The following is a 55,114-nucleotide window of genomic DNA, read 5'->3' as shown; positions in this document are numbered from 1 at the left end:
CCTGGTGCGTTGCCTGACGCCCTGGCAATTGGCGGAAATCCCCGGCGGCCGCAAATGCGGGCAATGGGTGGTCGGCATCGGCATTGGCCTGCACTTCACGCCGCAGGTGATGGAACAGGTCATGAGCCACTTTGGCCTGATCTTCTTCGGCGCCCTGGTCACCAGCCTGTCCTGCGTGGTCGGGGTGTGGTTGCTGCGGCGCACCGGAGAAGACCGGGCCACCGCGTTTTTCTCCAGCATGCCCGGCGGCTCCGGGGAGATGGTCAATCTCGGCGCGCGCAATGGAGCGGTGCTCAGCCGCGTGGCGGCTGGGCAGAGCCTGCGGGTGCTGACCGTGGTGCTCTGTGTTCCAGCGGCCTTCAAATATCTGCTGGGGGAAGGCCCCCCCGCCCTGCATGCCACCAGCGTGGACTGGCAGTGGCTGGCCCTGCTGTTTCCCGCGGGCGCGCTGCTGGCCTGGATCTGGCAGCGTCTGCACCAACCCAACCCCTGGCTATTCGGCCCCTTGCTGCTCAGCGCTACGGTGAGCATCGCCTGGGACCTGCACATCGGCCTGCCCGAGGGCGGCAGTCAGGTGGGCCAATGGCTGATCGGCAGCGGCCTGGGCTGTCACTTCAATCGGCAGTTCTTCCGCCGGGCGCCGTCGTTCATGGGACGGACCTTGATCGGCACCGCTCTGAGCATGCTGATCGCCGGCCTTGCGGCCCTGGGCCTGAGTGTGTTGACCCACTTGGATCTACGTTCGCTGACATTGGGCATGATGCCCGGCGGTATAGCGGAAATGAGCCTGACGGCCGAGACCCTGCAACTGTCGGTGCCACTGGTGACCGCCATGCAGGTGATGAGGTTGTTGTTCGTACTGTTTCTCGCCGAGCCCCTGTTCCGCCACTGGAACAAAGGCCCCCTGTAGCCGCTGCCGCGGGCGGCGACAAGGTTCACAGCCTTCACCGCCGCGTCCCTACGGGCCGTTCGCAGCCTGCGGCAGCGGCTACAGATATGCCTTGGTTCAAGTCGCAGGTGGTTTTGCCACCAAGCAGCCCCCCAATCGAGCAATAGTTACAACGGCGGCAAGCGCCACTCGATGGGCGTCTCGCCATTCTGCTCAAGGTATTTGTTGGTGCGACTGAAATGCCCGCAACCGAGGAAGCCGCGGTAGGCCGACAGCGGTGAAGGATGCACCGAGGTCAGTACCAGATGCTTGGTGGCATCGATCAGTTTCTGCTTGCTCTGGGCGTGGGCACCCCACAACAGGAACACCAGGTGCGGCTGGTGCTCGCTGACCACTTCGATGATCCGATCGGTAAAAAACTGCCAGCCCTTGCCCGCATGGGATGCCGCGTTGGCCCGCTCCACGGTCATGGTGGTGTTGAGCATCAGCACGCCCTGGTCGGCCCAGCTTTGCAGGTAGCCGTGGTTGGGAATGTCGATGTTGAGGTCACGCTTGAGCTCTTTATAGATGTTCACCAGCGAGGGCGGCGCGGGCACCCCGGGCTGTACCGAGAAGCACAAGCCATGGGCCTGGCCCGGTCCGTGGTACGGGTCCTGGCCGAGGATCACCACCTTGACCTTGTCCAGCGGCGTTGAGTTCAAGGCATTGAAGATCATCGGACCCGGCGGATAGATTTCCTTGCCGGCGGCATGTTCCTGGCGCAGGAATTCGCGAAGTTCGCTCATGTAGGGCTGCTCGAATTCGGCACGCAGCGCTTCCTTCCAGCTCGGTTCGAGTTTGATACGATCGTCAGCAGTCATGGCCATGCCCGTGAAAAAAACAATGGCCGCACCCTAGGAAAGCCGACTTCGCTTGTCAATTGATCTGACACGGAACCTGCACTTTCCCTACCAGCGATCATACTGAGCGCTTCTATTTCCCCTCGAGGTCACGATGAACCTGCACGTCGAAGAACTCACCGGCACCGATGGCGCACGCATCGCCATTGCCACCCTGGACGCGGAAAAATCCCTGAATGCCCTGTCGCTGCCCATGATCCAGCAGTTGAGCGAGCGTCTCGATGCTTGGGCCAAGGACCCGCAAGTGGTCTGTGTGCTGCTGCGGGGTAACGGCGCCAAGGCTTTCTGTGCCGGCGGCGAGGTACGCAGCCTGGCCCAGGCTTGCCTCGATCACCCTGGCGAAGTACCGGCCTTGGCCGGGCATTTCTTTGCAGCGGAATACCGTCTCGACTATCGCTTGCACACCTATCCCAAACCCTTGATCTGCTGGGGCCACGGTTATGTGCTGGGCGGTGGCATGGGTCTGCTGCAAGGTGCCGGGATTCGTATCGTCACCCCCAGCAGTCGCCTGGCAATGCCGGAAATCAGCATCGGCCTGTATCCCGACGTCGGCGCCAGCTGGTTCCTCTCGCGCATGCCCGGCAAACTCGGCTTGTTCCTGGGGTTGACCGGCGCCCACATGAATGGCCGCGATGCCCTGGACCTGAACCTCGCCGACCGCTTCCTGCTGGACGAACAACAGGAAGCACTGATCGAGGGGCTGTTGCAGTTGAACTGGCAGGAACAGACGCCAAGGCAACTCAACAGCTTGCTCAAGGCCTTGCAGCAGGAAGCCTCGGCTCAACTGCCCGAAGCCCAATGGCTGCCGCGTCGGCAGCAGATCGACACCTGGCTGGACGTCAGTGACGTGGCCTGTGCCTGGCGTGCCATCAGCCAGTTGCAGAACCACAGCGATGCCCTCTACAGCCGAGCGGCCAAGACGCTGGTCGAGGGCTGCCCGCTGACCGCGCACCTGGTATGGGAGCAGATCCACCGTGCTCGCTACCTTTCCCTGGCCGAGGTATTCCAGATGGAATACACCCTGAGCCTGAACTGCTGCCGGCACCCGGAATTCGCCGAAGGGGTGCGCGCCCGCCTGATCGACAAGGATCATCAGCCCCATTGGCATTGGTCGGATATCAACAGCGTGCCCGAGGCGGTGGTGCAAGCGCATTTCCACAAGGCCTGGGAAGGCCGTCATCCCCTGGCGGACCTGACGGATTACTAAAAAGCCTGCAGCCGCCGACAGCGGCTACAGGCTTTTGGCCCACTCGGGATCAATGGCCGCGACCGCCTCGCCCATGGTCGCCCCGGTCACGATCGCCTCGGCCACGATCACCACGTCCGCCGTGACCGCCCCATTCCCGATGGCCACCGTTGTTGCCCCAATTGTTGTTGCCCCAGTTACTGTGGCGATCGTGCCCGCCCCAGCCCTGGTTCGGATACGGCCGGTACACCGCCCGGGGTGGCTGGTAGTAGCGCGGAGCCGGTTGGTAGTAACGCGGAGCCGACTGGTAATAACGGGGTGCCGGCTGGTAGTAACGCGGTGCGTAGTAACTGCGGCCAGTGGAGTAATAGGAAGAACCACCACCGTAGTAATAGGCAGGCGAGGGAGAACTGTAGACTTCGGAGCTGTAATAGCTTGAACCTCCACCGTAATAAGGGACGCACGCGCTAAGACTCAAACCCAGTAATGCAACAAGCAGAAGTCGACGATACATGGCGGCCTCCTGGACCGCGAAGAAGCCACACCAGCGACGCTGGCAGGCGGCAGTCGACAACAGGCCGACTGACGAAATATCTGACCGCGAAAACCCCTTCTGGTGCGATTTTGGCAACACGTTGATACAAGTCCTTCGACCGCCGGTAACCGCCCTGTCAGGACGACTCGGAGTCGCATTTCCGGCGCCGGAAAAACACCATGCCGCGTATCGATTCCGAGACAACTCAGTGCGCTGATGAACGAGTTATTTGCGCGCCGTGCCACTAGAATGCGTCATCGGGCCACTATCACGGAATTGCCATGCCGCTTCGTTCTCCCTTGTATTCGCAACGTTCGCTGGTACTGGTCCTGATCACCTTGCTGGGCAGCGGCTTCCTCGCCACTTCCCTGCTCAGCTACTACGCCTCCCGGGACTCGATCCGCGACAGCATCGTCAACACCGAGCTGCCCCTGACCTCCGACACCGTGTACTCGGAAATCCAGAAGGACCTGGTACGGCCGGTCCTGATCTCCTCGATGATGGCCCGCGACACCTTCATGCGTGACTGGGTGGTAGCCGGCGAACGCGACCCTACCCAGATGACCCGTTACCTCAACGAGGTCATGACCCACTATGGCGCCTACACCGCCTTCTTCGTCTCCAACACCAGCCTCACCTACTACCAGGCCAAGGGCGTGCTGAAGCAGGTCAAGGTCGATGAGCCCCGGGACGCCTGGTACTTTCGCGTACGCGATATGGCCACGCCCTATGAAATCAACGTCGACCCGGACCTGGCCAACCAGGACAAACTGACCTTCTTCATCAACTACAAGGTCTACGACTATCAGGAGCGCTTCATCGGTGCGGCTGGAGTGGGCTTGACGGTGGACGCGGTGATCAAGCTGATCGACAAGTACCAGCAGCGCTACCAGCGCAGTGTGTACTTCGTCGACACCTTCGGCCGCATCGTCCTTACCGGCGCCGACGGTGGGCCCCAGGGCGCCCGCAGCGGCCAATCCCTGCATGACCTGGACAGCCTCAAGGAACTCATGACCCAACTGCCCAAGCCCCACAGCGGCAGCTACGAATACTCGACCCAGGGCCAGGGGCACTTTCTCAATGTGCGTTTCATTCCCGAACTGAACTGGTACCTGTTCGTCGACAAGCGCGAAGACGGCGCCCTCAACAGCATCCGTCAGTCGCTGTACCTGAACCTGCTGATCTGCCTGGTGGTCACCAGCATCGTGCTGATCCTGCTCAGCGGCGTGGTGCGTCGCTACCGGCGCAAGATCGAGGCCCAGGCCACCCTCGACAGCCTCACCCGCCTGCCCAATCGTCGCGGCTTCGATCTGCTGGCAGCCCAGGCTCTGCAGGAAGCGCGGCGGGACATGACGCCACTGTGCGCCCTGCTGCTGGACCTGGATCACTTCAAGCGCCTCAACGACACCTACGGCCATCTGGCCGGGGACCTGGTGCTCAGCGGTTTTGCCCGTGACCTGCAGGACTGCCTGCGCCAGTCCGACATCGTCTGCCGCTGGGGCGGCGAGGAGTTCATTGTCCTGCTCAAGGACACCCAGAGCAGCGCCGCCCTGGTCATTGCCGAGAAGATCCGCCAGCAGACCGAACAACAGCGCTACTACTATGAAGGGCAGCCTCTGCAACTGACCGTCAGTATCGGCTTGACCGCTCTGCAATCGGCAGACACCCTGCACAGCCTGCTGTCCCGTGCCGACCATGCGATGTACCGCGCCAAGCAGAGCGGACGCAATCGAACCTGTGTGGAAATGCCCCACTCCAGCCATGAATGAACCTGACCTTTGCCCGGCCTGCGGTGCCCGCAACGACTGCACCCTGGCCGACCCGCGTACTGCGGACCAAGCCTGCTGGTGCTACAGCGTGAGCATCGACCCGGCAATCATCGAAGCCTTGCCGCCACAGCTGCGCGACCGCTCCTGCCTGTGCCCCCGTTGTGCCGGGGTCGAAGCGCAGTTGCGCGCCGGCACCTTGCCACGCTCCTGAACCTCCTCACCTTGCCCCCAACCGCCGATCACCATGCGCATTGACCGTTTCCTCAGCAACCTGCCCCGCTTCAACCGTCAGCAGGTGCGCCTGCTGCTGGTGCAACGCCGCATCCGCATCGACGGGCAGCCGGTCAGCGACCCCAAGGCCGAGGTCCGTGAGTTCAGTCGCGTGGAACTGGATGAGGAAGTGCTCCAGGTCGGCAAGCCGGCGCGTTATTTCATGCTGCACAAGCCCATGGGCTGTGTCAGCGCCACCCGCGACCCGGAGCACAGGACCGTGCTGGAGCTGATCCACGAGCCGGATCCCCAGGACCTGCACATCGCCGGGCGCCTGGATTACAACACCACCGGGCTGATGCTGATCACCAACGACGGCAGCTGGTCGCGACGCTTGACCCAGCCGCAGACCAAGCTGCCCAAGCTCTACTACGTGGAAACCGAGCAGGAGATTGGCCCCGAGTACATCGAGACCTTCGCCCAGGGTCTGTATTTCGCCTTCGAGGACCTCACCACCCTGCCCGCGCAATTGCAGATCCTCGGCCCTCATAGCGCCAGGCTGAGCATCGTCGAGGGGCGCTATCACCAGGTCAAACGGATGTTCGGCCACTTCAACAACAAGGTGGTGCGCCTGCACCGCGAACGCATGGGACCACTGGTACTGGATGAATGCCTTGCCCCAGGCCAATACCGCCCCCTCAGCGCAGACGAAATCCGCCTGATCTGACGCCGCGTCCCGCTGAATGACCGCTGGGCAGAAGCTGTCGAACAATTTGCCCAACGCACTTGCAGGTTCCCGGTTGCCCTGCTTGAATCAGTCCGTCGGCCGAAATGTGACCGATGAGTCACCCATACACATCTAAGAAACCTTTTGCCGGCCTGAGCCCTGCCTGCTCTGCATTCAACCCGGTAAATCGCCCGCCTATAACAATACCCGTCGACCTGCATTACCGGATCGACATGGGCTCCGATTCCAGGCGTATGCCTACCTGTCACATTGCCCGTGCACACTCAATGTTGCGCGCATACCCGCTTGCCAGGAGTCTTATGACATGAGGCCAGAAATCGCTGTGCTGGATATACAGGGTCAGTATCGGGTTTACACGGAGTTCTATCGCGCAGATGCCGCAGACAAGACCATCATTCTGGTCAACGGCTCGATGGCCACCACTGCGTCCTTTGCCCAGACCGTGAAGAATCTGTACCCGCAGTTCAACGTGGTGCTCTACGACCAGCCCTACGCGGGCCGGTCCAAGGCCCACAACAAGCACGAACGGATGCTCACCAAGGAAGTGGAAGGGCAGATCCTGCTGGAGTTGATCGAGCACTTCGCCGCCGAGCATGTGCTGTCGTTCTCGTGGGGCGGCGCCGCGGCCTTGCAGGCCTTGTCCCAACGTCCTCGACGCATCGAGAAGGCGGTGATCAGCTCGTTCTCGCCGGTGCTCAACGAACCCATGCGCGACTACCTGGAGCGCGGTGTCGACTACCTCGGCAGCCTCGACCGCCATCGCGTCGGCCACCTGGTCAACGACACCATCGGCAAACACCTGCCGTCGCTGTTCAAGCGCTTCAACTATCGCCATGTCAGCAGCCTGGCGGAGCATGAGTACGGGCAGATGCACTTCCACATCAGCCATGTGCTCAACGGCGATCGCCAGTGCTACTTGCGGGCGGCGAAGAACATCCAGGTGCCGGTGCTGTTTCTCAACGGTGAGTGGGACGAATACACCTCAGCCAACGACGCCAAGCTGTTCGCCGACCATGTACAGCACGCGAGCTTCAGCACCATCCAGGCCACCGGACATTTTCTCGACATGGAACACAAGGCGGCCTGCCGCGACAGTCGCCAGGCACTCCTGGGCTTCCTCAAGCCAGCCCAGTACGACAACCGCTCGCGTCCACACTATGTTCATGATCAGCATGCACGGGCCATCTGAAACCCCGTCGCCACAGGCCGTCACCCCGCCTTGAAAAACCCTGTTTTTCCTGGCGGGTGAGGTACCTGTGGCGACCTCAACCGACACGCAAGCACAAGTCAGATAAAGAAAAACTTCAAATCCCCGGCCACTTCTGGTACAAAGTCAGCCGTTCGAGCGGGTGTCGTATAATGGCATTACTCCAGCTTCCCAAGCTGATAACGAGGGTTCGATTCCCTTCACCCGCTCCACTTCCCCAATCTGCGGGCTCCCGCAGATATCTGTAGAAGCTTCTCAGGTCGTTGATTCAAACGATCTCCTCCCCTCCCAGCAGCAAACCTAGCGAACCAAGCCCAAGCCTCGTGCAGATCATTGGAGCGCCGCTGTTTCAGCATCGACCTGTGCCAACGGCCCATCAGCCGGGTGCGTGGCACAACTGATCGGGATTGGCCAAAAAAGCGGCATAGTCATCCGCAACGACGCAGGTTCGACCCGTCTCATGGGACCACAGCACCACAACCGGCTCACCGGCGTCGCCCAGTACCGCGTAATCGAAGCAGTAATAGTCGCCCGTCCCAAATTGAGCGAACGGCAGCAGGCTGGAGCAGTCGAGCGCGATGCCGGAGAAAGTGTCTTGCCAAGCCCGCCAGCCTTGCTCGAAATGGCGGACTATCGACTCCCAGGTATTGCGGGGATCACACGCATCAAAGACAGGAAACACTTCCAGCCCCCCCAGCGCCTTGCCGTTGTGCTCCAGCAGCCAGTCCACGAATGACCTGGGCAAGGTTCGCCCCAATGCCGTCTCGGCAGCATGAATGGCCTCTATTGTCGTGCCTATCACTCGCGCTTTGCCCAAGGTGCCTCGCTTAGGGTACAGACCCGGGTTCGAGGGATTCGGTTGGCCCTTACAGACGAACACCCACCGCTATCGGTTGGCTTGGTGTCGATGACGACGCTGATCGCTTGAGGCGTGGCGCACGATAATGCATAACCCACACTGAGTGAAAATCGCCGTGACCGGGTCAGAGGAAAAACCTCAGCCGCGTCTTTTGCATCATCCACCCGACATCACGGCTGCACACGAACCTCAAGGAAACGCTGCATGACCCAGAATATTTACGACGATCCGACCTTTTTCCAGGGCTACAGCCAGATGGGCCGCTCCCTCGGCGGCCTCGATGCGGCACCGGAATGGCCAGCCCTGCAAGCTCTGCTGCCCACCATGAACGGTCTCAAGGTGGTGGACCTGGGCTGCGGCTATGGCTGGTTCAGCCGCTGGGCCAGCGAACAGGGAGCCCGACAGGTACTGGGCCTGGACGTTTCGCAAAAGATGCTGGCGACCGCCCGCGCCAGCACCTCGGCGCCCAACATCGATTATCAGCGGGCCGATCTGGAACACCTGAGCCTGCCCGCCTGCAGCTTCGACCTGGCCTACAGCTCCCTGGCCCTGCACTACATCAAGGACTTGCGCGGGCTGTTCACCCAGGTCCATGCCGCCCTGGTACCCGGGGCACGCCTGGTGTTCTCCATCGAGCACCCGATCTTCATGGCCCCGCGCAACCCGGGTTGGCAGGTGGATGACCAGGGCCGCAAATCCTGGCCGCTGGACAGCTACCAGCAAGAAGGCGAACGAGTGACCCATTGGCTGGCGGAGGGCGTGATCAAGCAGCACCGGACCCTGGGCACTCTGCTCAACACCCTGATCGACACAGGGTTCAGCATTCGCCATGTCGAGGAGTGGGGACCGAGCGCCCAGCAGGTGCTGGAGCAACCGGCTCTGGAAGAAGAGCGCGAGCGACCGATGATGTTGCTGGTGGCCGCCCAGCGCTGAGGCGGCCGCCGTTGCGCGGCCACCTCGGCAGGCTTGCCCTGCCTGCTAGAAGCCCTGCTGCAACGGAAAACGCCGGGCCCCGCTGTGAGCGAGGAATTTTTCCTGGGCCATGGGCCGGGCCAGGAAATAGCCCTGGGCTTCGTCGCAGCCAAAGGCCCGTAGCATCTGCAGGCATTTGAAACTCTCGATGCCCTCGGCCACGGTGCGATAGCCCAGCTCCCTGGCCAGGGCAATGACCGAACGGGTGATCTTCTGGTGCTGGGCGCTGCTCTCAAGGTCCGTGACCATGGATTTGTCGAGCTTCACCACATTGGCGGGAATCTGATGCAGGTAGGCGAAGTTGCTGTAGCCGGTACCGAAATCATCGATGGCCACGTCCATGCCCAGGCCGCGTATCTTGCTCAACTGATCCAGCACCTTGGGGTTGGAGCGCAGCCAGGCACCTTCAGTGATCTCCACCTCCAGGCGCCGGGGATCGATGCGGTGACGCTGGCAGGCCTCCCTGAGGACATCGGCAATGTCCTGGTCCTCGAAATCCTGGGGGGACAGGTTGATCGACAGGCGCTGTACATCGCTGGAACTCCAGCTGTGCAGCCTGTCCAGCACCGCGTTGATCACCCAATGGGTCACCCGGTGGATCAGGGCGTTGCGCTCCATGACCGGAATGAATTCCGCCGGGGAAATCGGTCCCAGCCAAGGGTGATCCCAGCGGATCAGCGCCTCGGCGCTGACCTGGGCACCATCGGGCAGGGCGAAGCGCGGCTGGAACATCAGGTAGATCTGTCCGCTGTCGAGGGCTTCGCTGATGTCCGACGCCAGATTGAAGGCACGTCGATAGGCCTGGTCCCGCACCACGTCATAGGGCGCCCAGGTGCTGCGCTTCAAGGTCGCCAGCTCCAGGGCGAACATGGCTTTGCGCAGCACGTCCGGCACCGCGTCGCGGTCCGTGGAGAACTCCACGGTGCCCGCACATACCCCGGGAATCATCGGCAACTCAAGGCCCGGCGGCTGGCGCCGCAAACGCCGAACCAGCCCTTCGAGAAAACGTTCGATGCCCGGCGCTGCCGGTAGCAGAAAGCCAAAACGCTTGACCGAGACGTGATACACCCGGACATGCCGCCCCAGGTAGGTGAGCAGTTGCTGGGCCAGGAAGCGCACGATGATTTCAAACGGAGCCATGCCCATGGCCAGGGTCAGCTCGTGAGCCACGGTCATGTCCACCGCATCCACCAGCACCAGCACGCGCTTTTCACCAGGATGCTGTTCCGCCAGGTCGTACAGATCGCTCTGGAATTGCTCCCGATTGGGCAGGCTGCTGACCGGATCGCGACGGGTCTGGCGCTGACGGTGCTCGATCTGCTCCATCACCAGGCACGCCAGGTCCCGCAGTTGCTGGCGCTCGACGGCATTCAAGCGCTGGGGCTGTTTATCGATGACGCACAAACTGCCGATGGCATGGCCGGTGGATGTGATCAGCGGCGCGCCAGCATAAAAGCCGATGCACGGATCTTCGGTGACCAGGGGATTGGCATGAAAGCGCACATCCCGGCGGGCGTTTTCCACTTCAAACACATCGCCGGACTTGATGGTGTAGGCACAGAACGATTGATCGATGGGGGTCTGCTCGGCGACGAAGCCCACCCGCGACATGAACCACTGGCGATCCCGATCCACCAGAGTGATCAGGGCCGTGGGTACCTTGAAGTACTGCGCCGCCAGACGACAAATACGATCAAAACGCTCACAACGGGCCGTGTCCAGCAGTTCCAGGGCATACAGAGCAGCCAGGCGCTGCTCCTCGACCAACGCCTTATCGGGCATACCGCGCCTCAGGCAGGATCAACACACTCATCAGAAAACCTATCTCAGCAGCGCAGGGGGAAAACACCACCTGGAAACGGGTTGAGCCCAAAATGGTGGCATTACGACATCCATCGACAGCATGACGCAGTGACTAGTGCTTGCCAATTCCATCCGTCGGACGAACGGTATTGCCCGAAACAATACATAGCAACCTTGAAAAGACCGTTCCAGAGCGCTAGCGCCCCATGACAAAGCGACCTTGCCGGCCATTGCGTCCTGCTCGAGCCCCTCTCTGCAAACCCTGGCAGATCGGCAGGCGCATACCTTGCGAAGACAAAAAAAGCGATCCGCAGATCGCTTTCTTTGCTATTGCATCATCAGGCCAGTTCCAGAGTCCCGACCTTCTTGCCCCCTTGTCACTACCCTGCTCCTGCCGGGCGTCCGAATCTTTTAACAGCCTGCGACTGTCTGCTGGCTGAACCTGCCGACGGCAAGCGTGACAATTCATGACAGGCCCTTGCCAAGCATGAGCAAAGCCGGAACCATGCGCCGCCCTGCCCATGGATGGAGCCGTACCATGAAAAAACTCGTATTCCTGCTATTCCTCGGCCTGCTGGTGGTGCTCAACGTCGGCTACTACACCGAGCTGGAAGAAGCCGAGACCCACACCCGCTGGTTTATCAAGCAGTCCCCGACGCTGCGCCTGGAGTTCTTCAATATCCACGCCAATGACGGCGACTACCGGCGCGTGGAAAAGCTCACGCCCGAGTACCGGCAGATGATCATCGACTACTGCAAGTACCGTTTGGGCATCGACACCCAGGTCACCACCCAGGCCGACGTGGAACGTTGCGCCAAGCTCTGACCCCTCTCCTCCGGCACGCCCCCCGTGCCTTTGGTACTCGTCTCATGGCAACCGGGCCAGCCCCCGGCTAGGGTCGCTACAACTCTCCTGCCCCTGGGGAGCCCTGCGCCCCTCCTTGGTCCAGGGGTGCTATGGTGGTCGGCTGCCCTGCGTGCCAGGGCTCATTGGAGGAGTGCGACGCTGAACGCCTGGTCGTGAAGCTTGAGGAGGTCACTGAATAGATATGTGCAACGCCAAAGATATTTACACCGCGGGTTGGATTCTGGTGGTCATGTCCGGACTGGTGTCCCTGGTGATCCAGGTCTACCTGGGCTATTTCAAGATCGATGACATGGTCAAATACCTGGCCCGTTGCCGGGTCGTCGCCATTCGCATGCCACTGCTGGGCAAAGACCCTCTCAGCCGTCTGTGCATGCTGGTGTGCATCGGCGGAATGTTCGCCATGCCCCACCTCTTTCTGCGCAATGGCGGCTTGGACGTGCGCGACTACAAGAACTTCCCCCTGGGCCTGAAATGGCTGATCAATCTGTTCCAGCTGTCAGCCCTGGCCGCTCTTATCGCCTTCCTGGTGTTGTGGTGGGTCAGTCGTCACCTTTGACCGGCAACGGTCTTCATTGCGGGGCGCCACGCAACGGCGCCCCGTCTCCCCAGAGCCAGCAGCCCTTCAACCGGTCGCTGTCTGCTGATGAAAATCCTCACGGGTCATTTCGAAAAACCGGCTTGGCAGGCCTTCGAACTCGCCGTCGTGAGTGAAACGAAAACCCAGCTTGCGAGCCACCGCCAACGAGGCGCCATTGTCGATGTGAGCATCAGCGACAATCCGCTCGACCTCCGGGTCGGCAAAGGCGTGCTCGACAATGCGCCTGGCGGCCTCAGAGGCCACCCCCCGGCCCCAGGCCCGCCGCACCAGACGCCAGCCCATCTCCAGTTCCGGGCCCACGGCGTCGAAAGGAATGAACGAGACCCAGCCCAGTAAATCGTCCGGGGCCTCCTTGGCGAAGATCGCCCAATAACCGCATCGCTCACCAAAGTCCTGGGTCATACGCGACCGCAGGAAATCCCGATGCCATTGCCCACCGTCCCAGATCCCCGGAGTGAAGCGCGTGACTTCAGGGTCCAGGTCCATGCGCAAGCAGGCCTCGAAGTGTTCGAGCGTGCGTGGACGCAATATCAGGTTGGGGGTTTCGAAGTGCAGATTCATCCGTGATCTCCTGGGTTGATGGTCGACCATGAAACAGCGGCTGGCGGAAAAAGAAAACGGCCCGCCGCAAGAAAACACGTCGCTCCGCACAGCAAACCCGATCAAGCCCCCTCACTTCGTATACAGCCACGCATACACTTTTCGACACCATTGTTCAGAACTATCTGATTGAATGATAATAATTATCTAATGAGAATCGCTTCCAAATAAAACGGAGGCTCTATCTCAATGTCCAGTCCCGCCCGCCCACAACCCTGGAAGTTGTGGTCCACCTCTCTCGGTCTGATGGCCCTCAGCGAAGCCAGCCTGGGAGCCGCTGCTGAAGACGCCAAGCGTCACACCGAGGCGACACCTGTCACCCTGGCGCCAACCCATGTGCAAGGGGTGCATCAGCCCGGCTACAAGCGTGAGGCCTCGGATTCGGTGAAGTTCACCGCGCCCCTGCGGGAAACGCCGAAGTCGGTGACCATCATCACCGACACCCTGATGCAGGAACGTGCCGTGTCGACCCTGACCGATGCCTTGCGCACCACCCCGGGCATCACCTTCGGCGCCGGGGAAGGCGGAACGCCGCTGGGGGATCGCCCCTTCATCCGCGGCTTCGAGGCCAGCACCGACATCATGATCGACGGCATCCGCGACGTCGGCCGGATGAACCATGAAGTCTTCAACTACGAGCAGATCGAGATCGTCAAAGGCCCGGGTTCGGCCTACTCGGGACGCGGCTCCACCGGCGGCACCATCAATCTGATCAGCAAAGTACCGCAGCAGGAGAACTTCAGCGCCGGCAGCCTGACCCTGGGCACCGATCATCTGCGGCGCAGCACCCTCGACCTCAACCAGTACCTGCCCGAACAGAACATGGCCCTGCGCCTGAACGCCATGAAGCATGAAGCCGATCCCCCCGGGCGCGATCATGTGCAAGTGTCGCGCTGGGGCGTGGCACCGAGCGTGACCTTCGGCCTGAACACCGACACCCGCGCCACCTTGAGCTACTACCACCTGCAGACCGACGACATGCCCGACCAGGGCATCCCGGTATCGGAAATCTCCGGCAAGCCGATCAAGGTCGACCGCGACAACTTCTATGGCTTCACCCAGCGCGACTTCCGCAAGACCTCGGCAGACCTTGCGACCTTGCAACTGGAACATGACTTCAACGACCACCTGACCCTGCGCAACACCACCCGCCAGGGCCGCAGCATGCAGGACTACGTCATGAGCCGGCCGATATCCACGGCGGCGCAGGAACAGGCGAACACCGTGCAACGTGCGGCTCGCGGGCGCAACGTGGTCAACGAATCGCTGATCAACCAGACCGACATCTTCGGCACATTCGACACCGGCTCCATCGGCCACAGCTACAGCGCGGGCCTGGAGTTCTCGCGCGAACGGATCGACGTCAAGAATCGTTATGCAAGCCCCAAGAACAGCAACCTGGGCGACCTCAATCACCCCAATCCCAAAGACCCATTCGCCCCGGTGCTACGAGACGACGGTCAGCACACCGTCACCCGACACAACAACCGCGCCGTCTATGTGATGGACACCCTCGCCCTGCACGAGCAATGGGACCTGAACCTGGGCCTGCGCTACGACGCCTATCACGTCAGGGACCCCAGCCAGAGCAACCGCAGCAATATGTGGACCTACCAAAGCGGCATCGTCTTCAAGCCCCTGCCCTACGGCAGCATCTACCTGTCCTACGGCACCTCGTTCAACCCTTCGGGCGAAACCGCCGGGCAGTCGGGCGGCGCCGATGGCGCAGCAGGCGGCCGGCTCAGCAACCTGGACCCGGAAAAGAGCCGCAGCCTCGAGCTGGGCACCAAATGGGACCTGCTCAACGAGCGCCTGGCCCTGACCGCAGCCGTGTTCAAGACCGAGAAGACCAACGCCCGGACCTACGACCCGATCAGCAACGAAGTGACCCTGGATGGCGATGTCGAAGTGAAAGGTTTTGAAGTCGGGGCCACCGGTTACCTCACCGATCAATGGGAGGTGATAGCGGGCTACACCTACCTGGATGCCAAGACGGTCAAGTACGCCTCAGGCATGAACACCGACTTCAACGGCAACCAGATGAAATTCATCGCCCCCAACAGCGCCTCGGTGTGGAGCACCTACATGCTCACCGACCGCCTGAAAGTCGGTGCCGGCGCCAACTATGTGGGCGAGCGCTACACCGACGATGAAAACACCCGCAGCCTCGATGCCTACTGGCGCTACGACGCCATGCTGGCCTATCGGGTGAACAAGAACCTGGACCTGCAGTTCAACGTGCTCAACCTCACCGACAAGACCTACTACGACGCGTCCCACGTTGGCTTGTTCGCCACCGTCGCGCCCGGGCGTTCCGCCGAGCTGGCGGCCAACCTGCGCTTCTGACATGACCCGCAGAACCCTGGGGGCGATGGAGATTCCATCGCCCCCAGGGCGTCATGGCAGCAAGGCCTGGATGTCGTTCCACAGTGCCCGGGGAACCTGCACCCCCTGCTCCAGGCTGCGCGCCCGGGCCTCAAAACGCCGCTGCGACGGCAACCGCGCGCCTTGCTGGGCAATGGCCGCGAACAACCCTTCCGCCCGCTCCAGCCCCTGCTGATAACCCTCGCCCAAAAACACCTGGGGATCGAACGCCAGCACCAGCTCGCCATGGCAAGGTGTCGCCCCCACGCCCTCGTCGAACGCCATGGATTCGGCGCTGGTCAGATCGCCAATCAAGGCGCCGGCTAGCAACTCGATCATCGCCGCCAGGGCCGACCCCTTGTGGCCGCCAAAGGTCTGCATGGCGCCCTGCAACGCCGCCCTGGCATCGGTGGTCGGTTGGCCCTGGGCATCTATGGCCCAATGGCTGGGAATCGGCGTGCCCTGGCGCGCATGCAGCTCGATATCGCCACGAGCGATGGCGCTGGTGGCGAAATCAAAAACAAAGGGGTGGCCCCCCGGACGCGGCCAGGCGAAGGCCAGGGGGTTGGTGCCGAACACCGGATGGCGGCCGCCGGCCGGGGCCACCCAGCTGTGACTGGGGTTCATCGCCAGGCCCACCAAGCCGCTGGCGGCAATCGCCTCGACCTCCGGCCACAGCGCAGAGAAGTGGAAACAGTGCTTGATCACCATGGCGGCGATACCCTGGCTGCGAGCCTTTTGCGCCAGTAACGGCAAGCCGGTGTGAAAGCCCAGCAACGAGTAGCCGTAATGGGCATCTACCTCCAGCACCCCGGCGGAAATGTGCCGCACGCTGGGTTCGGCCTGTGGGTCGATCTTGCCCTCGCGTACCGAGCGCACGCAGCCCAGCAGGCGGTACACACCGTGGGAGTGGCACTCGTCACGCTGGCCCTGGGTGATGACCTCGGCGATCACCCGAGCATGTGCCTCGGACAGGCCGTGATGGGTAAGGACCCGATACGACTGGGCGCGGACTTCATCCAGTGACAGGGTGATGTATTCAGACATTCTGGAACCTCTATGGCTGGTGGGGAACGCTCCTGTGGGAGAGTCTTGGTGGATGGAGGGGGCAACAGGTACGGGCGAGGCGGCACGCTCCAGAAGGAGCGCCGTCTCGCCCCGGATCAACCGGAGAACTGACCGTCGAGCAGTTGCCGTACCTGCAACGGATTGGCGCGGTGCAGCTCGGCAGGCAACAGCGCCTCAGGCAGATCCTGGTAGGACACCGGACGCAGAAAGCGCTGGATCGCCAGGCTGCCCACCGAGGTGCTGCGGCTGTCGGAGGTGGCCGGGAACGGACCGCCATGAACCATGGCGTGGGCCACTTCGACCCCAGTGCCGAATCCGTTGACCAGCAGGCGTCCGGCCTTGCGCTCCAACAGCGGCAGCAGCGCGCGGACCTGGGGGTGATCGCCATCGCTCAGGTGCAGCGCAATGGTCAACTGGCCCTCCAGGCTCTGCAGCACCTGTTGCAAGGCGGCAAAGTCCGGGCACCTAACGATCAACGAGGCCGGGCCAAAGACCTCTTCCCGCAGTTGTGCGCAGCCCATGAAGGCCTCGGCCGAGGTGGCGAACAACGCGCCTCGGGCCTGAGTGCCCTGCCCCGCCAAGCCCTGGGCCAAGGTCTGCACCTGGGCATGGGCCGCCAGGGCGGCTACGCCCTGGCAGTAACTGCGGTGAATGCCTGGGGTAAGCATGGTCTGCGCTGCCTGTGTGGCTAGGGCAGCGGCGGCGGCGCTTTCAAAGCGCTGCAATGCCGAGCCTTCCAGGGCCAGGATCAAGCCCGGATTGGTACAGAACTGCCCGGCGCCCTGGGTCAGTGAGGCAACGAACGCCGGGGCAATCTGCTCCGCCCGCGCCTCCAGGGCTTGGGGCATCAACAGCACCGGATTGATGGAGCTCATCTCGGCATACACGGGAATCGGCTCAGGACGTAATGCGGCGATCTGCATCAGCGCGACCCCGCCCGTGCGCGAGCCGGTGAACCCCACCGCCTTGATCCGCGGGTCCGCCACCAGCCCCTGGCCGATGGCCCGGCCGCTGTCGAACAGCAGCGAAAACACCCCCTCGGGCAATCCCAGGCTCTGTGCGGCCCGGGCAATGGCCTGCCCCACCAACTCTGATGTACCGGGGTGCGCCGAGTGGGCCTTGACGATCACCGGACAACCCGCCGCCAGGGCCGAAGCGGTGTCGCCGCCGGCCACGGAAAACGCCAGGGGAAAGTTCGACGCGCCAAACACTGCCACCGGGCCCAGGCCGATATGCCGCAGGCGCAGCTCGACCCTGGGCAGAGGCTGACGCTCAGGTTGCGCCGGGTCGATCCTGACCCCGAGAAAACCGCCGTCACGGACTACCTGGGCAAACAGGCGCAATTGGCCGACGGTGCGCCCCCGCTCACCTTCCAGGCGAGCCCGGGGCAAGCCGGTTTCCAAGTGACAGCGCTCAATCAGCTCCTCGCCCAAGCCCAGAATATGGCTGGCAATGCTCTCCAGAAATGCCGCCCGCTGTGCAAGCGGCAACTGGCGATAAGGATCGAACGCCGCCTCCGCCAGGGCACAGGCGCGCTCAAGTTCAGCGGCCGAGGCGCCACCGAAAGCCGGTTGCAACACCTCGCCACTGGCGGCGGCCAGCCCATGAATCGAGCCCTGGCCGCCAAGCACGGCGGTGTGACCTATCAGCATCTGTCCAGTAACAGTCATGGATAACCTCGTCTGCATGAAAGTGGTCATTCCACCTCATCGCCGTCCAGCACCAGCTTGGCGCTGGGCACTCCGGTATTGGCGCCCCAGTAGTAGATGCACAGGGCCATGAGAGTGACGGTGAGGGTGTCGTAGGGATGAGTCAGGGCGCCGATGCCGCCGAAGCTGCCCAGGTAGGAAATGACAATGGTCAGCCCATAGAAGGCGATCAGCCACAGCGATGAGCGCACCTGCTCGCCCAGGCTCAGGTGGTCGGTGGGCACCAGGCGTTTGCACAGCAGGTAGATCACGAACATCAGGATCTGCAGCCCCAGCAGCCAGGACACCGTGCCCCAGCCGGACCAGTAGACGATCAATGCCGCGATCACGAACGACACCGGGCCCAGCAGGGCAAAGGCGCTGACCCGGAACGGCCGCGCCAGCTGCGGTGCACTCTTGCGCAACGCCGCGACGCTGATGGGGGCCACCGCATAACTGAGCACCAGGGCCGCTGACACCACGTTGATCAGCGCCTCCCACGAGGGGAACGGCAGGGTCCAGAACACCGACAGCCCGAAGGTCAGCCACAGCGCCGGACGCGGGATGCCGGACTCTTCATCGATGCGAGTGAAAACCTTGAAGAAGGTCCCGGTCCGGGCCCAGCCGTAGACCACCCGCGGCGTGGCGTTCATGTAGATGTTGCCGCAGCCGCTGGGGGAGATCACCGCGTCGGCCACCACCAGATAGGCCAGCCAGCCGACCCCGAGGGTCAAGGCAATGTCGCGGTACGGCAGAGAAAACTCCTTGCTGATGCCGCTCCAACCGTTGGCCAGCATTTCCGTGGGAATGCTGCCCAGAAAGGCCAGTTGCAACAGGCCGTAGATCAAGGTCGAGAGCAGCACCGAGAGAATCAGCGCGATGGGAATGGTGCGCTGGGGATTACGCACTTCACTGGCCACGGAGATGATCGGCGTCAGCCCCAGGTAGGCGAAGATGATGCCCCCCGCCGAGACCGCCATCTCGATCCCCGACAGGCCGAACGGGGCAAAACCCTGGACATGGAAGTTGTCGGGCTTGAAGAAGGTGAACAGCACCGCGATCACCAGCAGCGGCACGATGAACTTGAACAGGCTGATGAAGTTGTTGGATTTGGCGAAGGTCTTGACGCTGTAGTAGTTGAGCCAGAAGAACAGGCACAACAGGGCAAACTGCACCAGCCAGCCGATGATGGTCGGGTTGCTGGAGCCTTCGTGGGTCAATGCCGGGAACCAGGCCGCGGCGTATTGCCGGGCCGCCACCACTTCAATCGCCACCAGGCTGGAAAAGGCGATCAGGGTGATGAAACCCATCAAGTAGCCCAGCAGCGGGCCATGGGAGAACACCGGGTAGCGCACCACCCCACCAGCCCGGGGCAGGGCGGCTCCCAGCTCGCAGTAAACGATGCCCAACAGCAGCACGGCGAACCCGCCCAGCAGCCAGGAAAAGATCCCCGCCGGCCCGGCAATCGCCGAAACGTGGCTGGCCGCGAACAGCCAGCCGGAACCGAAGATCGCACCCAGACCGATAAAGGTCAGGTCCACCAGAGAGAGTTGTTTCTTGAATTTGCCTTTGCCTGACATGGGGCTGCGCCTTTTTTGAGGTTATTGGAATAGGCAAGTCGAATGTCACGTCGGCGGAGCCGCTCGACGCTTGCAGCACATGGGGTATTGCAGAAGCGGGTGCCCCCACCCAGGGCACCCGACCAAATCCTGCAGGCCCGTTTCTACAGGCCGACGTCCGGCAGGCTCGGGCGCGTGGCCAGGGCCTTGGCGACCAGGGCTTTGACTTCGGCCAGGGTTTCACCCTGCAGCGCCAGACGCGGCGGCCGGGTGATGGACGAGCCACGGCCCACCAGTTCTTCACAGAGCTTGATGCACTGCACCAGGTCCGGACGAGCGTCCAGGTGCAGCAGCGGCATGAACCAGCGGTACAGGGCCAGGGCCTCCTCGAAGCGTTTTTCCTTGGCCAGGCGGAACAGGGTCTCGCCTTCCTTGGGGAAGGCCACGGACATGCCCGAGACCCAGCCCTCGGCCCCCACCGCCACGCTCTCGACCACCACATCGTCGAGACCGGCGAACAGCACGAAGCGATCGCCGACTGCATTGCGCAGATCGATGAAACGCCGGGTATCGCCGGAGGAGTCCTTGAAGCAGACGATGTTCTCGCAGTCCTGCAGGGCGATCAGCACCTCGGGGGTGACGTCATTCTTGTAGATCGGCGGGTTGTTGTAGACCATCACCGGCAGGTCGGTGCCGGTGGCCACCGCACGAAAATGCGCCGCGGTTTCATGGGGCTTGGCCGAGTACACCAGGGCCGGCATCACCATCACCCCATCGACCCCGACCCGAGCCGCTTCGCGCACCGTATGGCGGGCGAACTCGGTAGTGAATTCGGCCACCCCGGCGATCACCGGCACCCGACCGCCGGCGGCGTCCTTGGCGACTTCGATCACCGAGAGTTTTTCCGCGGTGCTCAAGGAGGTGTTCTCCCCCACGGTGCCGCACACCACCAGGCCGGATACGCCGTCGTCCACCAGGTTGCGCATGACCTGGTGGGTGGCCTGCAGGTCGAGGGAGAAATCGGCTTTGAATTGAGTGGTCACAGCGGGGAATACACCGCTCCATTGGATGGCTTTACGGCTCATGGTCTGGTCCTTGTTTGAGGTCGGCCGGGCCGACTGACGTTGAAAACCCAGACCAGAGTCGCCTTTTATCCCCCTTGCAGCTTGAGGCTTTTCGCCCCTGCAAGAGACGAAATCGGCACACTCGCCCCTCACCCCATTGCAGCTCCAGCGCCACAGCGGCCATGGCGAAACTGTGCTGATTTCGTCATCTGCCACAGCGAAAACCCACAAGCAACGCCGCCCCCGCCAAGGCCACTCTGTCGTTCTTTCCCGTCAGGTGCCGCCATGAAAAAAATAACCGTGATCGACTCACACACCGCAGGTGAACCCACTCGCCTGGTAATCGACGGCTTTCCCGAGCTGGGCCGTGGCTCCATGGCCGAGCGCCTGCAGACCCTGCGCAGCCAGCACGATCACTGGCGCCGCGCCTGCGTCCTCGAACCCCGGGGCAGCGACGTGCTGGTCGGGGCCCTGCTCTGCGAGCCACAGGCCAGGGAGGCCTGTGCCGGCGTGATCTTTTTCAACAACAGCGGCTACCTGGGCATGTGCGGCCACGGCACCATCGGCCTGGTGCGTTCGCTGTACCACCTGGGACGCATCGACTACGGCGTGCACCGCATCGAAACCCCGGTGGGCACGGTGGAGGCCACCTTGCACGACGATCTGTCGGTGAGCGTGCGCAACGTCCCCGCCTATCGCTACCGCACCCAGGTGGCGCTGCAAGTGCCGGGGCACGGCACGGTGCATGGCGATATCGCCTGGGGCGGCAACTGGTTCTTCCTGATCAGCGATCACGGCCAGGACATTGCCCTGGACAATGTCGAAGCCCTGACTCAATTCACCTGGCGCGTGCGCGAGGCTCTGGAAGCCGCCGGGGTGACCGGGGCCGAGGGCGAAGTCATCGACCACATCGAACTGTTCGCCGACGACCCACAGGCCGACAGCCGCAACTTCGTGCTCTGTCCCGGCAAGGCCTACGACCGCTCCCCCTGCGGCACCGGCACCAGCGCCAAGCTGGCCTGCCTGGCGGCGGACGGCAAGCTCGCTCCCGGCCAGACCTGGCGCCAGGCCAGCGTCATCGGCAGTCAGTTCAGCGCCCACTACGAGCAGACCGGCGAGCGGATCATTCCCACCCTGCGTGGCAGCGCCCACATCAGCGCCGAAGCGACCTTGCTGCTCGACGACAGCGACCCGTTCGCCTGGGGCATCGGCTCGTGAATGCCCAGGGCGAGGCCGACGTGATCGTGGTCGGCGCCGGCATCATCGGTGCCGCCTGCGCCCATGAACTGGCCGGCCGCGGCCTGCGGGTGCAGGTACTGGACGACGCCCGTGGCGGTGCCACCGGGGCCGGCATGGGGCATCTCGTGGCCATGGACGACAACCCGGCGGAGCTGGCCCTGAGTCATTACTCCATCGGCCTGTGGCGGCAGTTGCGCGAACGTCTGCCCGAGGCCTGTGCCTATCGCAACTGCGGCACCCTGTGGCTGGCCGCCGACCGCGAGGAAATGGACCTGGCGCGAGCCAAGCAGCAGACCCTGGCAGACCACGGCGTCACCGGCCACCTGCTCGACGGCCCGCAGCTGGCGGCGCTGGAGCCGATGCTGCGCCCGGGCCTGGGCGGCGCCCTGAAGATCCCCGGAGACGGCATTCTCTACGCCCCGGCCACCGCCCACTGGATGCTCAGCAGCCATCCACTGATCCAGCGCCAGTGCGGCCATGTGCGTAGGGTGGCCGGCGATCAGCTGGAGCTGGACGACGGCCGGGTCCTGCGCGCCCCCCGGGTGCTGCTGGCCAACGGCTTCGCCGCCCGGGAACTGCTGCCGGCCTTGCCCCTGCGGCCGAAGAAGGGCCACCTGCTGATCACCGACCGCTACCCGCAACAGGTCCAGCATCAACTGGTCGAACTGGGCTACGCCGCCAGTGCCCACGCCAGTGACGGCACCTCGGTGGCCTTCAACGTCCAGCCGCGTCCGACCGGCCAGTTGCTGATCGGCTCGTCCCGACAATTCGACACCCTCGATCCTCAAGTCGAACCGGCCGTACTGGCGCCCATGCTGCAACGGGCAGTGCAATACCTGCCAGAGCTGGCAACGCTCAACGGCATCCGCGCCTGGACCGGCTTTCGCGCCGCCAGCCCGGACGGCCTGCCGATCCTGGGTGAACACCCGCAACAACCGGGCCTGTGGCTGGCCGTTGGCCATGAAGGCCTGGGCGTGACGACCGCCCCCGGCAGCGCGCGGCTGCTGGTGGACCTGATGCTCTGCGAATGCCCGGCAATCGACCCGCGCCCCTATCTGCCCGGACGCTTCGCCGCCCTGACTGGAGAATGCCCGTGATCATCTACCTGGATCAGCAAGCGCTGGAGGTCCGCGGCGGCCTCACGGTGGCCGCCGCTGTGGCCAACAGCGGCGTGCCCTATACCCGCACCGCCTGCAGCGGTGCTCCACGAGCGCCGTTCTGTGGCATGGGCATCTGCCAGGAATGTCGGATGACCATCGACGGTCACCGTCAACTGGCCTGCCAGACCCTGTGCCGGGATGGCATGCAAGTGGAGCGCAGCCAATGAGCGCCCAACGCCTGCACTGCCAGATCGTCATAGTCGGCAGCGGCCCGGCGGGACTCGCCGCCGCCCAGGCCGCCAGCCACAGCGCCACCTCGATCCTGATGATCGACGACAACCCGCGGGCCGGCGGACAGATCTGGCGCAATGGCCCCGGGCACCCGCCCACCGCTCTCCAGGCCGAGCGCTTCAAGATCCTGCAGCACCCGACGCTGCGCTACCTTAGCGCCACCCGGATCATCGCCGCCCTGGGCCCGCAGCGCCTGTTGCTGGAGGACGCGCAACAGGCCTGGCAGGTGGACTTTGAACAGCTGATCCTGTGCTGCGGTGCCCAGGAACTGCTGCTGCCCTTTCCCGGCTGGACCCTGCCCGGGGTCACCGGTGCCGGAGGCCTGCAGGCCCTGCTGAAGAATGGCCTGCAGGTGAATGGAAAAACCCTGGTGATCGCCGGCAGCGGCCCCTTGCTGCTGGCCAGCGCCGCCACCGCACGCCAGGCCGGCGCCCGCGTGGTGCGGGTGCTGGAACAGACCACCGCAGCCTCCGTGCTGGGTTTCGCCGGCCAGTTGTGGCGCTGGCCAAGCAAGCTGGCCCAGGCCCTGAAGCTGGCCACCCCGGCCTACCGCTGCAACGCCCATGTGGTGGAGGCCCTGGGGGACCGGCACCTGCAAGGGGTACGCATCCGCCAGGGTCGGCGCAGCGAGGAAATCCCCTGCGACTACCTGGCCTGCGGCTTCGGCCTGGTGCCCAATACCCGTCTGGCCAGCCATCTGGGCTGTCACCTGGAACACGGCGCCATTGCGGTCGACCAGCAGCAGCGCAGCAGCCTGCCCCAGGTCCTTGCCGCCGGAGAATGCACCGGCATCGGTGGCAGCGAACTGGCCCTGATCGAAGGCGAGATTGCCGGCTGCGTGGCCAGCGGCCAGAGCGCCCGCGCCGCCGGCCTGATCCGCCAGCGCCAGCACTGGCAGGCCTTTGCCAGGCAGTTGCAGCGTCACTTCGAGCTGCAGCCGCAGATCCTCGAACTGGCCCGACCCGAGACGCTGCTGTGCCGTTGCGAAGATGTGCCCTACGCTGCGGTGGCGGCGGCAGCCGATTGGCCCAGCGCCAAGTTGCACAGCCGGTGCGGCATGGGGGCCTGCCAGGGCCGAATCTGCGCCAGCGCCGCCCAGCGCCTGTTCAACTGGCCCATGGTGGCCCCGCGAACGCCGCTGGTGCCGGCCCGGCTCGCCACCCTGATGCTCGACGAGACCTGCCACGACGCCGCAGACTGAGCCCCTGAACCCACCCTGGCCGGGAACACCCGGCCAGCTTGCACAGCCCTTTTGTACCCCCTGGCTTTATCGACACAGACCCATCCCCCAAGCCCCCTAGAGAGAGGCCGACGATGATCGATAGCGCACAGCTCCACCACTTGCCCAGGGCCATCGCCGCCCAATCCCTCGGGGACATCAACAGCCTGCTGGCCAGCATGGCCCCGATCACCCCCCTGCTGGACTGCATTCCCAGCGCCGTGTTTTTCATCAAGGACCTGCAGGCCCGCTACCTGATCGCCAACCTGACCCTGGCCCAGCGCTGCGGCTTCAAGAACATCCGGCCATTGCTCGGCAAGACCTCCGCCGAAGTCTTTCCGGCGGTGCTCGGCCCGGTCTACACCGAGCAGGACCAGCGCGTGCTGCGCCAGGGCATCACCATCAAGGGCCAACTGGAATTGCACCTGTACGGAAGCCGTGAACCCGGCTGGTGCCTGACCCACAAACTGCCGCTGTATGGACACGACCGACAGATCATCGGCATGGCCGGCATCTCCCTGGACCTGCAGGCAGCCCGTGACACCCATCCGGCCTACGAGCGTTTGGCGGCCGTGGACCGGCATATCCGCGAGCACTACAGCGAAGCCATCCGCCTGCAGGATCTGACCCGCATCGCCAACCTGTCCACGGCGCAGTTGGAGCGCTACTGCAAGCGCATCTTCCACCTCACGCCCCGGCAGATGATCCACAAGGCACGCCTGGAACACGCCTCACGGCTGCTGCTGACCCAGGAGCCGATCACCGAGGTGGCGCTGCAATGCGGCTACACCGATCACAGCGCCTTCAGCCGGCAGTTCAAGTCCCTGACCGGACTCAGCCCACGGCAGTTCCGGCTCAACGCCACGACGTAGCCAGGACTTACGCCTGGCAGAAGGTGCAATAGTCGAACAAGCCCGTGAAGCCGACCTTGCGGTAGATCGACAGGCCGTCGAGAGAGGCCTCGAGCACACAGATTTTCGCGCCCTGGGCCTGGATCAGGCGCAGCACCGAGTGGATCAGCGTCGTGGCATAGCCCCGCCCCTGGCACTCGCGCAAAGTGCCGATATCATCCAGCCGCGCCACCCCTGGCCCCAGGGACAGCGTCAGGGCACTGACCGGACGCTGGTCGACATACAAAGTGAAATGGCGCAGAGACCTGCCGGCCAGCAACGCCGCCCGGTGCCGCTCCAGGTACAGCTCGATGCCTCCGCCATCGGGCTCGAACGCGCTCTGCACCGGCAGCCCCCAATCCTCCAGATGCTCATCGGTGCAACGCACATCCGCCAATGGCGCCGATACCTCCTGCGCTTCGTAGGTCGCCAGATCGAGCACCATGCAAGTGGTCTTGTCCGCGGCCATCAGGTGCTGCTGTTGCAACTGCAGACTGACCCGCGACACCTGCGCCTGAGGGATCACCACACAGAACGGCATGCCGGTGCGCTGCAGGAACGCCACGCCCTCGGCCAGTTGCTCGCTGTTGTCGCCAGGCCGGTCCTTCATCATCAACAGATTCAGGCTGCTGGCTTCAAGCCCGGTGCAATAGGCACTCAGATCGGCGCCGAAGCGCCGATGGAACTGCGAGATGGAAACAAAGAAATAGTCTTCCGCCTGGTGATACAGATCGATGATCGACGCGCTGGGCACCTGCGCCATCTGCTACCTCCTTGAGCCTCGCGACGCGCCATGCGCCGCCTGACCCGGGCCACGTTAAGCCCACAGGCCCAGCGGCTCCAGCACAATCCTGTTTTATTGTGCGAAGGGATGTTCTGAGGTGTAAGCAAAAAGCGGAGCGCCTTGCTCATGTGGCGAGTTCCGCCGCCACATGAGCTGCAACAGTGCAGTTCTCAGCGCACGGATGGCCTATTCGTAATAACCCACAGTCTTCTTCAAGTGATCCGCATACTCGTAGATTTCGTCGACGGAACTGATCGGATGACGTGTCTCGACTTTGTCCTGGTCGAAAATGCCGATGTACTTCTGGGCTCGATTGAAATGCAAACGGCAGATGGGCTTGCGATTGTTATCGTCGAGCAAAATACCGAAGTAGCTCTGGGTATCGCGCTGGACAATACGCTTGGCATCAACCACTGAACGCACCACCGCCCGCACAATGTGATACGCCTCCAGCTCCTCCAGCGTAGTGAAGATCTTTTCCTCAGATCCGTCCGTCTCAGTGGTCTCCTGCACATCGTTGATAGGTGCCGAGTGCTGATTAATGACCACCTGGCTGGAGCCACTCATTGCCGACTTGAGACGATCATTGATCTGGTCATTGAGAAACTGACCGAGCGCCTTGCGGGTCAATTCATAAAACTGCTCCCGCACTTTTTGAGTGATCACACCTTCATAGACCCGGGACGCAAAAACCTTCACCAAGTCGTCGTCGGGTTTGCTCACCTGAGACGCAATGACCTTCTTGATCTGGCTGACGTACTTCAACTCCCCCGCTGCACTAAGAACCGATTCAACGTCAAACGCCGACTTGGTCAACTTGATCAATTCAGGGACGGAGTATTCGTCGATATCCAGCAGATCAAGTTCAAGGAAGGGCTTTTCATCCATCTTGTTCGGCGCATCCAGATCGGTGAAGAACTTGTAGACCTGACCATTAGTAAGAATGGAAATGCGCGCACTGGTGACATGAAAATAACGAAACAACTGAGAAGCATGATTGATGTGCAGCGGCTCACCGATTTTCTTGCACTCGATGAGTATCTGCACCTCTCCATCCTTGATGATCGCGTAATCGATCTTCTCGCCCTTCTTGGTTCCAACATCACAGACGAATTCAGGGGTCACCTCCATGGGATCGAAGACGTCATAACCCAGAACCGTATTGATAAAGGGCATGACGAAAGCGTTCTTCGTTGCCTCTTCAGTTTGAATGGCTGCGCCTTGCAAGCGCACCTTGGCAGCAAGACTGGTTAGTTTTTCGAAAAATTCCATGAGCGACCTCTGACTGATACCGATCCGTGAGTTAGCGTGCTGGCACTTTGACCGCCAATAGATACTAGACACAAACCGTCACCTAGACAGACATCCACATCAAGTGAGGCGCACTTCAGTCAAGGGCAGCACTAAACCGCGGACGACATCAATGATGCATCAGCAAGTCTCATAGACAGACAGAGGTGAGGGAGGAACGCTGAACAGCCGCTTTGCACTCCTCCAACGATCAGGAGTGGCTGATCATCACTCAACCATCCAAGCGCTCGGTGTGACGTCCAGCCTGGATGGCCTTGGCCATTTGCAGGTGGTTCTCCAGCTTGGGCAGGGTTTCCTCGGCGAAGGCCTTGAGTTGCGGCACGTCACTGGTTTGCGCCTGTTGCTGGATCTGTCGGATCGCCGCTTCAGTGGCCTTGATCTGGTTGGCGGCATAGGCACGGTCGAAATCCGTCCCCTCGGGTAGCGGCGGCATCAAGCGCTTGGCCTGGTCCATGACCTGCTCTCGGGGGGCCACCGGCAGGTCCAGTTGCCTGGCGATTTTGGCCAGGTGCTGGTTGGCCGTGGTGCGATCGTTGATCACCTGAATGGTGTATTCCTTGACCGCCCTGGACGAGGTGTGTTGATGCGCCAGGCGGCTGGCTTCGATATCGGCCATGCCCTTGGCCGAGGCGTCGTCGATAAAGGCCGCGGGGGACTGGGCCAGGGCGTTGCTGGCGCCAAGGCCGAGCAGCAGGGCCAGGCCGGCACGACCGAGGATGGTGGCCATGGGGTTCATGCTGGGAGTCTCCTCTTGCAAGTCAGTACGGCGGGAGCCACAGCACCCGCCTGCATAGGGAAAACCCGAAGCCGCAAAGGTTTAGAAAAATCGCCGGTGGTACGACGAATGGCGAGTCGTTCAGGCCGGAAGCAGAGCCTCGCCCCTGGCCTGGACCTCAGGCGCTGGAGCGGCTTTTGCGCTCGCGCTTGACCGCGTACATCGCCTCATCGGCGTGCTTGAACAGCTGCTTTTCTTCCAGGCCATGTTCGGGGTACAGGCCAATGCCGATACTCGGCAGGATATTCAGCCAATGGCCATCCAGGCGCAGCGGCTCGTTGAGCGCGTGGCGAATCTTCTCGGCGACATGCTGGGCATCGTCGCTGTGCTGCACGCTCTCCAGCAGCACCACGAACTCATCACCGCCCATGCGTGCCACGGTGTCGGTTTCCCGTACGCAGCCTTTGAGGCGATTGGCCACCGCTTGCAGCAGCATGTCGCCCACAGCATGCCCGCAGGTGTCGTTGACCTCCTTGAACTTGTCCAGGTCGACATACAGCAAGGCCATGCGTCCCGAGTCGCGCCGGGCCCGAGCCAGGGCTGAACGCAAGCGCTCGCGCAGCAGCTCACGGTTAGGCAGGTGAGTCAGCTGATCGTACTCGGCCATGTAGTGCAGGCGCGCATGCAGTTGCGCCCGTTCGATGGCCGCGGCGAGCTGGGCGCTGACGTACTGCAGCAATTCCAGCTCTGCCTCCCCGTAGCCCCGGGCACCGGGTGCACTTTTGACCATGAGCACGCCGATGGTGCCCTTCTGCGAATTCAGTGGCACGCCCAACCAGCAGCGAGGACCTTGAACGACGGCGAACTGGTTCCACAAATCCCGGCTCGACGGACACTCCGGTGCCAGCAGCAAGGACTGGCCGTGCCGCAGCACCTGCGCGCAGAAACGCCCGATCAGGGTCCCGGGCAGTTCCGGGCTGCTTTCGCAGTCATCGACATGGTAGGGAAAGTTCAGGCTATCGCTGCGCTCGTCGTACAGCGCCAGAACGAAATTGAGCGCCGGCAGCCACTCACCGATGATCCGATGCACATGCTTGAACAGCACCAGCAGGTCCTCGGTGGCGTGGGCCGCTTCGGAAATGGCATACAACGCCGCCTGTTTCGATTCAGCCTGTTTGCGCTCGGTAATGTCCCGGGCCACGGCGATGCGCAACTGATCCACTTCCGACCAGCGCGCCGACCAGAGGATGTGCGCCACCCGCCCGTCCTTGCGCAGGTAACGGTTCTCGAAATTGGGCTTGGGCACGCCCCCCATGATTTCCCGGGCGGCCTGCAGGGTGCGCTCACGATCGGCCGGGTGCACCAGCTCGATCATCGGCCGGCCGATCAGCTCGTCGGCGGTGTAGCCGAAGACCCGCTCGCAGGCGGCACTGACAAATACGAAACGACCCTGGCTATCTACGGCGCACACGACGTCCAGAAGCAGATCGATGAAACTCGCCAGAGGCGCGGAGTTCTTGGTTGCCATCAGAGAAAGCTACTACCCATGAAAAATGCACTGAGTACCCATCCCTTGAGCCCGGTCAGCCAGTGACGAACACCGGCTGAACACCACCCTCGCACTCCGCGAGCGGCGTTATGCCTTGTTGCCGATCAGCCCCGGCAGCGCATGCAGCAGGGCATTGATCGCGAAACCGATGAACATCACCCCGCAGACCCGGGTGATCGCCAGCTCGTGACGCTGATACCAACTGCGTACCTGCCGCGCCCCCACCACGCCGATGAGAATAGCGTAAGCGCCGAGACCGCCCAGGAAGCTCAGGGCAATCAGGCCGGGAAGCATGGACCAGCTGAGCAGCTCCGCACGACTGGACAGCAGGGCGGTGAACGTCGCCACCGCCACCGGATAAGCCTTGGGGTTGGTCAGGCCGAAGATGATCCCGTGCCAGAACGGATTGCGCGCTGCACCCTGAGGCTCATCGCCATTGCCACCACGACTGCGGATCGCCCGCAGCCCCAGCCAGAACAGGTACAGACCGCTGAGCACCCCGAGAATGTTGAAGGCGTCGCTGCCGATTTCCCGGGCGCCGACAATGGCGATCAGTGCCGTACTGCACCAGACCACATCCCCCAGCAAGTGCCCGCAGAGAAACCCTGCGCCAGCCTGTCGACCACGGGAAGCGCCAATACCGAAGACCGCCAGGACACCGGGCCCGGGGGTGATCGCGTAAATGAAACCCGAGGCAATAACAGCCAGCAACAGCGATGAGGTCATCAGCAAGACTCCAGAACGGATGCACCTCACGGCAACGCCAGGCACAGAACGAATCTGGCGGATTCTGCACGATCAAGGCACCTTGCCACCAGCGGCTTTCGTCAGCTGCTTCCCGGTAGCGGCGCCTCAGTCGACGGGGTAAAAGCGCATCCCGGCGTAAGGATGTTCGCGACAGGCCCGTAATCGCGAAGCCAAGTCACCGACATGAGCTTCCAGTCGATGCCCATCGGGATCGAGAAAATAAAACGACGCGCCCTCGCTGCGGTTGTCGCGCCACTCCGGCACTCGCGCCTCACGCAGGCGCTGGACCAGCGCTGCAAAATCCACAGCGCCGACGCCAAAGGCGTAATGGGTGTAATCGGCAACCGCCGGTGCCCGCCGTTGCGGGTCCAGGGAAAGGCACAGCCATAGTCCCGGCAGTGACAGGTAGGCTCCCGCATCCCAGGTGGCCTCCAGACGCAGTTGCAACAGCGAGTGATAGAAGGCCAGGCTGCGGGGCAAGTCGCTGACCGCCAGGGTCAGGTGATTGAGGCCGGTGAGCATCGATTACTGTCCTTTCAGGGCTTTGCTCAGCGCATAGCGCTGGCCGTCATAATGCAGGGTCGCCAGCGTGTTCCTGGGCGGCAGATCACGGCTTTCACAGCCATCACGGCCCTTGAAATGCCTGGTGCTGACTTCACGGGTACGCACGATCAGATCGGCGTAACCGTTGCGCTGGCCACTGCCGACTTCCAGGGTCCGGTGCAGGGTCCGGGAGCGGCCCTCGCACTCACTGCCCCAGCCAAACTCGCCGTGGCTCTCATCCATCACCAATCCTTCCAGCAGCGGCAGGACTTCCTTGTCTTCACGTCGATACAGGGTCAGCACGCTTTTCTCGTAGGGCATGGCACTGGAGCTGTGGTGATAGAGAACCCGCAGGCCAAAGGCTCGCTGCTCTTTATTCAAACGGTAGCGCCCGGTGTCGATCTGCAGCCCCTGCAGGGCCACGGCATCGGAGAACAGAGCGCTATCCTTGTAGTTGCTGGCCAGGGTCCAACCGGAGTCGATGTCCTGCAGCGATACGTCCAGGCTGTAGCTGCTGACGTCGCCAGCCTGGCTCCCGGGCATGGGCGTCGCCCGGGCACTGATGCTCAGCTCCGGCTCTGCGGGCCAGGGCTTGCAGACATAGAACTCTCCGGGAATACCCGTCGTGTTGTCGCACCCCGCCTGCGCCGCCGTGACACCCCCCAACCCGGCACAAAGGGCCAGGCCCAGGCCGCATGACTCAAGCCACTTCATCAAAACTCCCTCAGATACCGCTGTAGCCATTGGGCAGCACGTAACGCTGGCCGTCGTAATGCAGAGTGATGAGCACCGGCTTGGTGGTCACGGACTTGGACTGGCACTCCTCCCCGACTTTTTCGCTCCGGGTACTGACGCTGACCGAACGCACGATCAGGTCGGCATAACCGTGGCTGCGGGTCTTGGCGATCTCCAGGGTACGCGTGGTTTCAGTGCCCTCGCCGGCGCACTGGCCATCCCATTCGCCGTTGTAGGAATGGGCCAGGAACTTCTCCAGCACCGGGCGCAGGGTGCTGCCTTCGCGCACATACAGGCTGAGCCAGACCTGATTGAAAGGGTTGACCCGGGACGAGCCCTCGAACGCAGCCCGAACCCCAAAGGCCCGCACTTGTGGCGCCAGTTGGAAGCGCCCGGTGTCGAGCTTCACGCTCTCCAGGCGGAAGGCGTCGGAGACGAAAGCCACAGGCTGTCTGTAACTGGCCAGGGGCTTGCCGCTGTTGCGGTCCAGCACCGCCAGTTGCAGGTTGTAGGTGCCGTCACCGTTGCCGGTGTCGCTGGGGTCCGGGACCTGTTCCGACAGCAGGCTGATGCTCTGGTCGTCGAAGGCCGGCCAGTCCTTGCACAGGGAAAAGCCCGGAACCTCGGCATTGCGGGGCGGCGGCAGGCACTGGGCCGCGACGGATGTGGTGCCGGCCAGCAGCGCCAGGCTGCCCAGAAGCGGGATCAAAGAAGAGCGACGGAACATTCACGACTCCTTGTGACAGGCGGATACAGCGCGATTTCAGGTCGCACTATCCTCTGCCCCGTCGACGCTTTCAACGCTGGGAGCACGCGCGTGGGAGTGACCTTGCCTTGTAACAACTGCAGGCCTGACGAATGGCCGGACCTGGGCTAGGGTATGACGAGGTAATATGCTGTATTACACATCACTACAACGAGACTGCCATGTCCATCATGTCCCTGCGCTTGCCCGATGAACTTGCTGAAACTCTGGCCCTGCTGGCAAAAGCCACCGGACGCAGCAAGTCGTTTCTCGCCGTGGACGCCCTGCGTGAATACCTGGCGCGGGAAGCCTGGCAAATCGAGGAAATCCAGAAGGCCCTGAACGAGGCCGACGCAGGTGACTTCGCCAGTGCCGAAGAAGTGGCGGCCATCGCCGGCAAGTGGACCGACAATGCGCATTGAATGGCTACGCAGCGCCCTGAACAACCTGGACGCTGAGGCCCGTCATATCGCCCAGGACGATCCCCGGGCCGCCGGGGAATTTGTCAGGGCGCTGTTGATCAGTATCGAGCAACTGGCCCGGTTCCCCTCAAGTGGCCGCGAAGGCCGCCTGCCCGGCACCCGGGAATGGGTAGTGCCGGGCTGGCCTTACCTAATTCCCTACCGGGTGCGCGGGGACCGGCTACAGATTCTGCGAGTTTTCCATACCCGCCGTCAGCCCCCGGCACGTTGGTGAACGCTTCACTTGTAGGAGCTGGCTTGCCAGCGAAACGGACCTACCCGTTCCTCAAAACGCGCTACGGAAAATCTCTTCGATCTGCCGTTGATCCGCCGGACGCGGGTTGGTCAGGCCACAGGCGTCTTTCAGGGCGTTGGCCGCCAGCAGCGGAATGTCCTGCAACTTGGCGCCCAGTTCCCGCAAACCGGCGGGGATTTCCACGTCCCGAGCCAAGGCGCGAATCGCCGCGATTGCCGCCTGGGCTCCCTCCTCCGGGCTGAAGCCTCGAATATCCGCGCCCAGGGCGTGGGCCACATCGGTCAGGCGCTCGGCACAGACGCTGGCGTTGAAGCTCTGCACATGGGGCAACAGCACCGCGTTGCACACGCCATGGGGCAGGTCATAGAAACCGCCCAACTGGTGAGCCATGGCATGCACGAAGCCCAGGGACGCGTTGTTGAAGGCCATGCCGGCGAGGAACTGCGCATACGCCATGTTCTCCCGGGCCAGCAAATCGCTGCCGTCGTGCACCGCCTGGCGCAAGTTCGCGCTGATCATGCTGATGGCTTTGAGCGCACAGGCGTCGGTGATCGGGTTGGCGGCGGTGGACACATAGGCCTCCACCGCGTGGGTCAGGGCGTCCATGCCGGTGGCGGCGGTCAGGCCCTTGGGCATCGCTACCATCAGCGCCGGATCGTTGACCGACAGCAGTGGCGTGACGTTGCGGTCGACGATGGCCATTTTCACGTGGCGCGACTCGTCGGTAATGATGCAGAAGCGGGTCATCTCGCTGGCGGTGCCAGCGGTGGTGTTGATGGCAATCAACGGCAGTTGTGGCTTGCTCGACTGGTCGACCCCTTCGTAGTCGCCAATGTGTCCGCCGTTGGTTGCACACAGGGCAATGCCCTTGGCGCAATCATGGGGCGAGCCGCCGCCCAGGGAGATGACGAAATCACACTGCGACTGCTGCAACTGCGCCAGCCCTTGCTCGACGTTGGCGATGCTCGGATTGGGCTTGGCGCCATCGAAGATCACCGAATCGATGTCCTGCATGGCCAGCTTCTCGGCGATCATGCCCGCCACCCCGGCCTTGGCCAGGCCGACGTCGGTGACGATCAGCGCCTTGCGAAACCCATAATTGCGAATGGCGCTCATGGCCTCGTCCAGGCAATTGATGCCCATGATGTTGACGGCTGGGATGAAGAAGGTGCTGCTCATGAGGAAGTCTCCAGGCGAATGCCCAATGCGGGGTGTCGATTCATGTCTGCCCGACAGGATCGACTCATCGGTCACGGGCGATCTTGATCTGGCTCAAGGGTCGGTCGTGATAAAGTCGGCGCCCTGATGACCTTCTGCCTTGAGACCAATGACCGCGATGACGGATTTCCAGGAATTTGACGCCGAACTTGAAGACTGGAACGCCCTGGGCACGAGCACACCGTTCAATGGCCTGCTGATCGGCAACGGTGCCAGCCGTGCCGTCTGGGAAGACTTTGCCTACGACTCGCTGTTCGAAAACGCTCGCACAGTGGAAGAAAAGCCCCTGAGCCAGTCCGAGCTCAGCGTCTTCGAAGCCCTGCAGACCCGCAGCTTCGAACAGGTACTGGGCGCATTGAAAACCACCAGCCGGGTCAACAAGGCCCTGGCCGTCAGCTCGGCGGCGCCGCGCAACCGCTACTACGCGATCAAGGAAGCCCTGATCAACACCGTGCATGCGGTGCACATCCCCTGGCGCCTGGTACAGCCGCAAAGCCTGTCGGCGATCAACCAGGAACTGCGACGCTATCCCACGGTGTTCACCAGCAACTACGACCTGCTCAACTACTGGGCGGTGCAGCACGACAACCAAGGCATCGATGACCTGTTTCACGGCGCCGATCCGGCCTTCGCACTGGGCACCACCTCCAGCGCCGCTACCCGCTTGCTCTACCTCCACGGCGGCCTGCACCTGGTGCGCAACCTGGACGGCAGCGCGCGCAAGCTGAGCTCCACCGAAGGCACCCTGCTGGGCAGCTTCGCCATCAACAACACCCTCAAGACCCTGGACGACGTGCCGCTGTTCGTCAGCGAAGGGCCCCTGGCGGACAAGCTCAAGACCATCCGCAGCTCGGACTACCTGTCGTTCTGCTACCAGCAACTGCTGGACCACAGCGGCGCCCTGTGCATCTTCGGCCACAACCTCGGCCCCCAGGACCAGCACCTGGTGCAGGCGATCCGCCAGTCGGCCGTCACGACCCTGGCGATCTCCATCTACCCGCGCAGCGCGGCGTTCATCCAGCACCAGAAGCGCCACTACGCCAAGCTGTTCGAAGGGTTGGAGTTGAACCTGCGCTTCTTCGATTCCAAGACCCACGCCCTGGGCAACCCGGCCCTGTCGGTGCCCGTGGAACGCTGATTGCGCCGGGCGCGGGAGTCCTTGGGATCGCTGCGGGCCTGCGGCCCGTTCGCAGCCTGCGGCAGCGGCTACAGGAAGTGGTCGGGGTTCATTCTTCGTTGCTGTGTACCACCACTAGCAACTGCGCCTGCTCATCCCCCAGGGAACGGATGCGGTGGGGTTTCTGGGCGTTGAAGTGCAGCGCGTCGCCACGGTTGAGAATCACCCGCTCGGTCATGAAATCCACTTCCACCTGGCCTTCATGAACAAACAGGAACTCCTCCCCCAGGTGTTCCTTGAAGGTCTTGTCACTGAACTCTTTGGCCGGGTAGATGATGAACGGCAGCAGGTTGCGCTCGCTGACCTGATGGGCCAGCACCGCATAGCCCGGGGTCTGGTCGTTGGCCGCCAGTGACTGGCGCTCATCGCTGCGCACCAGGCTGTAGCTGTCGAGGCTGAGGCTGTCTTCAGCGAACAGTTCCTCGACCTTGACGTTCAGCGCCTTGGCCAATTTCAGCGCCGCCGCGATCGACGGGGTGTTCAACCCACGCTCGACTTTCGACAGATAACTCTTGGTCATCCCGGATTTTTCGGCCAAGGCCTCCAGGGTCACGCCAAGTTTTTTTCTCAATAATTTCAAACGGATAGACATGTGGAGCGATTAATCCATCTAGAAAACAACGATTGGCGCTTGCCAATGACACAAAGTGTCATATAGCCTCTTTAGTGTCATTCGCATTCACCCAACAACCTTGCAAGTAACAGGTGAAGTGCAAACCCGACGTCCATTGCACCCTCACCAAGGACCCCGATATGGCCAAGACATTAGCACTGCCCAAGGACCAACTGATCAAGCAAGCCCTGACCCAGATGCAAAACACCCTGGCGGATAATACGTGGACCGACCGGCAAAAGCTGGCCCTGACCTGCCGCATTCTGTTCGAGAACGGTCACGACTCGGGCCTCGCCGGGCAGATCACCGCCCGCGGTCCGCAGCCCGGCACCTACTACACCCAGCAACTGGGCCTGGGTTTCGATGAAATCAGCGCCAGCAACCTGCTGCTGGTCAACGAAGACCTGGAAGTCCTGGAAGGCCACGGCATGCCCAACCCGGCCAACCGCTTCCACAGCTGGGTGTACCGCGCCCGGCCAGACGTGAACTGCATCATCCACACCCACCCGACCCACGTTGCCGCGCTGTCGATGCTCGAAGTGCCGCTGGAGGTGTCGCACATGGACCTCTGCCCGCTGTACGAGGACTGCGCCTTTCTCGAAGCCTGGCCCGGGGTGCCGGTGGGCAACGAAGAAGGCGAAATCATCTCCGCGGCCCTGGGCGACAAGCGCGCGATCCTGCTTTCCCACCACGGTCAGCTGTCCACCGGGGCCAGCATCGAGGAAGCCTGCGTCATCGCCCAACTGATCGAGCGCGCAGCCAAGCTGCAACTGCTGGCCATGGCCGCCGGCACCATCAAGCCGATCCTCCCGGAGCTGGGTCGTGAAGCCCACGACTGGATCTCCAAGCCCAAGCGCCACGGCGCCGCCTTCAACTATTACGCTCGGCAAAACCTGAAAAAACACGCCGACTGCCTGAACTGATCCACCCCCTATGCCTTGCAGGAGTTGCACCATGCCTACCACCAAGATCCACGGCATCATCGGCTACACCGTCACCCCCTTCGGCCCTAACGGCGAAGGCCTGGACCTGGATGCCCTCGGGCACTCCATCGACCGCATGATCGACGCCGGCGTCCACGCCATCGCGCCCCTGGGCAGCACCGGCGAAGGCGCCTACCTCAGCGACGCGGAATGGGACCAAGTCGCCGAGTTCAGCATCCGCCACGTGGCCAAGCGCGTGCCGACCATCGTCAGCGTCTCCGACCTGACCACCGCCAAGGCCATCCGCCGCGCGCGCTTTGCCGAAGCCCGGGGCGCCGACGTGGTGATGGTGCTGCCCACCTCCTACTGGAAACTCAGCGAAGCCGAGATCCTCACCCACTACCAGGCCATCGGCGCCAGCATCGGCGTGCCGATCATGCTCTACAACAACCCGGCCACCAGCGGCACCGACATGTCGGTGGAGCTGATCCTGAAGATTTTCCACAGCGTGGAGAACGTCACCCTGGTCAAGGAAAGCACCGGCGACATCCAGCGCATGCACAAGCTGCACCTGCTGGGCGAAGGCCAGGTGCCGTTCTACAACGGCTGCAACCCGCTGGCCCTGGAAGCCTTCGCCGCGGGTGCCAGCGGCTGGTGCACGGCGGCGGCGAACCTGATCCCGCAGCTCAATCTCGACCTCTACCAGGCGCTGCTGGACAACGACCTGCAGCGCGGCCGGGAGCTGTTCTACCGCCAGCTGCCGCTGCTGGATTTCATCCTCAAGGGCGGCTTGCCGGCCACGGTCAAGGCCGGGCTGGAACTGGCCGGGCTGAACGCCGGCGAGCCGCGCCGGCCGGTGTTTGCCCTGGACCAGGGCGCACGCCAACAGTTGCAGAGGCTGCTGCATACCCTGGCTTGAAACCCTGAGCAAAAAGCCCGGGCGGCTGACACCGTCCGGGCTTTGCCATGGGCCGCGTTCACGCGTGGCTCAGTGGCTGTTCTGCGCCACAGGGGCCTGGGCCTTGAACTGCGGGTTCTGCAGCATCTGCGCGATGAAGTCGTCGGTGATGCGCTGCACATGCTGGTATTGGCTGCCATCAGGATTGGCCCAACCGCGCCAGGAACGGGTCTGATTGCTGACCCGATACTTGGCCAGCGGCTGGTCGCCACGGCTGACATGGAACATCACCTGGCTGTCCCAGGTGACGCGCCCCGGCACGATAAAAAAGGTCATCGCACTGAGCAGCCCCATGGGAATGTTCTGCCAGCCGAAGTAGTCACTGTCGGCCATCACGATCACGTTGTAGCCATCGGCACTGAACCCCGGCTGCACCTGCTCGAAGGTGCCACGACGACGCAGGTCGTCACGGATCAGGCCGGCAGGGATGGCTCCCATCACACTGACGCTGATCGCTGGCAACCGCTGCTGATAATCCACCTCGGCCGACTTGAGACTATGGCTGGTCTGGCAACCGCCAAGTCCCAGCATCAGCACCAGCAACAACCACAACCACAACCGACTGCGCATTACAGATCCCCCGATAGCATGGCTTTGAGCATTGACGCCTTGGGTCCCTGCTCCTTGACGATCAGCGACGTGACGTCTTCCATCTTCTCTAGATCGACCCGCTGCAGGCTCGGCACCTGCGGGTACTTGGCCCGTACCAGGGCGGCGTCGCGCTCCAGATGGTCACTGTGCAGAAACACGCACTTGGCCCCTGCCGCCGACAGGCAGCCGGCGCGGAAATCACCAACGTAATAGGCCTTGCCGGCTTCCAGTTCCAGGGGGATGGAGAAGTCTTCGCGGCTCCAGGCGGTGGCGTTGCCGCGGTCAAAGTGCAGGTTGTAGATCTCGTAGCGCCCGGGTTTGAGCGGCATCACGAACAGGCTGCCGATGCCGTGCCAGGTCTCGCGCACATCCCGTGGCGTGCGGCCGTAGATCTGGTTGTACAAGCGTGCCGAGGCGAAGCCCTCACCGCCTCGTGGGCGAATCAGCAGCATCTGTTCGTTGGCGGTGTGCACCGCCTTCGGCCAGATGCCCACCACGCCCACCACATAGGCCACCCCCGACTGCGAGTCGGGGCGCATGCTCTCGGCGATTTTCGTGGAAGACAGGCTGTAGCAACCGCTCAGCGCCAGCAGCGCGGCGAGTAATACGAGAGGGCGAATCATGAGGTCGCAGATCCCTTGGACAATGATCGATAACGTCAACCCATGCGCCAGGCCTGCCGAGCGCCCGTTGACGGGCGCGGAGGATAAAACAAGTGATGGCATTTCGCCAGAATTCAGTCGCCAATCGGCTGGCGCCCGTCAGGGGCTCGAACCCAAGCCCGCCGCCATCGCGGGCGACCCGCTGCCACAGGGCCGATGGCGCTGCAGCAAGGCCGCCTGGCCCCTGATCGGGCCAAGCGGCAAAGACCTTGTCGAACCGGGTTCAGGCGCCCGTCAGGTCCTTGATGTTGTGGCTCGGACCGTTGGCCTTGACGCTGGCGATGCCCTTGTCCCGGGCCGCCTCCGATGAATAGGCTTCACTGCTGCCGATGATCTGGTGATTGGCCGCCTTCAGCGTGAAATAGGGCTGGCCGTCCTTGGTGCTCTTGCGCTCGTAGCGCTCCTCCAGGGGACTGTTGGCCTGCACCGAGGCAATGCCGTTCTCCGCGGCCGCGCGAGTGGTGTATTGCTCGCTGGTGAGAATGGTCTCGGCGTTGGCCGCCTTGAGCACGAAACGAAATTGACCGTTGCTGCTTTTCTTCAACTCATACCATCCGGACATGCTGTTGTTCCTTGCGTTGATTGATGGGCGTTGCGGCTTGAAAGTAAAGACTCTTTGCGCGATTCAGCCATTGCCCCGATGACTGAAAAATCGGTTTTCCACTCGCGCAAGCCCCAGGTGTTCGCGCAGGGTGCGCCCCGTGTAACGCTGGCGAAACAGGCCCCGGCGTTGCAGCTCCGGGGTGATCAATTGCACAAAGTCGTCGATGGCCCCCGGCAGGTGGGTGAACAGCACATTGAAGCCATCGGCGGCGTACTCCTCGTACCAGGTCGCCAGCTCATCGACGATCTGCCCTGGCGTCCCCACCAGTACCTTGTGTCCGCTGGCGGACAGGCTGCGCAGCAGCTGCGCCAGCGTTGGCCGCTCCCGACGCACGAGATCCACCACCAGTTGCCGGCGGCTCTTGTGGCGTTCGGTGGGGGCCGCATCCGCCAACAGCGGCACTGGGGCATCCAGGGGCAGTGTCGACAGATCGATGCCCAGATCCAGCAAGTAGGACAGCGCCCTGAGCTGGGCCTGCGGGTCCTGCAGCTCCTGCAACTGCTGATACTTCTCCTCGGCCTCGTTGAGGGTCCGGCCAACCGTGGGCGCAATCCCCGGGAAGATCTTCAACTGCCCGGCATGGCGACCGTAATGGGGAAGTCGTTCCTTGAGCCTGGCGTAGAAATCCTTGGCCTGTTGCAGGTCGGTCTGGGCGGTGAACACCAGCTCGGCACAGCGGGCCGCCAGCTCACAGCCCGGGCCCGAAGACCCGGCCTGGGCGATCACCGGCCAGCCCTGCAGCGGACGCGGCGCATTCAACGGTCCCTGCACCTGGAAGTGCCGGCCACGGTGCTCCAGCAGGTGCATCCTGTGCGGCTGCAACCACTGGCCGCTGGCCTTGTCCCGGGGGAAGGCGTCATCGGCCCAGCTGTCCCACAGGCCGCTGACCACCGCGAAAAACTCCTCGGCCCGGGCATAACGTTCGGCATGGCTGGGGGGCTCGGGGTGATTGAAGTTCTCCCCGCCGATCAGCCCCGTCACCAGGTTCCAGCCGGCCCGGCCCTCGCTCAAGTGATCGAGCGAGGCAAACTTGCGCGCCAGGTTGTAGGGCTCGTTGTAGGTGGTGCTGGCGGTGGCGATCAGGCCGATGTGCCGGGTCACCACCGCCAGGGCGGGCAGCAGGGTCAGCGGGTCCCAGCGCAGGCTGTGGGAACTGCGAGCCAGCACCCGCGGATCGAGATCCCCCACGGCCACGTTATCGTTGAGAAACAGCGCGTCGAAACAGCCCCGCTCCAGGGTCTGGGCGTAGTGTCGGTAGCGCTGGAAATTCAACGAGGCATCGGCATCCGCCCGGGGATGGCGCCAACTGCCGCCGTGGGCCCCGGAGCCGGAGAGAAAGGCCCCCAGCCCCATCTGCCCGCCGCGCTCAGCCATGGCTGGCGCCCTCCTCGGCCGCCGCCACCGGACTCGGCGCGGCGCGCAGCAACAGGCTGACCGCAGTCCAGACCAGCAGCGTCGTCAATGCCAAGAACAGCATCACCCCGCGATAACCGTTGAGAAAGGCGCCCTGGGCATCGTCCAGCGGCGTCGCGGAAAAGTAGTGGAACAAGCCCACCCCCACCGCCAGCCCCACGCCACCGCCGACGTTGTGCAGGGTCATCAGCGAACCCATGGCCACCGAGCCCACTGCCTGGGGCACCGAGGAAATCCCCAGCACCGTCGACGGCCCGAGAATGCTGGCCCAACCCAGGCCCATGATGACGAAGGCGCCAAGCAGATACGCCAGCGACGTCTGGCGGTCGAACCCGGCCTGCAACAGCGCCGACAGCACGAACAGCAGCAGCCCGGTCTTGATCAACAGCGCCGGACCCTTGCGGTCCACCAGCCGTCCCACCAGCGGCGACAGCAACGCCACCCCCAAGGTGGTGGGCAGTAACAGCAGGCCGCTGGCCTGCACCGACTCGCCACGGATCTGCGCCAGGTACAGCGGCATGACGAAGAACGCCACGCAGTAGAACAGCGCCAGGCCGAAACTGGCCGCGACCCCGGCGACAAAGCGCCGGTTGGCGAACAGCTTGAGGTCGATGATCGGCGCCGCCACTCTTTTCTCCACCGCCAGGAACGCCACCAGAGCCAGCAGCGCCACGGCGATCAGGCTCAGGGTCAGGCGTGAACCCCAGCCCCAGGCCCCGCCCTGGACGATCACCAGCACCAGGCTCGGCAAGCCGATCAGCAACAGCAAGGCGCCCCAGCCATCCAGCCGCGCACCGGCCTCGGCCGAGCGCGATTCCTTCACGCTGAAACTGCAGATGCCCAGACTCAGCAGCACGAAAGGCACGTTGATCAGGAAGATCCACTGCCAGCCAAAACCACTGGTGATCAGCCCGCCCAGCACCGGTCCGACAGCCAGCCCCACGCCGTTGACCCCGAACAGCACGCCAAAGGCCTTGCCCTGTTCGGCGCTGTCGAAGGTGCTGGAGACAATCGCCCCGGAGGCGGTGTAGAGCACCGCGCAGGCCAGCCCCTGGATCACCCGCGCGCCGATCAGGGTGTCGATCTGCGTCGCCAGTCCGGCCGCCAGGGACGCCAGGCCGAACACGCTCAGGCCGATGAACAGCACCCGCTTGCGTCCATGCAGGTCGGCCAGGCGCCCCACCAGCACCATGAAACTCGACAGCGTCAGGATGAAGCCGTTGATCACCCACTGCAGGCTGTCCACCGAAGCCCCGAGATCGGCCTGCAGCGCCGGTAGCGCAGTGTTGACGATGGTGAAATCCACACAGCCGAGAAAACTGGCGATGCTCACACCGAGCAATGCCCACCATTTGCGTTGCTGTTGCGCAAAAACGCTCATGGAAACTCCTTGTCAGTCAAAAAAAACCGCTCTGCAGGCGCCCGCTTGCCGGCGAACAGGCCCTTGAGTCCTGCATCGCTGGCAAGCCAGCTCCTGCATTGATCGCGGTGGGTCAGATGGCGATGGCGCCGCTGGTCCAGTTGGGGTGAATGGCGCCGGGCAAGGTGAACGGAATCGGAATCCCGCGCTTCTTGAACTTCAGCGGCAGCCAGCGCACCCGGTCCGGGCTGTGGGGTTCGATCAGCAGCTCGCGGCTGGTGGCCATGGCGCTGGTCATCTGCTGCGGATAGAGCACGTAGTGGTAACCCTCGTCGGCCCACAGCGGCAGGATGATCGGGATTTCCTCAAGGATGTATTCCCGGCACTGGGCCGCCGCCCGTTCGATGTCCGCCTGTTCATCCCGCAGGCGCAGGCGCTCGGTAAACACGTTGATGGTGCTGTCGATGGCCTGGCGCAATTCCTCGCGCTGCTGATAGATCTGGTCCAGTTGCTGGCGCAACTCGGCGTAACGGTCGCTGGCCAGCTCCTGGTTCCAGCGGGTGATGTGGTACGGCACCCGCAGGCCATCGAGGATGCTCTGGTTGCGCGCCAGCCAGGCATCGCCGTCGCGGATCGACGCCGACAGCGCCTCGCCGGGGGATTTGCCGTGCTTGTTGTGGCGTTGCAGGGTGTCGGCCACCACCACCTTGACGTGGCTGAAGCCGGACTGGTTGATCAGGTGGATGGTGGACCGCAGCTTCTGGTCCTCGTGGTATTCCTGGCCGACGCTGACCGCCAGGACCACGCGCTTGCCGTCGAATTCGTGCTCCTCGCCGCCCTTGTTGAAGTAGGCCTTGAGGTTGATTTCCTGCACCTTGCTCATGAGTTCAGCTCCAGTAGGCCAAAGGCTGGTGTTCGCCGTAGTAACCGATAAAGACCCCGAGGGTGACCCGGGTGCTGCTGGCCGAAGGGCGTACCGCGTGGATCAGCCGTGGGTTGAGCAGGATCAGGTCGCCGGGCTCGGGCTTGACCACGAAGTCCGGCGGCGGCAGCAGGTGGCGCTCGATGCCGTAGGCCCGCTCGCCCTTGAGGCGGTTGTATTCCTCCTCGTCCGGCTCGATGCCCCAGATCTCCAGCTCTCCGCCGTCCTCGGGGATTTCCAGGTAAATGTTGGTGGACAGTTGGGTCAGCAGTGGCGGGCTGTGGCCCTCCGGCGCGTTGCGTTCGAGCTTGTCGGTGTGGGGCGTGAGATCGACCCCCGAACCCTGGAAGCGGGCGATGCCGACAAAGCATTTCTGCCCGTCCACCTGCAGCAGGTGCGCGCCCTGGGGCCAGACCTCATCCAGCAAAAGGCGCAGCTCGTCGATGGGCGAGGCCAGGGGCCGGAACAGGTTGCGGATCTTGCGGATGTTGGGCAGGGCCAGGGCGTGGTATTCGGCCCGGCTCTGCTCGTCCTGAATCTCGATATAGGCCTTGCCGACGCGGACGAACTCCTGCTGCTGGCTGAAAGCGCTGCGCAGCTCCTGCTGGTACAGATGATCCCGCGCCACCTGCAAGGTGTCCGGCGGACAGAAACCTTTGAGTTGGACGCCATAAGAGCGTTTTTCAACGACATCGAGGATATGCCGCGCTTCAAGTTTATCGGCCGTAGTGACTGTGAACATGCAAGCTCCCTTAATTCCCTGGAAGTAGCGACGAAGTTATGGTTTTGCAGAAGGTAATAATTTGTTTCAAGGCCACCTTAGGCAGTTACGAAAGCCTTGTGAAATATCCTTTACCTCTAATCTCCAAACTTAAAAATGTATCGAAAAACAGGCAAATAGCGGCCGTTATCGGCACTTTCACAAGTACCGACAGAGGATTATTAAATTCGCTGATAGTTAACTTAAAAGAAGGACATCATTGTTTTTTATTTATTCAAAACCTCCCGAGCTTAATTAATAAAAGTGCCATTACTTCATTCAACTTCATTGAATGAAGCATCCATGTAAGCCGCCGCATCGAACGACTGGTGGATGATGCCTTCTTCACGGTACAGATCGGCGGTGTGCTGCACGTCCTCGACCACGGCCGGGCCCACGGCGATGCGCCGGGGCAGCGAGTAGCGATTGGAGCGTTCATGTACCTCCAACAGCAGGCCGCTGTAACCGGCCTGGATCTTTGAAAACTCGTGCTGGTGCTGGTTGGCCCAGGCATAGGCACGGTCCAGGCGCCGGAGGAAATCAGCGATCTGCCGTGGTTTTTCACGAATCGCCTGGTCATTGGCCACCAGCAGCATGTGCCCGGCAAACAGCCCCTCGCCACTGACCAGCACCCGGGTTCCACCTTCCATCTGCACCATGCTGGTATAGGGGTCCCAGGTCGACCAGGCATCGGCCTGACCGTTGCTCAGCAAACTGCGGGACTCGGCCGGCTGGAGAAAGATGAACTGCGCATCCGCGCCGTGCAGGCCCACCGAACGCAGCGCCGCCAGGGCCAGGAAATGGCCGATGGAACCGCGAGTGGTGGTGATGCGCCGGCCCTTGAGGTCGGCGGCATCCCGTAGCGGCGAGTCATCCTTGACCACAATCGCCACCGCCGTGGGCGTGACCTTGAGCTTGATCACCCCCACGGTCTTGATCGGCGCCCCGGCGGCCGCGGCGAACACGAACGGCGCATCCCCCAGGCTGCCGATGTCCACCGCCCCCGCGGCCAGGGCCTCGGCGGTGGGTGCGGCAGCGGCAAAGGAGGCGAACTCGATGGGGTATGGCACCTGCTCCAGTTCGCCGGCGGCCTGCAGCAGGATCTTCAGCGACTGCTTCTGGCTGGACACCCGCAGCGCCGGCTGCGCCAGGGCATGGCTGGCGAACAGAAGCAGCGCCAGGATCGCCAGCCGCCGTCTGCTGCGCAGCCGATCGCAGCCTGCGGCAGCGGCTACAGGGTGCTCGTTCGCCTGCTTGATCATCGATCAGAACGCCAGGCTGACGCGGCTGTAGTAATAGCCACCGCCCAGGCCATAGGGCGAGAACATCCCGTATTCATAAGTCCCCGCCCAGGCCTTGAGGCCGATCTTGTCCGGGTACACGTCGAACAGGTTGTTGGCCCCCACAGCCACGGTGAGGTTCTGGGTCACGTCGTAGGCCACGTCCAGGTCGGTGATCCACTTGGCGCTGTAGGTGCGGTCGTTGGCCGGGATGTTCGAGCCTTCGGTGTACTCGCCAAAGCGGGTCAGCTGCAGGTTGGTGGTCCAGTCGCCGACCTTGTAGTTGGTGGAGAGGATCCACTTGTCCTTGGGTGTGGATTTAGTCAGGTCGATCTGCTGCTGGCGGTCGAACAGCACATAGCCGGCCCCCAGGCGCGACAGCGCCGCCGGGGTGTCCGCCAGGTCGCGGATGGTGGTCTTGTTGTGGTTGTAGGCGACGCTCCACTTGGCCGTGCCGTACTCGCCGAACGACTGGCTGTAGTCCGCCACCAGGTCGACGCCCTTGGTCCGGGTGTCGGCGGCGTTGGTGTAGTACTGCCCGGCGAGGTTCGGCGACAGGCCGTTCTCCACCAGGATCTGCGACACCGCCGGGCCCTTGAGGATGCCGGTCTGGAGGATGCGCTTGTCGATGTCGATCAGGTAGAAGTCGGCGGTCAGGCGCAGCCGTTCGGTGGGCTCGGCGGTGAAGCCCAGGCTGTAGTTGCGCGAGGTTTCCGGCTCCAGATCCTTGGCCCCCAGGGCGATGGCTTCCGGCGAGTTGGGGCGCATCTGCTTGGTGCGCACCGAGCTGGTGGTGCCGCCCGCGCCAAACTGGGTCACGGTGCTGGTGGTGGAGAACACGCTCTGGGCCAGGGACGGCGCGCGGAAGCCGTTGCTTACCGCCGCCCGCACCGCGTAGCCGGGGAGGAACTCGTAGCGCGTGGTCAGCTTGCCGCTGGTGGTATCGCCCACCCCGAGGTTGTACTTCTCATAGCGCGCCGCCGCGCCGACGTACCAGTTGGGGGTGATGTTCAGGCCGAAATCCACATAGGCGGCTTCACTGTGGCGCTTGAGGCTGTAAGCGTCTTCCGGGGTGGTGCCGTTGACCGAAAACAGCCCCGGGTCCGGCACCACGCCGGCAAAGGGACCGGTGGCCGGGACGTAGCTGCCCTGGTTGTAGGAGTTGGGTTCACCCTCCTCCAGCGCGTACTTCTCCCAGCGGTATTCCACGCCGAAGGAGGTTTCCAGCGGGCTGCTCCAGCCGATGTCCAGGGCCCGGGAGAAGTCCAGGTTGTTGGTCCACTGGTCAAACACCAGATTGCCCAGGTGGAAGTCGTGCTGGCCGTAAGGACCGTTGGAAATGTTCAGGTTGTTGGCGGTGTCCAGTACTCCGCGATCCTTGCCATAGGTGCTGGACAGGTCCCAGTCCCAGCCGCCCAGCAGGCCCTTGGCCCCGCCGGCGACCTGGAAGTCGGTCTCGCGGATCTCCCGCCGCGCCTGGCCGCCATTGGGATATGGCGCGTTGGGTACTCCCGCCAGGCTGGTGATGTCGGTGGGTTTGCGATGGCCCAGGTTCTTGTTGCTGTTGCGGTAGCTCAGGGTCGAGAACGAATACAGCTTGAGGTCGTCGGCCAGAGGCAGCTCGGCGTTGTAGGCCAGGCTGGTGGTGCGGTCGCGACCCAGGCCGTATTCGGTGCCCCAGCCCTGGCGATTGCTTTCTCGCGGGTCCGGCGAGCCGTCGGGCTGATTGAAGTACAGCTGGCCGCTGGCGGCGCTGGAACGCTCGTAGGGTTCCTGGAGCTTGGCGTCCCAGGACAGGTTGATGAAGCCGCCGTCCTCCCCCAGCTTGTTGCCCCAGTTGAAGGCCTCGTGGCCGGTGGTGCCATCGCCGTCGTAGTACTGGCCCAGGGTGGTGTCCGAGGTCAGGCCCTCGGCGTTGCGCTTGAGGATGATGTTGATCACCCCGGCGATGGCGTCGGAGCCGTATTGCGCGGCGGCGCCGTCGCGCAGCACTTCGATGCGTTCGATGGCGGCCGTGGGAATCAGGTCCAGGTCCACCGGCACCGAGGCGTTGCCGACTCGGGCCCCGTTGTTGATCAGCGCCGAGTTGTGCCGACGCTTGCCGTTGATCAGCACCAGCACCTGATCACCGCCCAGGCCACGCATGCTCACCCCACGCACCAGGAACGCCGTGCCACCGCCGTTGATGGTGGGCACGTTGAACGACGGCAAGAGGCGCCCGAGCATTTCTTTCAGGCCGTTCTGGCCGATGCTGCGCAGCTGTTCGCTGTCGATCACATCGATCGGCGCCGGGCTGTTGGTGACGGTACGTTGCTGGCTGCCGCGCACGCCGGTGACCACTACGGTGCCGAGGGTTTCATCGGCGGCCAGCAGCTCCACCGGGGTTGCCAGGCTCAGCAGGCCAAGGCTCAGGGGCGCGGCGCCGCGAACGATTTTATGCAAGGAAATACTCATGACTTCAGATCCTTTGACAGGCGCCTCAGCGCGCTCGGGCGGCGACGGTTTCGACTTCGATCAAGGCGCCGGGCAGTACCAGCCCCGCCACTTGCACCGTGGTCCGGGCCGGTTTGAGCGGCTGTTTCTCGGTGCCGAAGAACTCGCGAAAGGCCACTTGCAGGCCGTCGAAATCCAGCTTGCCGCCCAGGGCCGGGTCGCCCACCAGGTAGATCCGCAGTTGCACCACATCCCCCAGGGTCAAGCCCTGGCTAGCAAGAATGGTTTCCACCTTGCGCAGCACCACCCGGGCCTGGGCCTCAGTGTTACCGGCAGCGTGGATCTGTTCCTTGGGCGCCTTGGGGTCCACCGGGTCCGGCAGCAGGCCGGAGAGGTAGGTCAGCTCGCTGTTGGCGGGCAAGGTCACCGATTGCAGGATCGGTGAATGGGGATAGGTGGACGGCACGCGCTGGATTCCCGCAGCCCAGCTGCTGCTGGCGGCGCACAACAGGCCCAGCCCTACGACGGTGTTTTTCAAAGACATGCAAAGACGCTCCAAGGTTGTGTTTGCCAGCCTCGGAGGTCCGCTACCCGGCAATGGGTGACTGCTGTTTTATGAGTGCTCGGCTTTTTCAGGCCGTTTGCTGTAGCGACGAGCCTTGCGCCCGTTGAAAAAGTTGCCGTACCACCCGCCGCGCGGCACCGGCAGCGGCTTCCTGCCAGATGCCCACGCCGCTGTGGGCCAGGCCGTCGCTGGTCAGGTAGACCCGCCCCTGGGGCTGGTTGAGCAGGCTGTAGTCCGGCTCGGCCACTTCATGACTGATCCAGGGGCCGAAGTTGTAGGGGATCTTGCCCCAGGCAATCACCAGCGGCTTGCGCAGTTCATGGCTGTGGCCGGGGTGCAGCAGCTCCACCGCCTGACGGGAAATCTCGATCTGCTGGGCCAGGGTTTTCTCCCCGAACTTGCGCGCGGTTTCACCGTTGTTGTAGGCCGCCACCAGCACCCCCTCGGCCTGGTTGAACCCGCCGCTGGGGTACCACAGCCCGGAGGCTTCCTGATTGATGAACGACAGCCCGCCGTAGATCTGATACTGGCTTTCCCAGAAGCGCCGCGACTGCCAGGCCACCTTGTTGGCGTAGCCGAACTGCACCGCAGCAATAGCCTCGCGTACCGGTGCGCTGAAGTTGTTCTGCACCTTGGCCAACAGCGGCAGGGGCAAGGAACTGATCACGTAGTCGGCCTTAAGGCTCTGGGTGCGGCCGCTGCGGCGATCCAGGTAGACCACCTCGACACCGTCGGCCCGGTTGGTGATGGCGCGCACCTCGCTGTGCAGCCGCAACTGCCCTTGCAGGCGCCGGGCAAAGGCCTGGGGAATGCGGTCCATGCCACCCACGGGCTGGAACATGGTGGGCGAGAATTCCGGGTATTCATCGATCATCAGCGCCGTGGTCAGCGCCGGGTTGAGCAAGGTCTGCAACGGCAGCGGATCGTTCTTCTGCGCCAGTTGGTCACCGGCGCCGGGCCAGACCTTGTAGCCGGAGCGGGCCGATCCCAGGTATTCCAGCTTGTCCGAGAGATCGCCCCAGGTTTTCAGGAAACTCAGCAGGTTGCTGCGATCGGCCACCGTCAACTCCTGGTCCAGGGCATGCCGATTGACCGCCTTGGCCAGCAACTCGGAAAAATGCCCGCGGCTGTCATTGACCGCCTGGCGGATCTGCAGGGCCGGCTGGTTCAGGTCCGGACGCACCAGGGCATTACGGCTGGTGTTGACCAGCACTTCCAGCTCCACCCCCAGCTCGCGGCAGTAGCCGAGCATCAGTTGATGGTGACTGGGCAAGCGACCGGCCCCGGCATTCAGATAGAACCCGTCGTCGAACTCGGCGACCTGCACACTGCCGTCGCTGTACTCCACCCGATCGCCGCGGCGCACGGTCCAGTTGCGCCCGCCGACCCGATCCCGGGCTTCCAGCAGCGTCACCTTGAACCCGGCCTTGTTCAGTTCATAGGCACTGACCAGGCCACCGATCCCGGCGCCGATCACCACCACCGAAGCGCCCTTGCCCACGGCGGCTGTGGGCAGCGACGCATAGTTCTCCTCGAAGGCCTCGGCGTTGCCCGGCCCGCCGAACAGGCCCATGACCGCACTCGCCGCCTGGACCCCGCCGACAGCGGCGATACGGGCGATCAATTGTCTTCTGGTCAGTGGCATGCCAGCGCTCCCTGCTGCGAATGGATAGTGCGTTCGGTTATAGCCCGTGGACTTATGCAGTCACTTGGGTCTATGGGAAGTCATCCTAGGGGCGCTCATTTAATAAGAGAAATACATTTTAAGCATATGCAAATATTACTTTGTTTCATATTCAAGCCGGAAGATTCTGCGCCCCGCGCATAGCCCGAAAAGCGAAACCCTCCCCCCTTCCCCGGTAGGAGCTGGCTTGCCAGCGAAGAGCATCTCCAGCACCCCGCAAACCTCAGGGCCCCTTCGCCGGCAAGCCGGCTCCTACGACAAGGGGTAGCCCCCAGCTTTTCTGCAGGAGCTGGCTTGCCAGCGAAAGCCTTCTCCAGCCCCCTTCAAACCTCAAGGCCCATTCGCCGGCAAGCTGGCTCCTGCCCGTTGGGCGGCGTCGAGGACCCGCAGCAGATTCCCACCCCAGATCTTCGCCAGATCCGCTTCGCTGTAACCCGCCGCCAGCAGGCGTTCGGTGATTCGCGCCAGCTGCGTCACATCCTCCAGCCCCTGCACCCCGCCGCCGCCATCCCAGTCGGCACCGATGCCCACATGGTCCGGCCCCACCACGTCCAGGATGTGCAGCAGATGGCGCATGTAGTCGTCCAGGCTGGCCCTGGGCTGCGGGTAACGCGCCTCGACCTGACGAATGCGCTCGGCCAGGTCCGCCACCTGCCCGGGGCTCAGGCTCGCCGCCAGGCGAAACTCGCGGTACAGCGGCCCCAGGGCCTTGTCGCGCTCGGGGTTGGGCGCGTGGTTGATCAGGTCGCTGGGAAAGCTGTTGACCTGTACCACTCCGCCCCTGGCCGCCAGCTGGCGCAGGCGCCGGTCATCCAGGTTGCGCGGATGGGCGGTGATCGCCCGGCTGCTGGAATGCGAGGCAATGATCGGCGCCGTGGACAGGGCCAGGACCTGGTCGAATACCTGGTCCGAGGCATGGGACACGTCCAGCAGGATGCCCAGGCGATTGGCCTCGGCCACCAGTTCGCGCCCCGCCGGGCTCAGGCCGTGCCACTGCGGCAGGGCGGTGGCGGAGTCGGCGAAATCGTTGTTGGCCGAGTGCACCAGGCCGAGCATGCGCAGGCCCTGGCGATGGTAAGTGAGCAAGCGCCCGGGATCGGCGGCCAGGGGCTCGGCGTTTTCCATGCTGATGAACACCACGCGCTGGCCACGGGCGATGATCGCCGGTACATCGGCAGCGCTCAAGGCCAGGGCGAAGTCCTCGGGGTGGGCGGCGATCAGGTCGCGAATCCGCGTGAGCACCGCCAGACCATGTTCGCTGGCCAGGGTCCGGCCTTCGGCATTGAGCGGGCCCTGGGGGGTGAAGATGGCCCAGAAGCCGCCGTCCAGCCCGCCCTCTTTCATCCGTGGCAGATCGACCTGGGACAGGTCGTCCCGATAGGCATGGCGCTGGGTGATGTCCCAGCCGGGGCGGGCCAGTTGCATCGGGGTATCGAGGTGGCTGTCGAGCACCGTCAGGCGCTGGTGCAAGGATTGCGCCGGGCTGGCGGCCAGCGCCCAGGGGCTGACCAGCGCCAGGCAGAGCAAGGTTCGAGAAAACATCGGGCCTCCTGGCCAATCAAAGAAATCGCCCCATCGGACCGTAGGAGCTGGCTTGCCAGCGAAGGCGGCCCCGAGATTCTTGCAAGGCTCAAGGGCCCGTTCGCCGGCAAGCCGGCTGCTACAAGGGGTCAGGACCAGTGGAAGCTGCGGTCCCACAGCCCGGAAACATCCAGCTGCTGGGGCAGGACGCCGGCTTCGAAGAACAGGTCGGCCACGTCCTGCTGGGATTTCACCGCCGCGTCGTCCACCGGTTGCAACAGTCGTGGGCCGCTCTGGGCGCGGTATTGGGCCAGGAACACTTCCCGGGGCATGCCAAGAATCTTGGCGCTCTTGGTGGCCCATTCCTCGGGATGGCTGGCGATCCATTGCCAGGCGCGGTACTCGCGCAGGATGTAGTCGGTGATCGCCGCGTGCTTGAGCGGGTCGGCAATGCTGTTCTGGTTGGCGGCGATCACGTAGTTGCCGGACAGGTAGCCCTGGCCGGTCTTCAGCACCCGGGCCCCGGCCCGCAGTTCCGCCAGCTGGATGAAGTAGCCGAAGCTGACCCAGGCATCCAGGGCGCCGTTCTGGAAGGCGGCGAAACCGTCTTGCGGGGTCAGCGCCATGGGCACGATGTCGGCAAAGCCCAGGCCCTGTTCCTTCAGTGCCTTGAGCAGAAAGTAGTGCGAGCTGGTGGAGCGGATGTAGCCGATGCGCTTGCCCTTGAGCTCGGCCACCGACTGCACCGCAGAGCCCTTGGGCACGATGAAGGCCTGGTTGTTGACGTCGCCGGTAAGCACCGCGATCAGTTTCACCGGGGCGTGGTTCTTGATGCCGAAGATCGGCGGGATCTCGCTCATCGGCGAGATGTCCAGGGTGCCGCTGACCAGGGCCTCGAAGCTCAGGTTGCCGCCGGTGAACTCGGCGTACCTGACCTTGTAGGGCGGCGGCTCGATGCCCGCCTCGGCGAAGAAGCTCGGCGCCGCGCCCTTGTAGGTGGCGACATTCAGGGTAACCCCGGATAGATCCACGGCGGCCCCCAGGCCCAGGCGCGGCAAGGCGGCGGCCAGACCGGCCAGGGCCGAGAGTTGGAGAAAGTGACGACGCTGCATGGGCAAGGGTCCTTAATCGAGAAAATCCGGTTCTTCGCGCACGATCCGCTCGCGGTAAGGCTGGAAGCTGAACCAGCCGCCGAACTCGGTGCCGACCTGGCGCGCGGTGTGACGCGCCACCTCGTGAGGGATGAGTCGCGGGGTGCCGGCGGCTTCCGCCAGCAGCTGGGCCTGGGCGGCGTTGTCCATGGCGATGAAGCGCCACACCGCCGCCTCGACGGTTTCGCCCACGGTCAGCAGGCCATGGTTCTGCAGGATCAGCGCCTTGTGCCCTTGCAGCGCGGCGGCGATCCGCGCGCCTTCGCTGGCCTCCAGCACCACCCCGGAGAAGTTGTCGAACAGCCCGTGCTTCTCGTAAAAGGCGCAGGCGTCCTGGGTCAGCGGGTCCAGCAGGCGGCCCAGGCTCGACCAGGCCTTGCCGTGCAACGAATGGGCATGGGCCGCGGCCACCACTTTGGGATGAGCTTCGTGCAAAGCGGCATGAATGGCGAACGCGGCGAGGTTCAGCGCCCCCTCGCCTTCGATCACCGCGCCTTCGGGGTTGACCAGCAGCAGGTCCGACACCCGCACATGGCCGAAATACACCCCCACCGGGTTGACCCAGAAATGGTCCGGGCGCCCCGGGTCGCGCACGGTGATATGCCCGGCGCCACCCATGTCGAAGCCCAGCCGGGCGAACACCCTAAAGGCCGCGGCCAGGCTTTGCTTGCGCTGCCGGCGCTCCAGCTCGACCGTGGCCTGCTGGGGCGGGTGCTCCCAGCGAAACACCGTATGGCCATCGCGGGGCAAGTCATACACCGCGGGACGAAAATGTGCGGTCATGTCCGCTCTCCTTGAAGTGGTCATCGATACCCTGCGCGCAAAGGCCCGCAGGACCTTGCTTGGCGATCTCCCGCCAAACCTGCAGCAACCTTGAGAACCTCGCGTCCCTTCGGGCCGTTCGCAGCCTGCGGCAGCGGCTACACCTATCCCGGCCCGACATGGGCCCTGTAGCCGCTGCCGAGCCTGCGAGGCTGCGCAAAGGCCCGCAGGGCCTTGCTTGGCAATCGCCCGCCGAACCTTCAGCGACCTCAAGCCCCCTGCGTCTCCTGCGGAGCCGTGCGCAGCCTGCGGCAGCGGCTACACGAAGCGCTGCAGGCCAAGGCTGGAACCGTGTGTTAGTAGCCACGCTGGATCTCCACCGGGTTTTCCAGGGGTAAACCATCACTCCAGCGCTGCAGATTGCGCCCCAGCAAGCGGGCGATATTCAGGTAGACCCGTGGCGAATGGGCCGAGGTGTGGGGCGACAGGCGAATCCGCGGGTGGCGATAAAACGCGTGGCCCGCGGGCAGCGGTTCGGGGTCGGCCACATCCAGGCTGGCCAGGCCGATGCGCCCCGTCTCCAGGGCCTGCAACAGCGCCGGCTGATCGATCAGCGCACCGCGAGCGATATTGATCAGGTGCAGCCCCGGCTTGGCCGACGCCAGGACATCGGCATCGATGATGCGCCGGGTGTGCTCGGTCAGGGGCACCGCCAGCAGCAAGTGATCGGCCCGGGCGAACAGTTGATGCAGGTCGGCCACCGGTTGAACCCCGGGCACCTCGAAAGGCTGCGCCGAACGGCGCAGGGCAAGCACCTGCATGCCCAGGGCCTGGGCCTTGGGCGCCAGTTCGCGGGCAATGCTGCCAAAGCCGAACAGCCCCAGGGTGCTGCCGGCCACCGAGGCCAGCGGCCGTGGCTGCCAGTGTTCGGCGCGCTCGATCCACACCTGGGGCAGTTGCTTGGCGGCGGCGAAGATCGCCGCCAGGGCAAACTCGGCAATGCTCTCGGCGGTGCTGCCCCGGGCACTGGCCACCGGCAGATCCTG

The 55,114-nt window shown here is 63.5% G+C and carries 54 protein-coding genes and 1 tRNA gene (2 of these 55 running past the window's edge); 21 read left to right on the top strand and 34 right to left on the bottom strand.

From position 1 onward, the window contains the following. Window positions 1-910, top strand: partial view of an AbrB family transcriptional regulator gene (locus ACMGF8_RS12505; RefSeq protein ID WP_416759800.1) — the 3' portion only. The gene continues 122 nt to the left of window position 1, outside the view; only the last 910 of its 1,032 coding nucleotides appear in the window; its start codon lies off the left edge, out of view; its stop codon occupies window positions 908-910. Between the two features lie 146 nt (window positions 911-1,056). On the opposite strand, the gene ung is transcribed toward ACMGF8_RS12505, so the two are convergent. Continuing rightward, window positions 1,057-1,749, bottom strand: coding sequence for a uracil-DNA glycosylase (gene ung, locus ACMGF8_RS12500; protein WP_102861587.1), 693 nt, complete (start codon window positions 1,747-1,749; stop codon window positions 1,057-1,059). A gap of 133 nt (window positions 1,750-1,882) precedes the next feature. On the opposite strand from ung, the gene ACMGF8_RS12495 reads away from it, so the two are divergent. Continuing rightward, complete coding sequence (locus tag ACMGF8_RS12495; protein ID WP_115581788.1) at window positions 1,883-2,995, top strand: enoyl-CoA hydratase/isomerase family protein; 1,113 nt, start codon at window positions 1,883-1,885, stop codon at window positions 2,993-2,995. 49 nt (window positions 2,996-3,044) lie between these two features. Here the strand turns inward: ACMGF8_RS12495 and ACMGF8_RS12490 are convergent, their stop codons facing one another. Further along, entirely contained in the window at window positions 3,045-3,488 is a 444-nt protein-coding gene (locus ACMGF8_RS12490; RefSeq protein ID WP_115581787.1) for a hypothetical protein, read from the bottom strand. Window positions 3,489-3,790: 302 nt separating this feature from the next. Between ACMGF8_RS12490 and ACMGF8_RS12485 the strand changes: the two genes are divergently transcribed. The 5 genes from ACMGF8_RS12485 (at window position 3,791) to ACMGF8_RS12465 (ending at window position 7,655) form a co-directional block, all read left to right on the top strand. Beyond that, window positions 3,791-5,278, top strand: coding sequence for a sensor domain-containing diguanylate cyclase (locus ACMGF8_RS12485; protein WP_250329257.1), 1,488 nt, complete (start codon window positions 3,791-3,793; stop codon window positions 5,276-5,278). Next, complete coding sequence (locus ACMGF8_RS12480) at window positions 5,271-5,489, top strand: cysteine-rich CWC family protein (protein WP_102861583.1); 219 nt, start codon at window positions 5,271-5,273, stop codon at window positions 5,487-5,489. The genes ACMGF8_RS12485 and ACMGF8_RS12480 overlap by 8 nt, the downstream gene beginning before the upstream one ends. Window positions 5,490-5,522: 33 nt before the next feature. Beyond that, window positions 5,523-6,215, top strand: a complete 693-nt coding sequence (locus tag ACMGF8_RS12475; protein ID WP_102861582.1) for a 16S rRNA pseudouridine(516) synthase — start codon at window positions 5,523-5,525, stop codon at window positions 6,213-6,215. Window positions 6,216-6,540: 325 nt separating this feature from the next. Then, on the top strand, window positions 6,541-7,425 hold the full coding sequence (locus ACMGF8_RS12470) for an alpha/beta fold hydrolase (protein WP_102861581.1): 885 nt from the start codon (window positions 6,541-6,543) through the stop codon (window positions 7,423-7,425). Window positions 7,426-7,581: 156 nt separating this feature from the next. Further along, window positions 7,582-7,655: transfer RNA gene (locus ACMGF8_RS12465), tRNA-Gly, on the top strand. Window positions 7,656-7,819: 164 nt separating this feature from the next. Here the strand turns inward: ACMGF8_RS12465 and ACMGF8_RS12460 are convergent. After that, window positions 7,820-8,245 (bottom strand): SMI1/KNR4 family protein, encoded by a 426-nt coding sequence (locus ACMGF8_RS12460; protein ID WP_416760300.1) that lies wholly within the window; start codon window positions 8,243-8,245, stop codon window positions 7,820-7,822. A gap of 261 nt (window positions 8,246-8,506) precedes the next feature. Between ACMGF8_RS12460 and ACMGF8_RS12455 the strand changes: the two genes are divergently transcribed. After that, window positions 8,507-9,235: a class I SAM-dependent methyltransferase gene (locus tag ACMGF8_RS12455; protein ID WP_102861579.1), complete on the top strand. Its 729-nt coding sequence runs from the start codon at window positions 8,507-8,509 to the stop codon at window positions 9,233-9,235. Between the two features lie 45 nt (window positions 9,236-9,280). Here the strand turns inward: ACMGF8_RS12455 and ACMGF8_RS12450 are convergent, their stop codons facing one another. After that, window positions 9,281-11,056 carry a sensor domain-containing phosphodiesterase gene (locus ACMGF8_RS12450; protein WP_102861578.1) on the bottom strand — a complete coding sequence of 592 codons (1,776 nt, stop codon included), beginning with the start codon at window positions 11,054-11,056 and terminating at the stop codon, window positions 9,281-9,283. Between the two features lie 559 nt (window positions 11,057-11,615). Here ACMGF8_RS12450 and ACMGF8_RS12445 point away from each other — a divergent pair. Then, the gene (locus ACMGF8_RS12445) at window positions 11,616-11,903 is read left to right on the top strand and encodes a hypothetical protein (protein WP_115581784.1); all 288 of its coding nucleotides are present in this window, start codon (window positions 11,616-11,618) and stop codon (window positions 11,901-11,903) included. A 223-nt stretch (window positions 11,904-12,126) separates the two neighbouring features. Further along, window positions 12,127-12,501, top strand: coding sequence for a hypothetical protein (locus ACMGF8_RS12440; RefSeq protein ID WP_102861576.1), 375 nt, complete (start codon window positions 12,127-12,129; stop codon window positions 12,499-12,501). Between the two features lie 66 nt (window positions 12,502-12,567). On the opposite strand, the gene ACMGF8_RS12435 is transcribed toward ACMGF8_RS12440, so the two are convergent. Continuing rightward, complete coding sequence (locus ACMGF8_RS12435; RefSeq protein WP_102861575.1) at window positions 12,568-13,104, bottom strand: GNAT family N-acetyltransferase; 537 nt, start codon at window positions 13,102-13,104, stop codon at window positions 12,568-12,570. Between the two features lie 228 nt (window positions 13,105-13,332). On the opposite strand from ACMGF8_RS12435, the gene ACMGF8_RS12430 reads away from it, so the two are divergent. Next, window positions 13,333-15,489, top strand: coding sequence for a TonB-dependent receptor (locus tag ACMGF8_RS12430; RefSeq protein WP_416759794.1), 2,157 nt, complete (start codon window positions 13,333-13,335; stop codon window positions 15,487-15,489). Between the two features lie 51 nt (window positions 15,490-15,540). Here the strand turns inward: ACMGF8_RS12430 and ACMGF8_RS12425 are convergent, their stop codons facing one another. The 4 genes from ACMGF8_RS12425 to ACMGF8_RS12410 all read right to left on the bottom strand — a co-directional run bounded on the left by ACMGF8_RS12425 (window position 15,541) and on the right by ACMGF8_RS12410 (window position 20,907). Then, entirely contained in the window at window positions 15,541-16,554 is a 1,014-nt protein-coding gene (locus tag ACMGF8_RS12425; RefSeq protein WP_102861573.1) for an Ldh family oxidoreductase, read from the bottom strand. A 116-nt stretch (window positions 16,555-16,670) separates the two neighbouring features. Then, complete coding sequence (locus ACMGF8_RS12420) at window positions 16,671-18,245, bottom strand: aldehyde dehydrogenase (NADP(+)) (RefSeq protein WP_102861572.1); 1,575 nt, start codon at window positions 18,243-18,245, stop codon at window positions 16,671-16,673. 26 nt (window positions 18,246-18,271) lie between these two features. Beyond that, window positions 18,272-19,843, bottom strand: coding sequence for an APC family permease (locus tag ACMGF8_RS12415; RefSeq protein ID WP_102861571.1), 1,572 nt, complete (start codon window positions 19,841-19,843; stop codon window positions 18,272-18,274). 143 nt (window positions 19,844-19,986) lie between these two features. After that, window positions 19,987-20,907: a dihydrodipicolinate synthase family protein gene (locus tag ACMGF8_RS12410; protein ID WP_102861570.1), complete on the bottom strand. Its 921-nt coding sequence runs from the start codon at window positions 20,905-20,907 to the stop codon at window positions 19,987-19,989. A 264-nt stretch (window positions 20,908-21,171) separates the two neighbouring features. Between ACMGF8_RS12410 and ACMGF8_RS12405 the strand changes: the two genes are divergently transcribed. The 5 genes from ACMGF8_RS12405 to ACMGF8_RS12385 all read left to right on the top strand — a co-directional run bounded on the left by ACMGF8_RS12405 (window position 21,172) and on the right by ACMGF8_RS12385 (window position 25,607). Beyond that, complete coding sequence (locus ACMGF8_RS12405; RefSeq protein WP_102861569.1) at window positions 21,172-22,104, top strand: 4-hydroxyproline epimerase; 933 nt, start codon at window positions 21,172-21,174, stop codon at window positions 22,102-22,104. Then, window positions 22,101-23,222 carry an NAD(P)/FAD-dependent oxidoreductase gene (locus ACMGF8_RS12400; RefSeq protein ID WP_102861568.1) on the top strand — a complete coding sequence of 374 codons (1,122 nt, stop codon included), beginning with the start codon at window positions 22,101-22,103 and terminating at the stop codon, window positions 23,220-23,222. The genes ACMGF8_RS12405 and ACMGF8_RS12400 overlap by 4 nt, the downstream gene beginning before the upstream one ends. After that, window positions 23,219-23,452, top strand: a complete 234-nt coding sequence (locus ACMGF8_RS12395; protein WP_102861728.1) for a (2Fe-2S)-binding protein — start codon at window positions 23,219-23,221, stop codon at window positions 23,450-23,452. The genes ACMGF8_RS12400 and ACMGF8_RS12395 overlap by 4 nt, the downstream gene beginning before the upstream one ends. Further along, window positions 23,449-24,717, top strand: coding sequence for an NAD(P)/FAD-dependent oxidoreductase (locus ACMGF8_RS12390; RefSeq protein ID WP_102861567.1), 1,269 nt, complete (start codon window positions 23,449-23,451; stop codon window positions 24,715-24,717). The genes ACMGF8_RS12395 and ACMGF8_RS12390 overlap by 4 nt, the downstream gene beginning before the upstream one ends. Before the next feature lie 113 nt (window positions 24,718-24,830). Further along, the gene (locus ACMGF8_RS12385) at window positions 24,831-25,607 is read left to right on the top strand and encodes an AraC family transcriptional regulator (protein WP_102861566.1); all 777 of its coding nucleotides are present in this window, start codon (window positions 24,831-24,833) and stop codon (window positions 25,605-25,607) included. A 7-nt stretch (window positions 25,608-25,614) separates the two neighbouring features. On the opposite strand, the gene ACMGF8_RS12380 is transcribed toward ACMGF8_RS12385, so the two are convergent. The 8 genes from ACMGF8_RS12380 to ACMGF8_RS12345 all read right to left on the bottom strand — a co-directional run bounded on the left by ACMGF8_RS12380 (window position 25,615) and on the right by ACMGF8_RS12345 (window position 32,736). Further along, complete coding sequence (locus ACMGF8_RS12380) at window positions 25,615-26,388, bottom strand: GNAT family N-acetyltransferase (RefSeq protein ID WP_102861565.1); 774 nt, start codon at window positions 26,386-26,388, stop codon at window positions 25,615-25,617. A 207-nt stretch (window positions 26,389-26,595) separates the two neighbouring features. Then, a complete protein-coding gene (locus ACMGF8_RS12375; RefSeq protein WP_102861564.1) occupies window positions 26,596-27,681 on the bottom strand; it encodes a type I restriction endonuclease in 1,086 nt (361 codons plus the stop codon). A gap of 250 nt (window positions 27,682-27,931) precedes the next feature. Continuing rightward, window positions 27,932-28,456, bottom strand: coding sequence for a DUF4142 domain-containing protein (locus ACMGF8_RS12370; protein ID WP_115581777.1), 525 nt, complete (start codon window positions 28,454-28,456; stop codon window positions 27,932-27,934). Window positions 28,457-28,613: 157 nt separating this feature from the next. Next, on the bottom strand, window positions 28,614-29,963 hold the full coding sequence (locus ACMGF8_RS12365; RefSeq protein WP_207167204.1) for a GGDEF domain-containing protein: 1,350 nt from the start codon (window positions 29,961-29,963) through the stop codon (window positions 28,614-28,616). 108 nt (window positions 29,964-30,071) lie between these two features. After that, window positions 30,072-30,710, bottom strand: coding sequence for a LysE family translocator (locus ACMGF8_RS12360; protein ID WP_102861561.1), 639 nt, complete (start codon window positions 30,708-30,710; stop codon window positions 30,072-30,074). Window positions 30,711-30,836: 126 nt separating this feature from the next. Continuing rightward, complete coding sequence (gene fos / locus ACMGF8_RS12355; protein ID WP_102861560.1) at window positions 30,837-31,253, bottom strand: fosfomycin resistance glutathione transferase; 417 nt, start codon at window positions 31,251-31,253, stop codon at window positions 30,837-30,839. 3 nt (window positions 31,254-31,256) lie between these two features. Then, window positions 31,257-31,988 carry a hypothetical protein gene (locus ACMGF8_RS12350; protein WP_102861559.1) on the bottom strand — a complete coding sequence of 244 codons (732 nt, stop codon included), beginning with the start codon at window positions 31,986-31,988 and terminating at the stop codon, window positions 31,257-31,259. A 10-nt stretch (window positions 31,989-31,998) separates the two neighbouring features. Then, window positions 31,999-32,736 (bottom strand): hypothetical protein, encoded by a 738-nt coding sequence (locus ACMGF8_RS12345; RefSeq protein WP_102861558.1) that lies wholly within the window; start codon window positions 32,734-32,736, stop codon window positions 31,999-32,001. 200 nt (window positions 32,737-32,936) lie between these two features. On the opposite strand from ACMGF8_RS12345, the gene ACMGF8_RS12340 reads away from it, so the two are divergent. Continuing rightward, window positions 32,937-33,176 (top strand): CopG family ribbon-helix-helix protein, encoded by a 240-nt coding sequence (locus ACMGF8_RS12340; protein ID WP_092320301.1) that lies wholly within the window; start codon window positions 32,937-32,939, stop codon window positions 33,174-33,176. Then, window positions 33,166-33,450, top strand: a complete 285-nt coding sequence (locus ACMGF8_RS12335) for a type II toxin-antitoxin system RelE/ParE family toxin (protein ID WP_416759786.1) — start codon at window positions 33,166-33,168, stop codon at window positions 33,448-33,450. The genes ACMGF8_RS12340 and ACMGF8_RS12335 overlap by 11 nt, the downstream gene beginning before the upstream one ends. A gap of 51 nt (window positions 33,451-33,501) precedes the next feature. On the opposite strand, the gene yiaY is transcribed toward ACMGF8_RS12335, so the two are convergent. After that, window positions 33,502-34,650 (bottom strand): L-threonine dehydrogenase, encoded by a 1,149-nt coding sequence (yiaY, locus tag ACMGF8_RS12330; RefSeq protein ID WP_102861557.1) that lies wholly within the window; start codon window positions 34,648-34,650, stop codon window positions 33,502-33,504. Window positions 34,651-34,807: 157 nt separating this feature from the next. Between yiaY and ACMGF8_RS12325 the strand changes: the two genes are divergently transcribed. After that, window positions 34,808-35,827: a DUF4917 family protein gene (locus ACMGF8_RS12325; protein WP_250329391.1), complete on the top strand. Its 1,020-nt coding sequence runs from the start codon at window positions 34,808-34,810 to the stop codon at window positions 35,825-35,827. Between the two features lie 88 nt (window positions 35,828-35,915). Here the strand turns inward: ACMGF8_RS12325 and ACMGF8_RS12320 are convergent, their stop codons facing one another. After that, window positions 35,916-36,458: a helix-turn-helix domain-containing protein gene (locus ACMGF8_RS12320; RefSeq protein WP_102861556.1), complete on the bottom strand. Its 543-nt coding sequence runs from the start codon at window positions 36,456-36,458 to the stop codon at window positions 35,916-35,918. 161 nt (window positions 36,459-36,619) lie between these two features. Here ACMGF8_RS12320 and ACMGF8_RS12315 point away from each other — a divergent pair, with 161 nt between their 5' ends. Further along, window positions 36,620-37,402 carry an aldolase gene (locus ACMGF8_RS12315; RefSeq protein WP_102878683.1) on the top strand — a complete coding sequence of 261 codons (783 nt, stop codon included), beginning with the start codon at window positions 36,620-36,622 and terminating at the stop codon, window positions 37,400-37,402. Window positions 37,403-37,433: 31 nt separating this feature from the next. After that, the gene (locus tag ACMGF8_RS12310) at window positions 37,434-38,321 is read left to right on the top strand and encodes a dihydrodipicolinate synthase family protein (protein ID WP_102861554.1); all 888 of its coding nucleotides are present in this window, start codon (window positions 37,434-37,436) and stop codon (window positions 38,319-38,321) included. 69 nt (window positions 38,322-38,390) lie between these two features. On the opposite strand, the gene ACMGF8_RS12305 is transcribed toward ACMGF8_RS12310, so the two are convergent. From ACMGF8_RS12305 to ACMGF8_RS12235, 15 genes are all read right to left on the bottom strand, one after another. Further along, the gene (locus tag ACMGF8_RS12305) at window positions 38,391-38,930 is read right to left on the bottom strand and encodes a hypothetical protein (protein ID WP_102861553.1); all 540 of its coding nucleotides are present in this window, start codon (window positions 38,928-38,930) and stop codon (window positions 38,391-38,393) included. Beyond that, window positions 38,930-39,574, bottom strand: a complete 645-nt coding sequence (locus ACMGF8_RS12300; RefSeq protein ID WP_102861552.1) for a hypothetical protein — start codon at window positions 39,572-39,574, stop codon at window positions 38,930-38,932. Before ACMGF8_RS12300 ends, ACMGF8_RS12305 begins: the two co-directional genes overlap by 1 nt. A 262-nt stretch (window positions 39,575-39,836) precedes the next feature. Continuing rightward, window positions 39,837-40,175: a YegP family protein gene (locus ACMGF8_RS12295; protein WP_102861551.1), complete on the bottom strand. Its 339-nt coding sequence runs from the start codon at window positions 40,173-40,175 to the stop codon at window positions 39,837-39,839. A gap of 63 nt (window positions 40,176-40,238) precedes the next feature. Then, window positions 40,239-41,591 carry an LLM class flavin-dependent oxidoreductase gene (locus tag ACMGF8_RS12290; protein WP_180988526.1) on the bottom strand — a complete coding sequence of 451 codons (1,353 nt, stop codon included), beginning with the start codon at window positions 41,589-41,591 and terminating at the stop codon, window positions 40,239-40,241. Next, window positions 41,584-43,011 carry an MFS transporter gene (locus tag ACMGF8_RS12285; RefSeq protein ID WP_416759781.1) on the bottom strand — a complete coding sequence of 476 codons (1,428 nt, stop codon included), beginning with the start codon at window positions 43,009-43,011 and terminating at the stop codon, window positions 41,584-41,586. Before ACMGF8_RS12285 ends, ACMGF8_RS12290 begins: the two co-directional genes overlap by 8 nt. A 112-nt stretch (window positions 43,012-43,123) precedes the next feature. Beyond that, window positions 43,124-43,873, bottom strand: a complete 750-nt coding sequence (locus ACMGF8_RS12280) for a tRNA-dependent cyclodipeptide synthase (RefSeq protein ID WP_060837942.1) — start codon at window positions 43,871-43,873, stop codon at window positions 43,124-43,126. Window positions 43,874-43,877: 4 nt separating this feature from the next. Further along, entirely contained in the window at window positions 43,878-44,654 is a 777-nt protein-coding gene (locus ACMGF8_RS12275) for a 2OG-Fe(II) oxygenase (RefSeq protein WP_115581770.1), read from the bottom strand. A gap of 293 nt (window positions 44,655-44,947) precedes the next feature. Continuing rightward, the gene (locus ACMGF8_RS12270) at window positions 44,948-45,934 is read right to left on the bottom strand and encodes an aliphatic sulfonate ABC transporter substrate-binding protein (protein ID WP_416759778.1); all 987 of its coding nucleotides are present in this window, start codon (window positions 45,932-45,934) and stop codon (window positions 44,948-44,950) included. A gap of 3 nt (window positions 45,935-45,937) precedes the next feature. Further along, window positions 45,938-48,406, bottom strand: a complete 2,469-nt coding sequence (locus ACMGF8_RS12265; protein ID WP_115581769.1) for a TonB-dependent receptor plug domain-containing protein — start codon at window positions 48,404-48,406, stop codon at window positions 45,938-45,940. Between the two features lie 25 nt (window positions 48,407-48,431). Beyond that, a complete protein-coding gene (locus ACMGF8_RS12260) occupies window positions 48,432-48,929 on the bottom strand; it encodes a RidA family protein (RefSeq protein WP_115581768.1) in 498 nt (165 codons plus the stop codon). Between the two features lie 88 nt (window positions 48,930-49,017). Further along, complete coding sequence (locus ACMGF8_RS12255) at window positions 49,018-50,595, bottom strand: flavin monoamine oxidase family protein (RefSeq protein ID WP_207167197.1); 1,578 nt, start codon at window positions 50,593-50,595, stop codon at window positions 49,018-49,020. A 369-nt stretch (window positions 50,596-50,964) separates the two neighbouring features. Beyond that, a complete protein-coding gene (locus ACMGF8_RS12250; RefSeq protein WP_207167196.1) occupies window positions 50,965-52,176 on the bottom strand; it encodes a dipeptidase in 1,212 nt (403 codons plus the stop codon). Window positions 52,177-52,304: 128 nt separating this feature from the next. Continuing rightward, window positions 52,305-53,267, bottom strand: a complete 963-nt coding sequence (locus tag ACMGF8_RS12245) for an ABC transporter substrate-binding protein (RefSeq protein WP_060837934.1) — start codon at window positions 53,265-53,267, stop codon at window positions 52,305-52,307. A 12-nt stretch (window positions 53,268-53,279) separates the two neighbouring features. Next, a complete protein-coding gene (locus ACMGF8_RS12240; protein ID WP_207167195.1) occupies window positions 53,280-54,089 on the bottom strand; it encodes a class II aldolase/adducin family protein in 810 nt (269 codons plus the stop codon). Window positions 54,090-54,424: 335 nt separating this feature from the next. After that, on the bottom strand, window positions 54,425-55,114 hold the 3' portion of the coding sequence (locus ACMGF8_RS12235) for a D-isomer specific 2-hydroxyacid dehydrogenase family protein (RefSeq protein WP_207167194.1). Its footprint extends 249 nt past the window's final position; only the last 690 of its 939 coding nucleotides appear in the window; its start codon lies off the right edge, out of view — the gene reads right to left on this strand; its stop codon occupies window positions 54,425-54,427.

This window comes from Pseudomonas sp. BNK-7, assembly GCF_048072025.1.
Classification (GTDB): domain Bacteria; phylum Pseudomonadota; class Gammaproteobacteria; order Pseudomonadales; family Pseudomonadaceae; genus Aquipseudomonas; species Aquipseudomonas danubii.
Note: the sequence above shows the minus strand (reverse complement) of the source record. Positions and strands in the feature narration are given on the sequence as shown.

Coding starts and splice junctions, on each gene's coding strand:
- ACMGF8_RS12280 (WP_060837942.1), bottom strand. CDS start 43,873: ATGAGCAAGGTGCAGGAAATCAACCTCAAGGCCTACTTCAACAAGGGC.
- ACMGF8_RS12360 (WP_102861561.1), bottom strand. CDS start 30,710: ATGACCTCATCGCTGTTGCTGGCTGTTATTGCCTCGGGTTTCATTTAC.
- ACMGF8_RS12295 (WP_102861551.1), bottom strand. CDS start 40,175: ATGTCCGGATGGTATGAGTTGAAGAAAAGCAGCAACGGTCAATTTCGT.
- ACMGF8_RS12265 (WP_115581769.1), bottom strand. CDS start 48,406: ATGAGTATTTCCTTGCATAAAATCGTTCGCGGCGCCGCGCCCCTGAGC.
- ACMGF8_RS12375 (WP_102861564.1), bottom strand. CDS start 27,681: ATGGAATTTTTCGAAAAACTAACCAGTCTTGCTGCCAAGGTGCGCTTG.
- ACMGF8_RS12310 (WP_102861554.1), top strand. CDS start 37,434: ATGCCTACCACCAAGATCCACGGCATCATCGGCTACACCGTCACCCCC.
- ACMGF8_RS12250 (WP_207167196.1), bottom strand. CDS start 52,176: ATGTTTTCTCGAACCTTGCTCTGCCTGGCGCTGGTCAGCCCCTGGGCG.
- ACMGF8_RS12335 (WP_416759786.1), top strand. CDS start 33,166: ATGCGCATTGAATGGCTACGCAGCGCCCTGAACAACCTGGACGCTGAG.
- ACMGF8_RS12495 (WP_115581788.1), top strand. CDS start 1,883: ATGAACCTGCACGTCGAAGAACTCACCGGCACCGATGGCGCACGCATC.
- ACMGF8_RS12405 (WP_102861569.1), top strand. CDS start 21,172: ATGAAAAAAATAACCGTGATCGACTCACACACCGCAGGTGAACCCACT.
- ACMGF8_RS12370 (WP_115581777.1), bottom strand. CDS start 28,456: ATGAACCCCATGGCCACCATCCTCGGTCGTGCCGGCCTGGCCCTGCTG.
- ACMGF8_RS12300 (WP_102861552.1), bottom strand. CDS start 39,574: ATGATTCGCCCTCTCGTATTACTCGCCGCGCTGCTGGCGCTGAGCGGT.
- ACMGF8_RS12450 (WP_102861578.1), bottom strand. CDS start 11,056: ATGCCCGATAAGGCGTTGGTCGAGGAGCAGCGCCTGGCTGCTCTGTAT.
- ACMGF8_RS12470 (WP_102861581.1), top strand. CDS start 6,541: ATGAGGCCAGAAATCGCTGTGCTGGATATACAGGGTCAGTATCGGGTT.
- yiaY (WP_102861557.1), bottom strand. CDS start 34,650: ATGAGCAGCACCTTCTTCATCCCAGCCGTCAACATCATGGGCATCAAT.
- ung (WP_102861587.1), bottom strand. CDS start 1,749: ATGACTGCTGACGATCGTATCAAACTCGAACCGAGCTGGAAGGAAGCG.
- ACMGF8_RS12475 (WP_102861582.1), top strand. CDS start 5,523: ATGCGCATTGACCGTTTCCTCAGCAACCTGCCCCGCTTCAACCGTCAG.
- ACMGF8_RS12290 (WP_180988526.1), bottom strand. CDS start 41,591: ATGGCTGAGCGCGGCGGGCAGATGGGGCTGGGGGCCTTTCTCTCCGGC.
- ACMGF8_RS12270 (WP_416759778.1), bottom strand. CDS start 45,934: ATGATCAAGCAGGCGAACGAGCACCCTGTAGCCGCTGCCGCAGGCTGC.
- ACMGF8_RS12385 (WP_102861566.1), top strand. CDS start 24,831: ATGATCGATAGCGCACAGCTCCACCACTTGCCCAGGGCCATCGCCGCC.
- ACMGF8_RS12430 (WP_416759794.1), top strand. CDS start 13,333: ATGTCCAGTCCCGCCCGCCCACAACCCTGGAAGTTGTGGTCCACCTCT.
- ACMGF8_RS12305 (WP_102861553.1), bottom strand. CDS start 38,930: ATGCGCAGTCGGTTGTGGTTGTGGTTGTTGCTGGTGCTGATGCTGGGA.
- ACMGF8_RS12350 (WP_102861559.1), bottom strand. CDS start 31,988: ATGAAGTGGCTTGAGTCATGCGGCCTGGGCCTGGCCCTTTGTGCCGGG.
- ACMGF8_RS12240 (WP_207167195.1), bottom strand. CDS start 54,089: ATGACCGCACATTTTCGTCCCGCGGTGTATGACTTGCCCCGCGATGGC.
- ACMGF8_RS12320 (WP_102861556.1), bottom strand. CDS start 36,458: ATGTCTATCCGTTTGAAATTATTGAGAAAAAAACTTGGCGTGACCCTG.
- ACMGF8_RS12455 (WP_102861579.1), top strand. CDS start 8,507: ATGACCCAGAATATTTACGACGATCCGACCTTTTTCCAGGGCTACAGC.
- ACMGF8_RS12435 (WP_102861575.1), bottom strand. CDS start 13,104: ATGAATCTGCACTTCGAAACCCCCAACCTGATATTGCGTCCACGCACG.
- ACMGF8_RS12245 (WP_060837934.1), bottom strand. CDS start 53,267: ATGCAGCGTCGTCACTTTCTCCAACTCTCGGCCCTGGCCGGTCTGGCC.
- ACMGF8_RS12345 (WP_102861558.1), bottom strand. CDS start 32,736: ATGTTCCGTCGCTCTTCTTTGATCCCGCTTCTGGGCAGCCTGGCGCTG.
- ACMGF8_RS12390 (WP_102861567.1), top strand. CDS start 23,449: ATGAGCGCCCAACGCCTGCACTGCCAGATCGTCATAGTCGGCAGCGGC.
- ACMGF8_RS12315 (WP_102878683.1), top strand. CDS start 36,620: ATGGCCAAGACATTAGCACTGCCCAAGGACCAACTGATCAAGCAAGCC.
- ACMGF8_RS12490 (WP_115581787.1), bottom strand. CDS start 3,488: ATGTATCGTCGACTTCTGCTTGTTGCATTACTGGGTTTGAGTCTTAGC.
- ACMGF8_RS12480 (WP_102861583.1), top strand. CDS start 5,271: ATGAATGAACCTGACCTTTGCCCGGCCTGCGGTGCCCGCAACGACTGC.
- ACMGF8_RS12485 (WP_250329257.1), top strand. CDS start 3,791: ATGCCGCTTCGTTCTCCCTTGTATTCGCAACGTTCGCTGGTACTGGTC.
- ACMGF8_RS12325 (WP_250329391.1), top strand. CDS start 34,808: ATGACGGATTTCCAGGAATTTGACGCCGAACTTGAAGACTGGAACGCC.
- ACMGF8_RS12340 (WP_092320301.1), top strand. CDS start 32,937: ATGTCCATCATGTCCCTGCGCTTGCCCGATGAACTTGCTGAAACTCTG.
- ACMGF8_RS12380 (WP_102861565.1), bottom strand. CDS start 26,388: ATGGCGCAGGTGCCCAGCGCGTCGATCATCGATCTGTATCACCAGGCG.
- ACMGF8_RS12285 (WP_416759781.1), bottom strand. CDS start 43,011: ATGAGCGTTTTTGCGCAACAGCAACGCAAATGGTGGGCATTGCTCGGT.
- ACMGF8_RS12260 (WP_115581768.1), bottom strand. CDS start 48,929: ATGTCTTTGAAAAACACCGTCGTAGGGCTGGGCCTGTTGTGCGCCGCC.
- ACMGF8_RS12365 (WP_207167204.1), bottom strand. CDS start 29,963: ATGGCAACCAAGAACTCCGCGCCTCTGGCGAGTTTCATCGATCTGCTT.
- ACMGF8_RS12440 (WP_102861576.1), top strand. CDS start 12,127: ATGTGCAACGCCAAAGATATTTACACCGCGGGTTGGATTCTGGTGGTC.
- ACMGF8_RS12425 (WP_102861573.1), bottom strand. CDS start 16,554: ATGTCTGAATACATCACCCTGTCACTGGATGAAGTCCGCGCCCAGTCG.
- fos (WP_102861560.1), bottom strand. CDS start 31,253: ATGCTCACCGGCCTCAATCACCTGACCCTGGCGGTCAGCGACTTGCCC.
- ACMGF8_RS12275 (WP_115581770.1), bottom strand. CDS start 44,654: ATGTTCACAGTCACTACGGCCGATAAACTTGAAGCGCGGCATATCCTC.
- ACMGF8_RS12420 (WP_102861572.1), bottom strand. CDS start 18,245: ATGACTGTTACTGGACAGATGCTGATAGGTCACACCGCCGTGCTTGGC.
- ACMGF8_RS12415 (WP_102861571.1), bottom strand. CDS start 19,843: ATGTCAGGCAAAGGCAAATTCAAGAAACAACTCTCTCTGGTGGACCTG.
- ACMGF8_RS12410 (WP_102861570.1), bottom strand. CDS start 20,907: ATGAGCCGTAAAGCCATCCAATGGAGCGGTGTATTCCCCGCTGTGACC.
- ACMGF8_RS12445 (WP_115581784.1), top strand. CDS start 11,616: ATGAAAAAACTCGTATTCCTGCTATTCCTCGGCCTGCTGGTGGTGCTC.
- ACMGF8_RS12255 (WP_207167197.1), bottom strand. CDS start 50,595: ATGCCACTGACCAGAAGACAATTGATCGCCCGTATCGCCGCTGTCGGC.